Genomic DNA, 57,671 nt, shown 5'->3' with positions numbered 1-57,671 from the left:
ATCGCCACTGCATCGCCCGCCGCCGCCGCTTCGAACAGCAGCTTCGCTACATCTACAGGCACGTTCTTATCGTGGTCGAGATAATCGTTGTACATATCCTCCACGCTCGAATAATCGAGCTTTGCCAGCAGCAGTTCTGTCAGCAGTGTCGGCTGCTCGCGACCGTCCCAGGCGCGGATGACCGAGCGGAACACTTCCACATTCAAAGCGCCGCCTCCGCCAAAATCGCCATACATATAGCTGAAGCCGCCAACCTGCAGCTGCTCTCCAGCCTTATTCCGGCCGGCACAGTTCGTGCCCGTGCCGCATATAACGGAGATGCCGTAAGCGCGGTCCGTTCCTGCGCGTAGGCCGATGATCGTATCGCATGTGATCGAGAAGCGCGGGAATCCGATCGCGCTCACAATTGGGCGCAGGATGCGGAAGTCCGTTTCGCGATCAGCGCCGGCAAGGCCGAAGTAAGCATGCGCTACATCTGCATGCTGTATGCCTGCTTGCTGCAGCGCCTCGGCAGTCGCTTCCGCCAAGTGGCGTGCCGCTTCTGCAGCATCAATCTGATGATTGCCGTTGCCGCTGACTCCTTTGCCGAGCACATGGCCGTGCTCGTCGGTAACCAGCGCATGCGTCTTGCTGCCGCCGGCGTCAATGCCAATATAATAAGCCATTGTAAGCTCACTCCTTCTCTTTTTGCACCGTCTCCACAGCAGCTGTTCTCGTCGATTGCCGTATAATGAGCTCGGGTTCGATACGGACGCTGGCTGCGCGCTTCAATGAGCCGTCGATCCGCTTGAGCAGCATCTCAGCTGCAGAGGCGGCGATACGATCAGCGGGCTGGCGCACCGTCGTTAGAAAAGGCCGCAGCCGCGAAGCGATAACCTGGTCATCGTAGCCGACAACCGCCACTTCCTCTGGCACGCGGATGCCTGCCTCCAGGAACGCATTCGTCACGCCAACGGCGATCGTATCATCTCCGGCGAACACCGCATCAGGCAGCTGCTTCGCATCAATCCAGCGCCGCGCCGTCCTATAGCCATACTCCGTCTCGTAATCGCCGCTTGCAAGTTCGAAAGGCGTTAGCCCGGCTTCATTAAGCGCCTGCAAAAAGCCGCTGCGGCGCTCTTTCGTGCTGCGGAACAGCTCGCTTCCGCTCAGATGGGCGATGGACTGGGCGCCGAGCTTCGCAAGCAGCTGTCCAGCGAGATAACCGCCTTTGATATTGTCGATCGTCACGGAGTAAGCGTCATTCTCCGCATTCTGGTTATCGATGAGCACATATGGAATGTTCCGCCGTTTGAGCTCGACGATATAACGGTCTTCCTCTACAGGAGAGAGCAGAATGAGCCCGTCGACACGGTCTTCCTGAATGAGATAGTGGCTCTCACCCTCTGCAAGCTGTCCTTTCGTAACCGCGACAGCAAGAAAATAACCATGCTGGGCTAGGAGTTCATTTAGCTCGCTAACAATCGCATCGAAGAACGAGTCCTGCAGCGTCGTCAACACGAGACCGATAATGCCGGTCTTGCCGCGAGCGAGGCTGCGTGCGGCTGCGCTCGGGCGATAATCAAGTTCCTTCATTGCATCCAGCACCCGCTGTCGGTTCTTCTCCCGCACTGTTCCTGCACCGTTCAAGACACGGGATACGGTCACGACGGAGAGGCCTGATCTCTTCGCGACATCAAATATGCTTACTTTCATATCCAATCAAGCTCCTATGTCAAAAGTTAAAGCGGTTAAACTTTAATGTTGCAAACAACTACTTTGTTAATACCGTAAACCTTTCATATCAAAAGTTAAACCGCTTTAACTTTTGATTGCTTAACAACTATTGTAGATGACGCTTGCCAATTGCGCAATCGCTTTCTTGCACAACCCACCTCTCGTGAAGTGAGAGAGGGAAAGGCCGCTCTCGGGAGCAGCGAAGTGGGAAAACCCCCACTCAGTGTGCGAAAGCAGTCATGTAGGCGGTGCGGTTAAGCTGGTGATGAGAGAGGAAAAACCCGCTCTCGGGAGCTGGAAAAGCGGATATCTGGTGTTGAGAGAGGGAAAAGCCTCTTTCAGAGTGCGGAAGCGGTCGTATAGGCGAGTAAGCTGGTGATGAGAGAGGAAAAACCCGCTCTCGGCAGCTGAAAAAGCGGATATCGTGTGTTGAGAGAGGGAAAAGCCGCTCTCGGGAACTGGAAAAGCGGAAATCGGGTGTTGAGAGAGGTAATAGCCTCTTTCAGAGTGCGGAAGCGGTGCTTCAGCCGCTGAGAGCACACATAGGTTCTCTCGCGCTCGCCGCCTTGCTGTCAGCGCCGCTCCCATGTACATGCTCCGCAATATTGCATATAATTAACCCATCATTATCCAGAAGGAGCGTGCGCCAACTGTGAGCGTAAGCTACAAGAACTGCCAGAGCTGCGGGATGCCGATCGCGAAGGGCGATAAGAACGGGACAGAAGCGGACGGAGCGAAGAGCCTCAAGTTTTGCATCCATTGCTACGCGGGCGGCCGGTTCACAATACCTGATATGAAGGCTGAGCAAATGCAGGAATTCGTCAAAGGGAAGATGGTCAGCATGGGCTTTCCGAAGTTTCTGACAGGTTTCTTCACCAGAGGCATTCCGAAGCTCGAGCGATGGAAGAGCCATTAATCATACTGATGTGCTAGGAAGGGACAGGCTCGCAAGGCCTGTCTCTCTTTCCGCATAAACCTGCCTTTCTTTTCTCATGAATAGGCATGGATTTTGAACTGATTCACATGTAGTGGTATGGTGTAAGTAGCAATCATAGAAGGAGCCTGAACGATTATGGCCAACGAATCGAGAAAAAATAAACAACTTGCAAATATATCGCTCGGCATCATGGCGGCTGGCTTCGCAGCAACGATTCCGTTCAAGGACGGCGCGCTCGGGCTGCTTCATGTCGGCTTTGAAGCGGGCGTCATCGGCGGCCTGGCGGACTGGTTCGCCGTAACGGCGCTATTCCGCCATCCGCTTGGCATCCCGATTCCGCACACGGCGCTGCTGCCGCGCAACCGGAAGAAGATGTCGGACGGCATCGTCCGCGTCCTGGAAGACCGGCTGCTCGCCAAGGAGAGCATGATCGAGAAGCTGAACCAGCTCGATCTCGCCGAGCAACTGCTCCCACCACTTCGTAATGCGCTGCAATCGGCGGTGTACAGTGAGCGGCTGCCGCAGCTGCTCGAGAGCGCGCTGCGCAGCATCCCGGCCGACAAGGTCGTACCGCTGCTGTCGGGCGAGATTCGCTCTGCCGCTGCGCGCATCGACCTTGAAGCATTGCTGCGCAGCTTCCTGCACCGTGCCGCCGAGAATGGCACCGACGAGCGGCTGCTCGATCTGCTGCTCGAGCGCGCCGAAGCGTGGGCCGGAACAGAAGGCATGCGCCGTGAGCTGGGCAATTCTGCGATGCAGCTTGTGAAAGGACTCAATCTCGGCGGCCTCATGCAGTTTGCCGTTAACGCCTTTATTGGTTACTTAGATGAAGACCGGCTCGGTACGATGCTGCAGTCGTTCATCTTGAACAAGATCCATGAGTTGAAGGTGCCGGATACGCAGCGCCGTAACGCCATCATGCAGCATCTGCACAGTGGCCTCGAAATGCTGATCACTCGCTTGTCCGAGACCGGTCAGCTGGATCAGCTTCGCGATGAGCTGCTGAATGCTTTTGACTTGGAAGGCGAACTGGCGCGTCTCTTCGAATCGCTTCGTGAGAAAGGCATTGCTTTCGTACATGATGAATCGTTCGCAGACCGGACATGGCCGCTGCTGTCGCAGCTTGCGGACCGTTTTGAAGCGAATCGCGAGCTTGTGGCCGATGCAGAGGGCTGGCTGAAAGGCCAGATCGTGCACCTGATAGAACGCAATCACGCGAGAATCGGGTCATTCGTGCAAGAGAACCTCGACCGGCTCGACAACGACCAGCTCGTTGAGCTAATCGAAGATAAAGTCGGCCAGGATTTGCAATGGATTCGCGTCAATGGCGCGGTTTGCGGCTTCCTGATCGGACTTGTGCTGAAGTCGATTGAGCTGATTGTCGGCGCATTTTGAAGTAACGCCCTCCATTCCCCTGTCAAATATCAGCTATTTGCAAGAAACGGCGATATAGTGAGTTAGGCAGAGGATACTGGAGCAGCGCTTTGTTGTAAGCGCTATAACCACCTAACTTGGCAGGAAACGAGAGTGCATTCTCTTCCGTATTCCTTTACAAAGAGAGGCTGGGGGCGTAACATGAAGCAAGTTAAAAGAAACGCTGAATTTCTTGTCTTAAGAAATCGGGGGAACCACTAGTAATGACAAGCGCATGGTGAAGCAATTTTGCCAGTCGCAGTCATTGGGGTGAATCTTGAAGAAAGCCAGGCCGCTTGCGGCTTTGTAGCTCTTCAGGTAGGGCGACTCTCACGCCCGAATCCGGCAGCTAACCTCGTAAGCGTAATCGAGAGAGGCGACGAATGATCGTGCATATAGACACTTTTAAGATATATTTGTGCCTAGAAGCCGCGAGAGGCGTTCCTCTTTTTTAAAGAGGCATATCCCCCCGTACAGGCTTCTTTTTTGTGCAAATAAAGCAATAAGCTTGCGAAGTTTAGGAAAGTTTATAGGTGTAGGAAGGAAGGCGAAGTTTGTTATGGCTGGTTACCGCCGTAAAACCCCTGAAGAATTGCTATTATCCATCTCCAAAATCCATCGTGGACGTCTGAAAGTGTACATTGGTGCTGTTAGCGGTTCTGGCAAAACCTATCACATGCTGCGCGAAGGCCAATCGCTGAAGCAGCAAGGGATTGAGGTTGCCGTCTGTGCGGTGTCGACGATGCGTCGTCCGGAAACGGTCGAGCAGCTCGCGGATTTGGAGCGGATCCCAAGCATTCATTGGTATAAAGGCGATGAAGAGAAGAAGGATCTTAATCTTGACGCAATTCTCGAACGCAATCCGGAAGTGCTGCTCGTTGACGGGCTAGCGCATGAGAATCGGCCGGATGCGAAGTTCAAGACACGTCTTGAAGATATTACGTTCCTGCTCAGCCATGGCATTAGCATCATAACGACTGTCAATGTGTACGAACTCGACGGGGTCACGGAACTTGCTCAGAAGCTGACTGGCATAGAGGCGGAATGCACCGTCTCGGCCGATGCGCTTGAGCTTGCCGACGAGGTACGCCTCATTGACGTGTCGCCGGAGACGATTTTGAACCGCCTGAATGAAGGCCTGTGCAATATTAAAGGCCCAGGCTTGCTGAAGCGAGGCAATCTCGGTAAGCTTCGCGAGCTATCGCTGCGGCTGATGGCGGAAGGCGTCAACGAATCGCTTGAGAAATACCGCGAGGAGCAGGGCTTTATCGGTCCATCCGGTGCGGCAGAGCGGATTCTGGTCGCTGCGCAGTATCACTGGAACGGCTCGATCTACATCCGCCGCGGTCAGCAAATTGCGAAGCGGCTTGGCGGTGACCTGCAGGTCGTCGTTTTCTCCGATTCCAGCCAAGAACCCACGAAGGAACGCGAAGCGTTCAAACGGTCTATCTTGAAGCTGACGGAGAAAGTGGACGCGGGCTTCCGCGAAATTTCGGTCGGCAGCCGCAGGCAAGTTCCGCCTGCGCTCATTAAATATGCGATGCTCATTAATGCGACACGCATCGTTATGGGGCATTCGAAGCAGACGAGAGCTCAGGAATTCTGGCAAGGCTCCATCGCTGGTTCCGTATTGAAGCAGGTGCGGAACATTGACCTGTTCTTTATGGCGGATCGCGCTGAGCATGAAGGCGAGCGCGTATTGCCGGCGAAGCGTTCGGCGCCGCAGCAGTCTTCGCATTCGGAGCCATACCGCAGACTTAGCGCGCAAGAGGTCGAGAAGAAGATCGAGCGCATTCGCCGTGGAACGTTCAAGGTATACATCGGCGCGGCTCCTGGCGCGGGCAAGTCGTATATGATGCTGCGCGAGGGCAATGACCTGCTGCGCAGAGGCATCGATGTTGTCATCGGCCTTATGGAGGCGCATGACCGCGCGGAGACGCTGCAGCAGGCAGGCAAGCTCGAGATCGTACCGCGTAAAGTGATTGACGCGGAGAAGGGCATTACCGAGATGGATGTCGACGCGATTATTGCACGCAATCCTGAAGTTGTTCTGATCGATGAGCTTCCGCATACGAATGCGGTTGGCAGTCGCAATGCGAAGCGCTATGAAGATATGCAGCAGATTCTTGATGCAGGTATTTCTGTAATCGCAACGCTGAACGTGCAGCATCTCGAAAGCTTGAAGGATGCGGTCGAGCAAATTACCGGAACGACGATTGCGGAGACTGTGCCGGACAGCATCTTGCGCCTAGCGGACGAGGTCGAGCTAATCGACGTCACGCCGATTACGCTGCAGCAGCGGATGCGGGATGGCCTTATTTATAAGAAGGATGACGTCGAGCAAGCGATGACAGGCTTGTTCAAGACAGGTAATCTCATTGCACTGCGCGAGCTTGCGCTGCGTGAAATTGCCGATGACGTCGATGAACGTTTGGAATCGTGGGAACGAAACGGCTCGCTTCGGGGACCTTGGCGCCGCCAGGAGTCGATCTTCATTGCCGTGACCATAGGGGAAACAGCAGAACGACTGATCCGCCGCGGCTTCCGGATTGCGCATCGCCTGAAAGCGGCGTGGCATGTCCACTTCGTGCAGACGAGCGGCGAGCGTGGTCCTGCAGTTGATAAGCGGATCGAGGCGCTGCAGGAGCTGACAGCAAGACTCGGCGGTACGTTCGAGGTGGAGCAAGCGGCTTCCAAGAACGCCGTACCGAGCGCGCTGCTGGCAAAAGCGAACGAGCTGAAGAGCACCCAGATCGTGCTTGGCCAATCGCGAAGAAGCGTCTTGAACAAGATGATGCACCGACCTGTTGTGGAGACCGTGCTGCGTGAAGGACGTCATATGGATGTACTCGTCGTGGCGGATTTTAATCCGAATATCGCGCTTGGTGAAGAATAGAACCATCGTGGAATGGCAATCATTTCACCAAGTGCGCTGCACGGACGTGGCTAGCGGAGTGGTAAAATGTGAGAATACTTCACTTGTTTAAAAATTTAAATTGAAACAGTGCCTATTTCTTGATAAAATCTTCATTAGTTTAGCAATCAGCATAGGGGGCTTCTATATGAAGAAGTGGTTGGTGTCAGCAATCATTACATTAATGGCTGTAGTAATCGTAACAGGCTGCGGTGCAAAGAATAATGCAAACACAGGTAACGAAGCAGGCGGCAACGCAAGCAGCAACGCAGGCGATACAAAAACATACAAGTTTGCGACAGATGCAAGCTATGCACCGATGGAATTCATGGATAAGGACGAGTTGAAAGGTTTCGACATCGAGTTCCTGGACGCGGTTATGAAACAAGCTGGTCTGAAGTATGAAGTAACGAACACAGGCTGGGATGCAATGCTTGAGAGCGTTAAGCAAGGTACAGAATACCAAGGCGGCGTATCCAGCGTATCAATCACAGACGATCGTAAACAAACGTATGACTATTCGATGCCGTACTTCGAATCGCGCAACGTGATTCTGGTTAAAGATGGCAGCGACATCAAGAGCGCAACGGACTTGAAGGGCAAGAAAGTTGCCGTTCAAACAGGTACGACAGCTGATATTCTCATGACGAAGATCATGGGTAATGGCGACACGAACTTGAAGAAGTTCGACAGCAATGCTGTAGCGCTGTTGGAGCTTGACCAAGGCGGCGCGGACGCGGTCGTTGCGGACATTGCAATTGTTAGATACTACATTCAAACAAACCCGGACAAGAAGTATATCAGCATCGAAGACAACACGAACTTCGCTCCGGAATACTACGGTCTTCTCTTCCCTAAAGGCAGCGACCTGGCAGCGAAAGTTGATCCTGCAATTAAAGCCATTATTGAAAACGGCAAATATGCAGAAATTTATAAGAAATGGTTCGGCGAAGAGCCAAACACAGATAACTTGAAGTAATCGATTTGCGGAGGCATGCGTAAAACGCATGCCTTTTTGGTTGATCATTACCATTCCATTTGGATTGAAAGGACGGGCAGGGATGGATTTTAAGTTTGATATTATTTGGGGTTATTTGCCCCTGTTCTGGAAAGGGACGTTATACACGATCCTGATTTCCCTTTCAGGCGTCGTGCTAGGCTCAATCTTGGGTCTGTTCGTCGGCTTTGGCAAAATGTCGCGCCGCTGGTATTTACGCTGGCCGATGCAGTCGTATATTAACTTCTTCCGCGGAACTCCGCTGCTTGTTCAGATCTTCATTGTGCACTTTGGTTTGATGCCGCTCCTGATCGGGAAGACGAACTCGATCGCTGCGGCGATTACCGCGCTGACCTTGAATGCGGCAGCTTACACGGCAGAGATTTATCGCGCCGGCATTCAGTCGATTGACAAAGGTCAGAGCGAAGCGGCTCACTCCCTTGGGATGACACACTTCCAAACGATGCGTTTTATCATCCTGCCGCAAGCCATTAGACGTATGATTCCGGCATTCGGCAACGAATTTATCGTGCTTGTGAAGGACTCGTCCTTGACTGCTTTGATTACAGCACCTGAAATTATGTACTGGGCCGGCGTTATGAAAGGCCAGTATATTCGAATTTGGGAGCCGTACTTGACGGCAGCGTTCATTTATTTCATCCTTACTTATTCCTTGAGCAAACTGCTTAATTGGATAGAAAGGAAGGCTAATCGCCAATGAGTACGATGATTGAAATTAAAGGCTTGTCGAAAGCGTTTGGCAGCAATGTCGTATTGAAAAATATCAATGCTACCGTTAGCAGCCAAGAGGTTGTCGTCGTCATCGGCCCATCCGGATCGGGCAAATCGACTTTCCTGCGCTGCATTAATTTGCTCGAAACCCCGACTGGCGGCGAGATTATTATCGAAGGTCAGTCGCTGATGGATAAGAAGACGAGCATCGCGAGCATTCGCGCCGACGTCGGCATGGTGTTCCAGCAGTTTAATCTGTTCCCTCACTTGACGGTGCTCGATAACATTACGCTGGCGCCGATTCAAATTCGTAAGCTGCCGGTAGCGAAGGCGCGCGAGAAAGCGTTGGAGCTTCTGAAGAAGGTCGGCCTGTCCGACAAAGCTAACATGTATCCGCCGTCACTCTCCGGCGGACAGCAGCAGCGCGTTGCGATTGCCCGCGCGCTTGCGATGGAGCCGAAGATCATGTTGTTCGATGAACCGACATCGGCGCTTGACCCTGAGATGGTCGGCGAGGTGCTCGCGGTTATGAAGCAGTTGGCGAAGGAAGGTATGACGATGGTTGTCGTCACCCACGAAATGGGCTTCGCCCGCGAAGTTGGCGACCGCGTCATCTTCATGGAGTCAGGCTATATCGTGGAAGAAGGACCGCCGAATCAAATCTTCGAGCGTCCGCAGCAGGAGCGTACGAAGTCGTTCTTGTCGAAGGTACTATAACAGTTGAACAAAGCCCCAATCCGAGTGTGGATTGGGGCTTTGTTGTCTGCACGCGTGGTCAAATTTAAACCCGTATTCGAACGAGCCGCTGAATCCCTTCTCTAAGCTGCGATTCGTTAATGAAGCAGTAGCTGATGCGGATGAAATTGTTCATTTCCGCAAGTGGATCACAGATAACACCGGGGACAAAAGATACGGACTGCCGCAAGCTCTCCGTGAGCAGTTCCTGCACAGGCAGCGACGGGGGGAGCTTGATCCATAGATTCAACCCGCCCTCTGGTTGAACCCATTCCCAGTCGGAAGCGGCGGATAACTCCTGTTCCACGATATCTCTGCGTATTTGCAAAGCGATTCGCAGCTTGGTGATATGCAGCTGCATGCGCTCGGACTGGAAGTAGTGCAGAAATATTTTCTGATTGAGCAGTGACGTTCCGTTATCCGCCAGCGATTTGGCGATTAAGAGCGGTTCTATGACTGATTTGCGGCCAATGACCGCACAGATACGCAAACCAGGGGCGATATATTTGCTAAAGCTGCGTAAGTAGACCACCCAGCCATCCGTATCGTAAGCAAACATCGGCCGCGGAGGAGGCTCATGGAAGTACATCTCGCGAAACGCATCATCCTCAATAATCAGGCAGCGATATTCGGCCGCTAGTTCCACAAGCTTCTTCCGCTGATTCGCGGGAACCGTATAGCCGGTCGGATTATGGAAAGTAGGATTCGTATAGAAGAAGCGAGGCTTATGCCGCTTCATCAACAACTCCACCTGATCGAGATCATAACCGCTCGGTCCAATGTCGATAGCGAATATCCGTGCTCCTTGATTGCGGAAGATATCCAGCGCGGCGCTGTAGGTCGGCCTTTCGACCAGAATCGGGTCCATCGGTCTGATGAACACCCTGGCGAGGAGATCAATGGCTTGCTGGGCGCCGGATGTGATGACGATTTCACTTGCAGCGAGCGGGATCATAAGCGACTCTGCAAGGTAACCGCTAAGGTAATCCCGCAATTCCTCGTCGCCTGGAACAGGACCGTAAGTCCCCATCACTTTCGGATATTTATCGAAAACTTGCTTCACATGCTCGGATAGGAATAAATTCGGCAGCAAATTCGGATCAATCAATGCTTGCGCGAGCTGAAAGGTGACAGGGATTTGCTGAACGTCAAATAATTCATTTCGCAAATGGGAGTGAGCCGGGATGGGCTGGTTAGCGGCGGGTAATTCCGGCAACTCACGGGCGGCATGTGGCGACAGAGAGGGAGATGTCGGTGATGCTGGAGATACATAGTACCCCGACTTGTCCTTCACATATACGTTCCCATTTTGCTTCAACATCTGATAAGAGCGAAACACAGTTAGCCTGTGAACTTGCAGATCAAGGGCGAGCGATCGGATAGAGGGCAGCTTCTCATGCGCTTGCCATTCGCCGCGTTCAATCCGGCCTATGATGTGCTCGTACACTTGCTGAAACAGTAAAGGTCCATCTTTTCGCTGTGGCACGATGGTCTTCATCCCTCGCCCTCCTTTTTCTCTATTATAGCCCAATGCACGTCAGATCTGTTCTGTTTACATCCATCTGTTCTGTTTGAAGTGGGTTATGCTAGCTAGGAAAAGGGGGATGACTATGATTGTCGTCGGTTATTTGCTTGTTTGCCTGATCTTCGGTACGACTTTTCTAGCGATTAAAGTAGGGATGGATGCCGCAGCGCCTCCGTTCTTCTCTGCGGGCATGCGTTTCTTCATTGCGGGTTTGCTTCTGTTTCTATGGAGCGTATGGAGGGGAAAAGCGAGCTTCAAGCTGCTCATGCGCAAGGAGATGCTGATCAACGGGGCACTGCTAACGTTCGGGACCTTCTCCACCTTGTATTGGGCAGAGCAATATGTAACTTCAGGCATGGCGGCTATATTGTCTGCGACAGGACCGCTTATGATCATGCTGCTGCAAGTTGCCGTTCTGAAACAGCGAAGCTCGCGACGTTCCGTCTACGGATGTCTGATCGGATTCACGGGTGTTATCATGCTCGTGCTTCCGGGTGCCAGCATTTCGGCGGGGATGCTCGCCATCATTGGATGTATTGCGATTCTCGTGGGGGAACTCTCGTATTCCTCGGGAGCTCTCTACGCCCAGAATGTCATTCAGCGCCTTCGGGACAGCTCGCCAATCGCACTAAACGCGGTTCAAATGATTTACGGTGGATTGCTGCTGCTTGTACTATCGGGGTTAACGGAGCATGTTCATGCGGATGTGATATTCACGAAGGAGGCTATCGGTTCGCTATTCTACCTTACCGTTGTCGGTTCCATGATTGGTCACAGCTTGTTCTACTGGCTTGTCTCCAAAACTAATCCGGTATTCCCGTCGACATGGCTGTACGTTTCTCCTCCGATTGCGCTTCTCGTTGGCGTGCTGTTCTATCAGGAGACGTTCACTTGGGTGATGGGACTTGGCGTCGCGACGATTATTACGGGAACCGTTATTGTTAATTGGGATAGTTTGAAGAAGCTGGACCGCGTGGGGAAGCAGGGGAAGAAGGCAAAGGAGATGGAGGAGCGGTTTGCCATGGAGCATCACTGAAGACCTCTTCATTCTACGATGTTACGCCGAGCGATTGAAGATAGCGCCGCTACCACTGCCACCTTCAATACCGCCGTTAAGGAATCGTAGACAGACACTTTATTTGCCCTTTCTCCAGGGTTTCTAAGTTCTAAGGAACCCTAGAGGCTCTATTTGGTGCAATAATGCTCATTTCCACCGCAAAACCATCAAATAGCGTGAATGGAGTTCCTTACGATTTCTAACGTGCGATTTCCGAGGAAGTAAGCTCACTACGATTCATTAGCCGCTGAGGCTGACGAAGGATCGCCAAATAAAAAGGACATGCGAGCAACCGAAGTTGCCCGTATGTCCCTCTTTCATTAGAACGCCCAGTTGCCGTCACGGAAGACCGGCTCGTATGTACCGTCCGAACGCTCGCCGTCGATGTTCAGCTCAGCGGAGCCGATCATGAAGTCAACGTGAACAAGGCTGTTGTTCAGACCGTTCGCCATTTGCTCTTCTTCGTTCATCGCTTTGCCGCCTTCGATGCAGAACGCGTACGCTTTGCCGATTGCAAGGTGGCACGATGCGTTCTCGTCGAACAGCGTGTTGTAGAAGATGAGGTTCGTATCCGAGATCGGGGAACGGTGCGGCACAAGCGCAACCTCGCCCAAGTATGCAGCGCCTTCGTCCGTGTCGACGAGGTTCTTCAGCACTTCAAGTCCTTCTTCCGCTTGTACGTCAACGATTTGGCCGTCTTTGAACGTGAGGGAGAAGTCCTTGATCAGGTTGCCGCCATAGCTAAGCGGCTTCGTGCTTGCAACAGTGCCATTCACGCCGCCCTTCAGCGGAGCTGTGAACACTTCTTCTGTCGGCATGTTCGCAACGAAGATATCGCCCTTCGCGTTCTCGCTGCCTGCGCTGATCCAGATGTGGCCTGGCGCGAGCTCGATGGTAAGGTCAGTTCCCGGACCCGTGTAGCGCAGCTTGCGGAACTTCTTCTCGTTCAGATGCGATGCTTTCGTATCCAGCACCTCGATATGCTGCTTCCAAGCTGCAACCGGATCTTCTTCGTTCATGCGCGTAGCAGCGAAGATCGCATCCCACATCGTGTCCTCACGCTTCTCAGGAGCTACATCAGGGAATACCTTCGCGCTCCAATCCGGCGAAGGAACGGCAACGATCGACCAGCTTACTTTGTCGGACATTGTGTAGCTTCTCCAGGTTTTCAGCGCCATGCCGGCAGCCTTGTTCGCATTCGCGATACGCTCCGGCTTAATGCCCTTGAGCAAATCCGGGTTAGGGGCAATGATGTTGAGGAATGCCGCATTGTCAGCAGCCATGTCCTCCCAGCCTTTAGCACGCCACATTGGATATTCAGTAAAAGTTTCATCGGGTGCAAGCTCATACTTCGTGCGAGTGACTGCATCGTCGTTCCACTCTACGTGTACGTTCTTCGCGCCGATCTCGTAAGCTTTCTTCACGACAAGGCGCACGAACGGTGCGGATGCGAGAGAAGTGGAGATAACAAGGGTTTGACCAGGCTGTACGTTAACGCCAACCTGTACGGCGAGAGCGGCATAGCGCTCGAGTTTTTCTTCGAAAGTAGCCAATTGGTTCACTCCTATAGGACAGAATAAGTTTATTTTAACATACATCCCATGCAATTCCCTAAAAGGGGAACTAAGGTGTATAATTGATGCTCAGCGAAAAGCGAAGATGAGGTGACACACGTTGACAGCGCTTCAACCGTTTACCGAGCGAGTCATAGCCGTCATTCGGAGCATCCCGAACGGCAGCGTCATGACGTATGGCCAAATTGCGGAGCAAGCTGGTAGTCCCAGAGCCGCAAGACAGGTCGTTCGCATTCTGCATTCGCTCAGCGAGAAGCATAATCTGCCCTGGCACCGCGTCATTAACGCCAAGGGCGAGATCGCAATCGGGAATGACGAAGGCCGATTCATGCAGCGTTATTTGCTCGAAGAGGAAGGCGTATACGTCAATCCTGCAGGCTTCATTGATTTAGAGCAGTATCGACATGAGCCACCAGCCATCGGAACGCCCGAATGATTAAGGATTCAAGAAAGAAGGATTAGCTTGCCTAGACTTATCTATGCCGCGCTTGTGGGACTTAGTCTCATTTGGGGCGGTTCGTTTTATTTTATCAAAATGTTACTGCATGACTTCGGTCCGTGGTCCATCGCGTTTCTGCGCTCGGGCTTTGGCCTTTTCGTTGTCTTGGTCATTATGGCCGTGTTTAAGAAACCTTTCGGATTTCGCGCGATTCCGTGGGTAGCGATGTTCATCATGGCGCTCATTAACACCGCCGTGCCATGGACATTGATTGGCTTCAGCGAGCAGCGGCTGACGAGCAGCCTGGCATCGATTCTGAATGCAACGACGCCGGTATGGACAATCGTGGTCGGCATTGCGTTCTTTGGCAACAAGTCGAACCGGATGCAGTGGATTGGTCTTGCGACAGCTACGATTGGCGTGGTCGTGTTGCTCGGCATCCGACCGGGAACGCTCCTATCCTTCGATGGAATGGGTCTTATTGGTATGCTGAGTGCGACGCTTGCCTACGCGGTCGGCTCACAGCTGTCCAAACGATTGTCGCTCCGCGGACTGACGATGTATCAAATAACATATGGCACGCTGCTGAGCAGTACGGCGGTAAGCGGGATTTTTGCATTTTCTACCGAATCTATAACATGGGCGCATCTGACTTCGGTGGATAATATTCCGATGTACCTTAGTCTCGGTATGCTCGGCTCGGGCTTCGCCTACATCTTGTTCTACTATATGGTGGAGAAAGGAAGCGCCGAGTTCGCTTCAATGGTGACTTACTTGGTCCCATGTACCGCATTAATCTGGGGCTCTACGCTGCTTGGCGAGCCGATTAAATGGAATATGCTCGTTGGGCTCGTTATCATTCTCGGAGGCGTCTTCATTGCAAGCCGAAAACCGAGAACAGGCGATGTGTTTAAGCCGCAAGAAGCACGGTCAAGCTAGATAAGTGAGGGTTGTAGGCAGTCAGGATTTGAAAGCAAGACACAAGATCGAGGAGGGAATGTGTTGTCTTTCGTATCACGGCTTAAATGGTTTTTCAAAGAAAGATGGTTGTATTATGCGGTGGCGATAAGTCTCATGACAATCGTGAGCCTGCTGCAGACTGTCCCGCCCAAAATGATTGGTAACACCATTGACCGCATCCGCAGCGGGAACCTGACGGCATCGCAATTAAGCAGTACAGTGCTGCTCTTGCTGGGCTTATCCTTGTTATTATATGTGCTCGTCTATATCTGGATAACCACGCTGTACGGCAATTCCGTACTCATCGAGAAGCTGCTGCGCGGAAGATTTCTGACGCATCTCACACGGATGACGCCGTCGTTCTTCCAGCGGAACAATACCGGGCAGCTGATGGCGCTTGCGACCAATGATATTCTCGCGATCGGCAACACCGCTGGTTACGGGGTCATGACACTCGTGAACACGCTTGTCGGCGCTTCTGTTGTTATCATTACGATGATTTCCTTAATTGATTATAAGCTGATGATTGCCGCACTCCTTCCGCTGCCGCTCCTCGCCGTCGTAATTAGCAAGCTCGGCAAGCGTGTTCGGACTCGATTCCTTGCGGCACAGGATGCGTTCGGTACGATGAACAATCACGCGCTGGAGTCCATCTCAGGCATTCGCGTTATCCGCTCGTATGTACAGGAACGGCATGACTTGACTGCGTTCGATAGTGTCACGACCGATGTTCTGGAGCGGAACCGGGAAGTATCGAGTCTGAATGCGTTGTTCCAGCCGCTCATTTCTATTATTGTAGGGGTCAGTTATACGATCGGTATCGGTTACGGCTCATACCTGGTGTTTCACAAAGAGATCACGCTTGGACAGTTAATCTCGTTTAATATTTATTTAGGGATGTTAATATGGCCGATGATTTCCTTTGGCGAGTTTATTAATGTGCTTCAACGTGGCAACGCTTCCGCGGATCGGCTGCAAGCCGCGTTCGATGAGGAACCGGATCTTGCGGATTCGGCGAAGCCCGTTGCTGTAGCGCGGCCTGAACGGATTGAGATGAAAGGACTGACGTTCACCTATCCGGCAGCAAACCAGTCGAGTCTTAGGGATGTTACGTTCCACCTGGAACGTGGGCAGACACTAGGCATTGTCGGTCGGACAGGAAGCGGGAAGAGTACGCTGCTGAAACAGCTGCTTAGACAGTATCAGGTAGAACCGGAGCGGCTGTTTATTTCAGGCGTCCCTGTTGAACAGATCGCGATTGATCTTGTGAAGAGCTGGATCGGTTACGTGCCGCAGGAGCATCTGCTATTGTCGAAGTCGATCCGAGACAACATCGCGCTGGGCAAGCCTGCTGCCTCTGATGAAGAAATTCGAAAAGCGGTAGAGATGGCCTCGTTCACCTCGGACATCGCGGGCATGCCGGAAGGGCTCGAGACCGTTGTCGGCGAGAACGGCGTTATGCTATCAGGCGGACAGAAGCAGCGTCTTGCGATTGCGCGGGCACTATTGATTGATTCGGAGATCTTGATGCTGGATGATTCGTTGTCGGCAGTGGATGCGCGGACGGAAAGTGCGATTCTGCATCATATCAGGCAGAATCGAGCGGGTAAGACGACGTTAATCTCGACGCACCGGCTGTCTGCGGTCAGCCATGCGGATTGGATTATCGTGCTTGATGAAGGGCGAATTATTGAAGAAGGCACGCACGAGGAGCTCATGTTCTTCGGCGGGTGGTATAAGCAGCAGTGGGATCGGCAGCAGATGGAAGCGAGCTTGGAAGAGTAGTGCAAGAATGCTGGAATGCAGGAATGCAGGATAAATGAAAATCCAGGAGGTAGCTATGAACCAATCGACGACGAGACGGCTGCTTGGCTACGCGCTCGTCTACAAGTACCGGATTATTGCGGCGCTGCTCATCCTATGCTGCGCGGTCGGCGCTGAGCTTGGCGGACCTTTTATAACGAAGACGATCATCGATAAGCATCTCTCGCTCAAGGAGAACGATTTGCCGGCTGTGCTGCGTTTGCTGGGGCTATACCTCGGGCTGCTGATTACGGCAGGTATCTGCAACTTTACACAATCTTATCTGCTGCAAGTCACCGCGCTGCGGATTATTAAGAACATGCGGATGGACTTGATGCGCCACATTGGACGGATACCGCTGCGGTATTTTGACAATACGCCGATTGGGCAGGTCGTATCTCGGATTGCGAACGATACGGAGGCTGTGCGCGATCTGTTCATGAGCTTCATGGCGACGTTCGTGGTGAGCGTTGTGCAGCTGACGGGGATATTCACAGCGCTATTCATCCTCGATGCGCGGCTGGCGATGTTCGCACTCTTGCTGCCGCCGTTGTTCGCGATTATCATGTATATCCACTTGAAGTATTCAAAAATCTTCATCACGATCATGCGAGCACGTCTAAGCGATATGAATGCCATGATCAATGAGTCGATCGTCGTCATGCCGATCATTCAGGCGTTCCGGCGCGAGAAGATAACGTTGGATGAGTTCGAAGTGTTGAACGAGGATCGTTACGTGAATCAAGTGAAGCAGTTCCGCGTATTCTCGTTGTCCTCGCGGAATATCGTCGGTACCATCGGCAGCTTGGTGACTGCCGGCGTTGTGTGGTATTTCGGCGGTCAGTCGCTTCAGACGGGGATTGAGTTCGGCGTATTCTATGCTTTTATTGATTATTTGGGACGGGTTTTCTTACCGATTATCGGCATCTTCGATCAGCTGACGAATGCTCAGCGGGCTTTCGTCTCTGCGGAGAAGGTGTTCGCGATTATGGATCTGGAAGGCTCGGAAGTGGAGGATGCTTCAAGCGAGAACCGTCCGGAGGGCGTCGTGAAGTTCGATGGCGTTACGTTCGCGTACAAGGAAGGCGAGAACGTGCTGAAGAACATTTCGTTCGAGGCGCGCAAAGGAGAGACGGTGGCGCTGGTCGGCCATACCGGCTCGGGCAAAAGCTCCATCATGAACCTGCTGCTCGGCTTCTATGAGCCGCAGCATGGGGAGATTTCCATTGACGGCCGCGATATTCGCGGCTTGTCGAAGCAGGCGCTGCGCAAGCACATGGGCATCGTGCTGCAGGATCCGTTCTTGTTCGCAGGCGACATTAAATTCAATGTCAGCCTATACAATAAGGACATTACGCTTGAGCGCGTGAAGAGCGCGCTGCGTGATGTCGGCGCAGCTTCTTTCATCGAGCAGCTGCCTGGCGGCTACGATGAGCCGGTTGTGGAGCGCGGCAACACGCTGTCGAGCGGACAGCGGCAGCTTATATCGTTTGCGAGGGCGCTGGCGTTCGACCCGAGCATTCTTATCCTCGATGAGGCGACGGCGAGCATCGACAGCGAGACGGAAGGCCTCATCCAGCAAGCGCTGAAAGTCGTCAGCGAAGGCCGGACGACGCTCGTCATCGCGCATCGGCTCTCGACAATTCGCGAAGCCGATCAAATTCTCGTCCTGCACCGCGGCGAGATCGTCGAGCGCGGCAACCACCGCGAGCTAATGGCGCTGCAAGGGCGGTACTATAAGATGTACCAGCTGCAGACCGGCGAGGGTCATGCAGCTGCTGCACCTGGCAGCGGCGCGGTTACTGCGTCGGCCGGGCCGACGGTGTAGAGAGTGGGAGAGCAACGGGGAAAGCCGTTGCTCTTTTTTTTTGTTCGCCGCCGAGTTAGTGGCGGCGGTCGGGGGAGTAGCAGGTACCCTACATTGGTGGAATAGCGGCCGGAAAGTAGGAAGAGGAGTAGCAGGTACCCTACATTGATGGAATTGTGGTGGGAAAGTAGAAAGAGGAGTAGCAGGTACCCCTCTTAGGTGAAATAGCGGTGGGAAAGTAGGAAGAGGGGTAGCAGGTACCCTACATAGGTGGAAATGCGGCGGAAAAGTAGAAAGAGGGGTAGCAGGTACACTACATAGACGGATGCAGGGGATTTGGGGAAAGTAGCTGGTTTAGTGAACTACATTGACGGAATTCCGGGCGAAATGGAGAAAGAAGCTGGTTTGGTGGACTACATAGGAGTAAATATGGGTGAGCTGGTGTGATGTAGCTGGTTTAGTGGACAACATAGGCGTAAATTCGGGCGAGATGGAGAAAGAAAGCGCTTTGGTGGACCACATATGGAAGTCCCGAAAGTGGCAGGCGGGTTCGCAGTAACTTACAAGTAGGATGAATCTTTAAAAGTAACCAAAAGGTAGTCGCAGGTACCTCACCGTGACTGAAATGCATCAAAATTGGACCAAGAGTATCCCCCAGGGATACACAATGGTAGGAATGGAGCGAGATTGGACGAAGAGTATCCCCCAGGGATACACATTGGTGGGAATGCAGCGAGATTGGACGAAGAGTATCCCCTAGGGATACACATTGGTGGGAATGGAGCGAGATTGGACGAAGAGTATCCCCCAGGGATACACATTAGTGGGAATGGAGTGAGATTGGATTAAGATTATCCCCCAGGGATAAACATTGGCTGAAACGGAGCGACATTGGAGCATCGGCGACGGGTAATCGATAGAGTGAGAGTGAGTCGCCCAGCGAAGCGGGCATATCACAGATATGCCATGCTACTTAGGTCTTCTACTCGCCAGCTGCCTAATTAATGGCAGCTGTCCTCTGCAAGCGGAGGTTTTGCCGCTCGCTTGAAAAAAGGGATGCGTAAGCGCAGCGCCGAACGTTTCGAATGAGAGTGACTTTGGTACGAAGTACCACCGGAACGATCATCGAAATGTACGGAACGAAGCGAAGTCATCCCGTTCTTTCAGTGATGGAACGAAGCGAAGTCATCCCTTTAATAAGCGAGACGGCACCTATAAAACCGGAGCTACTTGGTAGATTTTCATGTAAAATAGAATCATTGGATGAAGTTTCCTCATTGGGAGGGGGGCTTGGAATGAAGGATCTTATATTGCCGGATGGCACGCTGGATGCGAGCCGAATATGGCGCAGAGAAACGTTATACACAGGGATGAATGGCAAAAGCGTAGAGAGATTCTATCTTTCGCCGGAGCACACCGTCATCTATAAACCGCTCACGAATGAAAGCCAGCTCGGGCAGGAGGGCTGGGTGTATGAGCATATTTTGCAGGGTATGGATTTTCCGCCGATCTATCCGCAGCTGCTTGCAGCTTCCGGGACGGCTGCGGGCGAGCAAAGCTGGCAGCTGTTCGAAGACCTAGGTGCGCTTACGCACATTTTCGAGGAGGAAGCCGCGCTTGAGTTAATCGACCATATCGCTTGGTGGCACGCGCTGCCTGTCCAACACCTCAGTGAGCAGCCGCTGCTTGGCCCCAAGCCATATATCGAAAATATTGCTGAGCAGGTGCTGAGCAGACGCGCGGAACTGACAGAAATACTAGCGACTAGATTCGCAGAGAAGCCGCCGCAATCCGTGATTGAACAATTGTACACGCTTACTCGCAACAGCTCGCTGATAACCTTCTGGGCGCGAGACGCGCTTTCTCATGGCGATCTGCATCTAGGTAACTACGCTCGTGTACAAGGCATCGTCCGCGTACTCGACTGGGAGCATGCTCATCTGAACAGCCGCTATTGGGACCTGTATCACGTCATTGATTTATCACATCCAGATTTTCCGAAAAAGATGAGCATCCCGGTACGCGAACGATTACTAGATCGCTACCTGGAGCAGTCAGTTGAACACGGAACGCAGCAGCTAAGCGCGCAAAATTTCAAGCAAGGCTACTATTTATTCACTGCATTATTCTCTCTATGGATGCTACTGCTAATCGCCGGAGATCTGAAGCGGCTAGCAGGTGTTGATGGCAAATGGACAATTCGGCAGCTCGAGGCGCAGCTAGAGGAAACGATGGACAGCTTCACGCAGGTGTGTGTTCAATTACTCAGCGAACAGGAGTGAGTTAATGATGGTGAGCAACAGCAGCACGCAGCGAATCGCGCTCGTAACAGGAGCAAGCGGAGGGATGGGTCGCGCTACCGCCGCGCTACTCGCCGCTGAACATGGCATGAAGGTCTACCTGCTCGCTCGAAACAAGGAGAAGGGGCAGGCCGCAGTTGATGAGGTCAACCGCAAGTCAGGACGGCAGGATGCCGAGCTGCTGTTATGCGACCTCGCTTCTCTTGCAAGTATCCGTGCTACGGCTGCGGAGCTAGCCAACCGGACAAGCCGTCTCGATGTGCTCGTTAACAACGCGGGCATCATTACGCTTAAGAGAGAAGAGACGGCAGATGGATTCGAGCGGCAGCTTGGCGTGAATCATCTGGGTCATTTTTTGCTGACGGGACTTCTGCTCCCACTGCTGCGGCAGAGCGAAGCGGCGCGAATTGTCGTTGTGTCCTCCGGTGCGCATAAGATCGGGAAGATGAATTATGAGGACCCTGGGATGAAGAAGGATTTTGCCGTATGGCGGGCTTACAGCAGGTCGAAGCTCGCGAACATCTGGTTCGCCAAGGAGCTGGCACAGCGTCTGCAAGGGACAGGAATTCCGGTCTATTCGCTCCATCCTGGCGTTGTCTCCACCGATATCGGCGTGAATCGCTCGACTGGCTTTGGCAAGCTTGCCCACAAGCTCATGCGTCCGTTCTTCCAGACGGCGGAAGAAGGTTCGGCGACGGCTGTGTATCTGGCAACTTCGGCTCAAGTTAACGGGAAGAGCGGCGATTATTTCTACAAGAAACGGCCGATTGCGGTGACAGAGCTGGCTAATTCCTCAGAGGCGGCGGGCAGGTTCTGGAGCTGGAGCGAGGGAGTCGTAGGGTTCTGTTACGAGATATAACGAAAGAGGAGCGACATCCGATGAGCACAATTCGATATCCGCAGCTGCAAAGCAATGCGACGATTGGCGTAACAGCACCATCATCCGGGGTGGACCCGAGCAGATATCACTGGCTGGAGCAGACCCGAGAACGGCTAGCCTCTAGCGGTTTGCAGGTTCAATTCGGAGACACGGTGTGGACGCAAAATAAAGCAAAGTCCGCGCCAGCCGCCAAGCGAGCACAAGAGTTTAATGCCATGATACAAGCAGCCGATGTGGATCTAGTCATCCCGCCATGGGGCGGTGAGCTGCTGATAGAATTGATAGACCAGGTGGAGTATGACAAACTGCCGTGCAAATGGGTAATGGGCTACTCGGACCTTAGCGTGCTGCTGCTTGCCATTACGCTGAAGACAGGCATTGCGACAGCGCATGGGACGAATATCGTGGATCTGCGTGGTGAGGTGACGGACGAGATGACGGCGATGTGGCGTTCTGTCTTATCCACGGAAACGGGCGAATCCGTCGTCCAGCGATCATCAACTCACTATCAGAGAGAGTGGCCGATGGATAATGGTCCGAGTGTGTTTAACCTGACGGAGCCTACGATGTGGCGCGTGCTATTGCCAGGTGGTCAGCAAGCCGAGGGCGTACTGCAGCTGCAAGGCCGTCTGCTTGGAGGCTGTATTGATGTGATCCGACATTTGATCGGCACGCCGTATGGCGATGTGGCTGCCTTCAGGGAAGCATACATCCCAGGAGAGAAACTGCTGTGGTATCTGGAGAACTGCGAGCTGAATACAGCGGATGTGCGCAGATCGCTCGTGCAGATGAAGCTTGCCGGTTGGTTCGACCATTGCTCGGGCATCCTGTTCGGCCGCAGCCCGGCGAATCGTCCGGTCGAGGATTACACGATTGAGGACGTCTATGCCGATCTGGCAGACGAGCTCGGCTTGCCGATTATCTATGATATCGACTGCGGGCATGTGCCGCCGCAGCTGACGCTAATCAACGGCGCTCTAGCTGAAGTGGAAGTAGATGTGAAAGCCGGCAGCGGGACGGTAAAGCAGTATTTTAGATAGATAGTGAGGGTTCGAGGAGGGAAGCTGGTGCAGGGCTATAACTGTTTGATGGTGTACAATGCGGAGATGGATCGGCTGCTCATGTGCCGGAGACTGAAGGAGCCATACAAAGGATTAAGCAACCTTGTCGGCGGCAAAATCGAACCTGGCGAAGCGGGCATGGATGCGGCTTACCGGGAACTCGAAGAAGAGACGGGTATTCACGCGGCGGACATCGTGCTGCATCAAATCATGGATTTCAAGTATTACTTGCAGGACTGCTATGTGGAGGTTTACGCAGGCAGATTGAAGCGCACCGTCACCGTAGAGGGCGACGAGAATGAGCTGTATTGGTCTGATCTGGACCATGACTTCTTCGACATGTCTCTCTATGCGGGGGAAGGGAATATCGGGCATATGGTTGAGCAGGTGAAAATGTACAAATCGCTGTTTTGGGAAGCGAGCAATCCAGTTCCAGCAATCAAGCAACCCGGAACGGTGAGTCAGAGTTGAACATGAGTGAATGGGCGGCTAACTGCTAATTAACGAACTTAGGAAACGCTATTTGGCGATTTTGAGCTTGTTCGGAGATGTAACGAATCTGAGGCACGTTATTCAAGGTCTTTGTGCGGATTTCTGCCGCCAAATAGCCCAATAAGCCTTATACGATTCGTTAGAATTTCGCAGAAGTGAATTTGATTGCAATAAGCGCTATACGGTTCGTTAGAGTCTGCCCTTGGACCAAAATAAAGAGGTACATGATCCTGCTGCATACCAGCAAGGCAATGTACCTCTTTTTTCATTTAAATGCTACGCTGCAATCCAGCCGCTTCCGCAACAATCTCATACGACCGCAGACGAGTCGCGTGGTCGTAAATCTGCGAAGTAACGATGAGCTCATCGGCCATTGTCTCGCGCAGAATCTCCTGCAGCCGAGTCTCGACCGTGCCCTTGCTGCCAGCGATTGCGTACTTGAACTTGGACTGCAGTGCCTCGCGTTCATGCGGCAGCCATAGCTCATCCATGTTGTCGATCGGCGGCTTCAGCTTGCCGGGGCGACCTCGGATGAGACTGAGGAACTGTTGCTGCTGCGATGTCGCGAGGAAGCGCGCTTCCTCATCGGTCTCGGCGGCAACGATGTTCACGCCGACCATAATATACGGCTTCGCGAGCGCCGCAGACGGCTTGAAGACGCTGCGGTACAGATGGATCGCCGGCATCAAGTACTCCGGCGCAAAATGGCTCGCGAACGAGAAGGGCAGCCCGAGCTCGCCCGCCAGCTTCGCGCTGAAGCCGCTGGAGCCGAGCAGCCAGATCGGTACGTCGCTGCCTTCGCCCGGCGTCGCCCGCACAGGGCGATAATCGTCCGCCGGCGGATCGAAGTAGGCGCGCAGCTCAGCGAGCAGCTCGGGGAAGTCCTGCCCGTGCGTCGCGAGATCTCGCCGCAGCGCGCGTGCTGTCGTCTGGTCGGAGCCAGGCGCGCGGCCAAGACCGAGGTCGATGCGGCCGGGGTACATCGACTCCAAAGTGCCGAACTGCTCGGCGATGACAAGCGGCGCATGGTTAGGCAGCATAATGCCGCCGGAGCCAACGCGAATGCGCTTCGTGCCGCCTGCCACGTAGCCGATGACAACGGAAGTGGCGGAGCTGGCGATGCCCGCCATATTGTGATGCTCCGCCAGCCAGTAGCGGTTATAGCCTAAGCGCTCGGCGAGCTGAGCAAGCTCAAGCGTATTGCGGAATGCATCCGACGGTGTTGCGCCTTCAATTACGGGCGCCAGATCCAGAACGGAGAGTGGAACTTTTATGGAATCAGTCATTGGAAGACGACCTCCTGTAAATCGAATTAGGCAATCCATTTCATTATGAAACAGTGACAATTGAATAGCAAGCAGCTAACTTTTTACAAGTAAATATACACATGTTTTAAGCATGGAATGCTATATCTTGGAGAAAGTTAACCGCAGAAAATAATGCGCAGGGGATGTCAATAAGCTGATCATCCTTAAACGTCTTGCTGCTGGCGACGATCACGTTATTTGCGACCGTTAACCATTGGAACTCGTGATTCGACAGCTTGATCTTCATGAACTGTTCCTTCAGAGGTTCTTCAAGAAGGGAATTGTGCTAGGCAGCGTGAAAGAATAAGTGGTGGTGGAAATCGAAGGACAGGAACTTGGTGCCGGGTGGCATGGCGGACTCGGTGCTAAGGGCCAGTTCCTTCTTACATGTGGAGGCGAAAGTTGAATGGAAGAGAATCGGTCATGGAGTGCTAGGTGGATCTGGCATGAGGGCTACCCATGGACAAGCGCCCCAGGCGAGCATGAATTAGTGCTGTTCCGGCGTGCGTTTGAGGTGAAGGATGCGGCGTCGGCTCGGCTCGTGCTGTCGGTGTCGGCAGATAGCCGGTATCGGCTCTTCTTGAACGGAGAGTCTGTATCGGTCGGACCATGCAAGGGCGATCAGTTCACGCATTATTATGAGACCGTTGATCTGACGGGGAAGCTTCGTGCGGGAACGAATGTACTAGCGGCGAAGGTGCTGCATCTGGCATCGAGTAATCCGCATAAGATGGGGCATAGCGGCCCGATCGCTGTCGCGCGGTCGAACGCAGGTGTGTTCCTGCTGGAGGGAACGCTGCAGGAGGGTGAGCGCGAGGTTGTGCTGGATACCGGCATCGAAGGCAGCGCCTGGATTGCGAAGAAGCAGAGCGGGTATGTGATGAAGCCGAGCTGGGTCATTCCTTGGCTCGGAGGTCTCGAGGATGTAGACGGCGCGGGGCTTGACCACGGCTGGGAGCAGCCGGAGTATGCTTTGAGTTCGGAGGCGGACGGCTGGAAGGAAGCTGTCGTCGCGATGGAGACGCGCGACGACTTCGGCGAGCTGACGCCGTGGCAACTTGCGCCGCGTCCGATTCCGCCGCTGTTCGAGCGGGAGCGGCCTTTCGTCGGTGTGACGAAGTGCGGCGGGGATGTTGGGACTGAGGCAGTGGCCGCGGTGATTGGCGCGGCTGCGGCTGCGGCAAACCAGACTGAGTCAACCGTGGTACTGCAGCCGGGGCAGTCGTTCTGGGCGGAGCTCGATGCCGGGGAACTGGCGACGGGCTATCTTCGCCTTGGGCTCCGTGGCGGAGCGGGGAGCCGGATCTCGCTTGTTTGCGCCGAATGTTATGAGGATCCGTCCTCGACCACTCGTGACCGGGTTAAAGGTGTGCGCGATGACGCGGAGAATGGAATCTTGCTCGGGGATGCGGATCTGTATAAAGTTGCCGGCGTGGGAAATGCCTCAGCTCATGAGGTGTTCGAGCCATTTTGGTTCCGCACGTTCCGGTATGTGAGGCTTGAAGTGAGTGCGGGAGAGGAGCCTCTGGAGCTGGTATCCTTCGACTACCGCGATACAGGTTATCCGCTTGATGTGAAGGCAGAGTTCAGCTGCTCGGACGCGGGTTACGAAGCGCTCTGGCAATTGTCTTTGAACACGCTGCAGCGCTGCATGCACGAGACTTATGAGGATTGTCCGTATTATGAGCAGCTGCAATACACGATGGACACAAGGCTGCAGATGATGTTTACGTACATTATTAGTGGCGATGACAAGATGGCGCGACGTACATTGTATGATTACCACAGCTCGGCGCTGCCTTCCGGCATGCTGCAAAGCCGGTATCCATCGCAGTATCCACAAGTGATTCCATCGTTCTCGCTATATTGGATTCATATGCTGTATGACCACTATATGTATTTTGGCGATGTGGAGCTAATCCGTTACTATCGCCGTACGATTGGCGGCGTGCTGGAATGGTTCCGCCGTCTTGTGCGGGAAGACGGACTCGTCGGAGCGACACCGGATGCGTATTGGCACTATTACGACTGGGTGGAATCGTGGGACAACGGCGCGCCGGATGCGCGTCTGCACGGTCCAGTGACGGTTCTTAGCCAGATGTACGCAGCTGGTTTACGCACGGCGGCAAAGCTGTACGATGCTGTGAACTGGAGCGACGCAGCGAGAGAAGCACGAGAGGATGCCGACGCGGTGTGCGCCGCTGTGCTGAAGCATTGCTGGCGCGAGGAGCGCGGGCTGTTCTCTGACGGCCCTGGCGTCGATATGTTCAGCCAGCATCCACAGCTGTGGGCTGTCGTGTCCGGCGCGGTGGCAGGCTCTCAAGCAGAAGCGCTGCTCGAACGGGCGCTGAGCGACAAGTCGCTGCCGGTCGTATCGGTGCCGATGTCGTATACGCTGCTTCGCACGCTCTCAGACATCGGGCGGTACGATCTGGCTCAGCCGATCATGCGGCAGTGGAATCAGTTCCTCGAGCTGCACCTGACGACGCTGCCCGAGTTGGCCTTCGGCAGCCCGCGCAGCGACTGCCACGCGTGGAGCGCTCTGCCGCTCTCCGAGTTTACGAGCGAGATCCTCGGCGTCAAGTCCGGTCGCCCCGGCTATGGCGAGATCCGCATCACGCCGCAGCCGCTGCACCTCACTTGGGCGCGCGGCAAAGTCGTCACGCCTCACGGCTTGGTCGAGGTCAGCTGGAGCCTATCCGAAGACGGCAGCTTCCAGCTTCAAGGCGAGGGCCCGGCTGGCATTCCGATCGTGCTCACGCTGCCTAGCGGCGAAGTAATCGAGCTGCCGGCTGGCGGGCAGTTTAGTACAGCTGTTTAGGTGTTATGGGGAGCCCTGTTGTTGGGGCTCCCTTTTCTGTTCTGCTGGCGCGAGGTGTTGCGACTTAGCTACCCGCAAACGTCTCCGCAAACACCTTCGCAATCGCCCACGTAAACTACTCCCCCTCTAACGGAACCCACAGTGCTTATTTTGCCAAAAACACCAAATCCCCGCTACTAACGGAACTCAGACGCGCTATTCGCTCCGAAATACGCTCCAACACTAGCTTTTGGACTAAATAACGCTTCTGAGTACCGTTACATCAAATTTCGGGCACATTTTCTAATAAGCGCTCTGTGTTCCGTTACGTTAACTACAAACCCATTCCGTGACATTTCCCACTGTTGAATGGAACTTAACAATTTATGCAGTAGCCTAATTCCAGAATATGCTAGTATAAAGACGGGCATTGTTTTTTTAAAATGTCAATGGAGGGCAGTGGATGAAAAGGCAACTTACCTATAGTTCATTCATGGGGTGGAATTTTATAATCTCTACTTTTATTGGTGGTTTCATCATAGCTATTAGTTTTTTTAGCGGAGATATGAAAACGGCCATGAGCAGAGAAGGAGTTGCAGAAACAAGCGGAGTGATAACTGTACTGCTTCTCATACCCATCATTTTAGTGTTATTCGGAACGATTTGTTTTTCCACCTTGTATCTGCTACTACGACTAGTGATGAAAGTGACGAGTGGTAGAAGACTTAAGCGCACTCACCAAGAGGAAATCCCTATCCATGAGCAGATGAAAAATCTCCGTTCCATCGGTATTGATTTGAAGGAAAATATACGGCTTGATGAATGTTTACATGGAGAACATCAAGCAAACCGTTCGCGACCGTACTTACTCCTCCTAATGGACCTAGGCTCCGAAATTGAAACCGAAGACGGTATATTCCTATCAGCGAGCAATAGCGTATGGTCTTTTGATCGAGAATGTATAGAGGACCAAGGAGACTACGTTCGACTGCTTGAGCGGATCAGAGAAATGCTTCAATCGGAGCTCTCTATTGAGCAGTTAGCTGACTATGTGAACCTTGAGAAAGAAGAAGCTCATATTTCGTTTATCGTTAATGGAGTGGCTCATAACTATGAACTTCGTGTAAATAATGATTGGGCGGATTTACAGATATTATCTATTTTCACAACTCTGTTGACGGAGCATGGCAGTAAGAAGAGGTTCTTTTTTAGTGACATCGGTAATCACGTGTTAGTTGTTCTCATTGACAGGGAGCGATTCGGAGAGTTGAGGGGGCTACTGGATATCTTTATCCCAATATAAACGTTCTGAGGAGCTGCTCGCTCGCAAATTAGTAAAAAAGTCCGTGTTAGATTGGTGCCAGAAAGAGTTGAATAAAGAGATAGAGCTCGTTGAGATAGAGTCGAGTCGTTCTGAAGTGACTGCGAGCACCTCATGGTAAGCCAAATCACACACAAAGGAGAGGAATCTATTGCTCTCATTCCTAAAGAAACTATTGAAATCGAACGAGGCGTCCTTGCCTAGTACTCCGCCATCGTCGCCAAATGTGCAAGCACCAAGCGCGCAATCATCATCGTATCAACCGATACCCGACCAACCTGTTCCGTTCGGCTACAAAATCCAGTGGCTAGCGATTCAGACTGATAACGTGGAGAAAGTTATCGAACAGCTAGCTGTCACCGAGGTTCGAAGATCGAACTGGGAGTTTGGGATGAGGTGTGCCTATGAAGATCATATTTTTATCACCCCTGTAGTAAAAGGTGGGGTTCTTGTAATCGGTAACGCGATGCCGAGCGCAGGCGGTGCCCAGCATGTGAATGAAATGAAGCCAATTATGGAGAGGCTTAGCAAGGTGTTCGACGAAGTGCACTATTACGGCTCGCACAGAGTTGTGAACTACTTTGTATGGGCCAAAGCAAGTCGTGGCAGAATCGTTAGAGCATTCGGTTCGGAAGGCGATGTGTTCTGGAAAGAAGGAGCGGTTACGGATGAAGAGCGTGCGCTTGGCTTCCGGTTTGAAGGCATGGATGCCGAAGCGGATGAGGAGTGGCTGCCAGATGAAGAGGATGTGCTGGCAATTGCAAGACGCTGGAGCATCGATCCACAGATGAATTATAGCGACCTGGAGCCTGGAGTAGGGTATATCGGGAAAGTGAAATCCGAATAAAGGAGCAGCTTGATTATCTGCTGGACCCGCAAAGCAATTCCATTGGCGCGCTGCTGCTGCATTTTGCAGGCGTGGAATATGCTTATCAGGTGATGACGTTCGAGAATCGCGACTTAACGGAAGAAGAAGAGTCGGAATGGCTGCCAGCGCTTGATCTAGGCAATCTGGGCCGGGAGAAGATCAATGGACATGCTCTCGACTACTATCTCGGCAAGCTCGAAGAGGTGCGCAGCCGCACCCTCGACTTATTCCGAACCGTCGATGACGCTTGGCTGAGCGAACAAGAGGAGTTCTGGTACGGCAAGCAAGCGAACAAATACTTCATGTGGTTTCATGTGTTCGAGGATGAGATCAACCACCGCGGGCAGATTAGCTTCGTTCGTAAGCGGATTCCGATCTGATGTTAGCATCATTTTCAAAGTATTTTCTAAACTAACCATTTGCTTACAATCTCCTCATATTTATCTGAAACGCGCCTGCTATAATGAGGCCAATGAGATTAGTAGAGGAGGCGATTGGAATGACGAATCTTACGAAAGAAGTGCAGTCGCTTGTTAATCAACTTCATCTATCGGATCAAGAAATCGCAGAGAAATTTCAGTTCACGCAGCATGGCCAGAAGCTTACGCTCGATGAATCTATCCGGTTTATTACCTTCCTGAAGCAGGAGCTTCTGGCAACGGTTGAAGCTTAAGCAATCATTCCTTGTTATTTCATATATACCAAGGCTTTCTTCAAGTAGAATGGTCTACTTGGGGGAAGCTTTTTTTCATATTTAGACCAGTAATATTTTTCCAATTGGAAAGAAATATATACCATGATATATTGGTATACAAGAGTAATTACGAAGCTGCCCTGGCGGCGAGCCATTATCAGTTTATGGAGGTCTTCACTTATGTCAGGCGATTCCGGATCGAAACCGATGTATGAGAAAATATTCGAAAAGCTGCGCAATCAAATTGAAGAGAAGAAGTATGGGGTCGGCGACCGCGTCCCATCCGAGAAGGAGCTTGGCGACGAGCACGGAGTCAGCCGCATAACGAGCAAGAAAGCGCTGGAAATGCTGGCAAGTGAAGGCTACATCGTCCGCCAGCCGGGACGAGGTTCCTTTGTGGCGGAGCCTCATATGAAGTCGGCGGCCAAAGCAGCGAGCGGCACTGGACTGCAGCACAAGCAGCCGCGCCATTCAGGTGGGAAGCTGCTGATTGGTCTCGTCATTACCGATTTCGCCGACAGCTACGGCACTGCGCTAATTTATGGCATGGAGGAGGCATCCCGCGCGAATGACAGCTATCTCGTGCTGCGCCGCTCCTTCGGCATTCCGGCGTATGAGGAGCAGGCGATTCAAGGGCTTCTGGAGCTCGGGGTCGACGGCCTTATTATTTTTCCGGCGCAAGGGGAATATTTCAATGCAGAGATTCTGAAGCTCGCGATTATGAAATTCCCGTTCGTGCTAATTGACCGCCATCTGAAAGGGATATCCGCAGGCTCCATCAGCACGGACAACGCGAGAGCGGCGATCGAGGGGACGAACTACTTGTTCGGGCTTGGACACAAGTCAATCGCGTTCCTGACGCCTCCGCCGATGGATACGACAGCAATTGAAGAACGAATTGAAGGCTTCATCCAAGCGCATGCGGAGAGAGGCGTTATGGTCGACCGCGAGCTGTGGATCGAAGACATTACCTCTGCACTGCCGCAGGGCAACGCAGAGGAGAATCGGGTGCGCGATGTCGAGAAGATTGTCAGCCGCCTGCGTGATTATCCGCAAATTACAGCGATATTCGCGACCGAGTACAACATTGCGCAGCTGGCGCAGCGCGCAGCGAATGAGCTAGGGTTGAAAGTGCCGGAGGATCTGTCGATTATTTGCTTCGACAGTCCGGAAATTAACGGCGCGTTCCCGCTTACCCATATGAAGCAGAATCAGTTTGATATGGGGCGGATCGCCTTCGAGAACGTCTTGAAGCTGCGGGCAGGCGAGACGCTTCCAAGCAAGACGCTGCTGGATGCGACGCTGATGCTGGGGAAGTCAACGGGGCCTATGAAACTACGGAAGCCCTAGTAACAGCAGCAAGTTGCGATTTAAGTTTTGAATAGACTAGCCAGCCCTTTGAAGCGCTACGTTAAGCGTGTCAGAGGGCTTTTTTCTATTAATATACCAACTACTATAATTGGTATACAATAAACTGAATATGTTATGTAAAACCATATTGACATACTAAGTTTATCGCCATAGAATTATTGTAAGCGCTTCACAATTTCCGTTCCCTATTCCTCGATTTGTACATCTTTCCTCTTCTTCTGGCGCCTAAGTTGGTCACGCTCGACATGCTTATCTCTCTTCTGCTTGCAATGCCTGCTTAACTTTCATGAATCTGCATTCCACTGCGTTCAAAGTTAACTAAGCGAAGGAGGTGAACGAAATCTGATCACGCGCTTACGGCGTGCCAGGGTCACATTGGTGCTTGTTGGAATGACAAACCACAAGGATGAGGAGCGTATGCGATGAAATCGGTATGGAAGTTTGGCAAGAAGGCGGCTGTTGTTCTGCTGGCGGCTGCTCTGTTAATTCCAGCGGTTGGCGGAGGCCATAAAGCAGATGCCTTTACCACGGCGAATGCGGATACGGCGATGAATGGCTTTGTGAACACCTTCTATGACTCCACGGCAAAATATTTCTACACGAATAGCGATCATGCCATACATACTCATGCATCTGGTCCGAACGGCGGCTTATACACCGATTTCTGGTGGGAAGCACAGCTGTGGGAGACGGTGATGGATGCCTATGAACGGACTGGAAGCAGCACGTACCGTACGATGATTGATGATATTTATACAGGTTTCAACGCCAAGTATACCGATATGATGACGAATGACTTCAATGATGATTTGGGCTGGTGGGCGCTCGCTTGCATGCGGGCTTACGAGATAACGGGTACGGCGGAATACCGCAATCGGGCATCGTTCCTCTTCGATCAGATCTATTCCTTCTACGACAGCACATATGGCGGCGGCATCTGGTGGAAGCGCGACGGTACATCACCGCAGAAGAACATAGCGACGAACGCGCCGATGGTCATGACTGCGATCAAGCTGAAGAACGCGACGGGAGACAACGCGTATCTGACGAAAGCGACGACGATCTATTCCTGGGTCAAGAGCAAGCTCGTCAGCGGCAGCAAGGTGAATGACCACGTCGAGGGCAGCGGAAGCGGGACGATCATCAACTGGGATTTCACGTATAACTATGGGACATTCCTCGGCGCAGCGCTTGCTCTGTATCAGGCGACAGGCACGAGCAGCTATCTGACCGATGCCAACAACGCAGCCAATTATGTCATTAACAACATGACATTGTCTTACTCGCTGCTGTATGAGGGTGAAGATGACGGAGCCGGGTTCAAAATGGTTTTTGCCCGCAACCTGAATAAGCTCCGCATCGCGACAGGCAATGCGACTTACTTGAACTTCCTGCAGCAGAATGCGACGCAAGCGTTCAATCACCGCAGAACAAGCGATAACGTCATCGGCAGCGACTGGACGGGACCGACAGGAACCGGCTTCGTGCAGAGCATCGCGGCTGCGGCTGGCGCGTCGATTCTGCAGTTCACGCCGGCAGACAACTACACGGGCAACATTGCAGGCAACGGTACGTATGAAGCGGAGAATGCGCTGAAGAGCGGCACGATTATATCGGAGAGCACGCAGGCGGGCTATACGGGACGCGGCTACTTGGCAGGCTGGAATTCAGCAGGCACGATTACGTTCAACGTCAATCAGAATTCGGCAAGCACCCGTACAGTGACAATTCGCTATGCAGGCGGCGCAGGCAATTCGAGCAGGTATGTCTCCGTGAATGGAACCGTTGTTGCGAACAATCTGAGCTTCCCAGGCACAGGCAGCTGGGGCACATGGAGCACGGTGACAGTCAATCTGAACTTGAACGCAGGCTATAACAAAGTAATCATCGGGTTTGATAGCAGCAAGGGCAACAGCAACTATGTGAACGTGGATAAAATTTCAGGCTTATAAGGAAGTGGCGGACGCCGCAGCTTCACTCGAAGCAGGAGCAGGAGCGAGGCTGCGGCATCCTCTCGCATAAGAAAGTTGGTGAGCAGCAAGATGAAACGTAGAAGCATACTGATTACGGCTGCTGTGGCGGTAGCGGTGATCTCTGGGCTGTCTGTCTGGCAATGGGGCTTCGGCGGCGCTGAAGAAACAGCAGGAAGCACTCCAAAAACAACGCAACAAACTGCTCAACAAGCAACGCAACAAACGGATCAAAAGACCGCTCCATCCATATGGAGCGAGCGGGCTGATCTTGCGCAGAAGGAGTTGATGAGTTCATTCTGGAACGAGGATCGAGGCTTATTCAACAATGCAGTACCGTGCATCGATCAGCAGTGTGACAATCCGTTCAATTATTGGTGGTTAGCGCACGCGGTCGATGTGCTTACCGACGGTTACGAGCGGACAGGCGATATGCAGTATGTGAAGCAGCTGGATAAGCTGCATCAAGGTTTGCTTGGACGCAACGGAGGAGACTTCATCAACGATTATTACGACGATATGGAATGGATGGCGCTCGCGTGGCTGCGTGCCTACGATGCGACCGGCGATGAACGGTATCAGCAGGCTGCGATGTCGCTGTGGCAGGACATTCAGACCGGCTGGAATGATACGCTGGGCGGTGGAATTGCATGGCGCAAGGAGCAGCTCGACTACAAGAATACACCGGCGAATGCGCCTGCGATTATACTGGCAGCTCGGATATATAATCAAACGAAGGCTGCCGCTGATCTGGAATGGGCGAAGAAGCTGTACGATTGGGAGAAGAGCAATCTGGTAGACCCCGATACCGGGCTAGTCTGGGACGGTATTAATCGTCAAGGCGATGGTACAGTCGACAAGAATTGGCTGTTCACCTACAGCCAAGGCGTGTTCATCGGCGCAGGGGTGGAGCTGTACCGAATTACGAAGGATCAGCAGTACCTCGACGATGCGCGTAAGACAGCTGCGAATTTGAAGAAGGATTTCCTCTCGCCGACGACAGATATGCTGCCTTTCGAGGGTGGAGATGATGCGGGGTTATTCAAAGGAGTGCTAGTCCGCTATATCGGCGAGCTGATCAAGATCGATCCTTCTCAGAAGGAACTGCGCACGATGCTGCTTACCAACGCGACAACCTTATGGGAAGATGGCAAAGCGGAGGATAAGGCGCTTTTCAGCAATTCATGGGATCAGACACCAGACGAGATCGTTCAGCTGAGCACGGAGCTCAGCGGGGTCATGCTGCTCGAACAAGCGGCGCTGGCAGAGAAAGAGAAATAGAAATAGGGGAGGCCATGGAGGGTCATGAAGGTATGGAACAATCGCGCGGAAGAGGCGCAGCAAGCGTTGTCGGACTTATTTTGGAATCCGTCCATTCGTCTGTATGATATCGAAATTCCGTGCCCGGATGGGGCATGCAACACGATCTTTCACTATTGGTGGATGGCGCATGCGGTAGATGCGCTTGTCGACGGGTATAACCGGACAGGGGATGCGAGGTATGCCGAGCAGCTGGAGGAAATCTATGACGGCCTGCTCGCGCGTAACGGCGGCGCCTTCCCGAACGAGCTGTACGATGACATGGAATGGATGGCCATCGCTTGGTTAAGAGCTTATGGGGCGCTTGGCGTGGAACGATACAAGGAAGCTGTGCTCGTGTTATGGGAAGATATTAAGACCGGCTGGAACGACGCCATGGGCGGAGGCATTGCCTGGCAGAAGCCGCAGCTTGATTATAAGAATACGCCTGCGAACGGGCCTGCTATTATTTTGGCGGCAAGGTTGTATCAGCAGTTCGGTCGTCAGGAAGACCTCGACTGGGCGATACGCATCTACGACTGGCTGAAGAGTCACCTCGTGAATCCGGACAATGGCTTTGTGTGGGACGGCATGAACCGTGTAGGTGACGGGCAGATCGATAAGGAGTGGAAATTCACCTACTGCCAAGGCGTGTACATTGGTTCAGGCGTAGAGCTGTTCCGGATTACGGGGGATCGCACTTACTTGGAGGATGCGCTGCGTACAGCCGATGCGGCTGAGCAGGAGTTGACCGATCCGATAAGCGGCTTGCTGCCGGATGAAGGAGACGGAGACGGCGGGTTGTTCAAGGGCATCCTTGTCCGCTACCTTGGCGAGCTGGCGAAGGAAGCGCCGGAGCATAGCTCGGCAGCGCCGCTCCTTGCGCGGAACGGAGCAGCGCTTTGGTCGCTCGGGCGTGACGCGGACCGCAGCGTATTCCATACGCAATGGGGAGCGCAACCGGCGGAGCGCGTAACGCTGAGCACGCAGCTTAGCGCTATCATGCTGCTGGAGCAGCTTGCAGCGCTGGAACGTCAAGGCATTGAAGCGGCGGTTCAGCAAGGCGAAGTGGTGTAAGGATTTCGATGTGGGGAAAGGTGTCCTAAGACCTACTAAAATGTACTTCACATTCCAATGAAATCCAGTATAATTGGCAGTATAGAGAAGTATTGGAGTGGGCACATGAACTATTCGGGTCACTTGAGAGTAATGAATGCGATGGAGCCAATCGTGGTTGATATTATAGAAGAGCATTTTGTTAAGCCAGGTGTGCTCAACTGTAATTGTGACAACTGCAAGCTTGATATTTTGCTGCTGACCTTGAATCATCTCCCTACGCATTACACCTCCAGCCAGGAGGGCGAAGCCTACATTAAGGCTCACTATATGAACCCGCAGCAGGTTTCGGATGTGCTAAGGGAAATTACGAATTCGGTTCAGGTGATTGAACAGAAGCCGCATCATCGAACGCTAAATATGTAGTCCTATTTTTGAAATCATCCATTCTTACGGAATGGGTGATTTTTGCTTCTCAGCTATGGAATATGGCAAGATAGATACATAGACAAGCTTTGTGACAAAGGAGAGATTGGCTGATGCGCAATGTGCTGGTGCTGGGCGGTACACGATTTTTCGGGAAGAAGCTGGTCGAGCGGCTGCTGCAAGCTGGCGATCAGGTCACGATTGTGACAAGAGGCGGGTTGTCTAATCCGTTCGGTGAGCAAGTGAAGCATCTGCAGCTGGACCGTACGAATGCGGCTGCGCTGGAGGAGGCTATCCGCGATGTCTCTTATGATGTGGTGTACGACAACATTTGCTTTATGCCGAAGGAAGCCGAGGAGGCGGTGAAGCTGTTCGCGGGCAAGACGGGCAAATACATCGTCACGTCCACGCTGAGCGTGTATCCATTCGGAGAGCCGCGCAAGACGGAGGATTTCTTCAACGCAATGGAATATACGGTGCCTCATCCGTACCCGCACGATATCAATTATGGCGAAGGCAAACGTCTGGTCGAAGCCATCTTCTTGCAAAAGGCATCCTTCCCCGTAGCGGCGGTGCGTTTCCCGATCGTACTGGGTGCGGATGACTACACACGGCGACTGCATTTTCATGTCGAGCATGTGCAGCAGGAGCTGCCGATTGGCATGCCGAATACCGAGGCGCTGATGTCGTTCATCGATGCCGACGAGGCTGCGGCTTTCCTCGACTGGCTGGGTCGATCAGAAGCGGTAGGGTCATTTAATGCTTGCTCCAAAGGTGAAATTTCGCCAGGCGGCATCGTAGCGCTCATCGAAGAAGCAACCGGGAAGCAAGCATTCCTTGCTCTCGAGACGGACAAGCAGCATGATTCGCCGTTTGGCGTTCCCGAGCCGTGGTATATGAGTACCGCGAAGGCAGAAGCTGCGGGCTACATGTTTAAGGAATTGAATGATTGGCTGAAGCCTCTCATAAAACAGCTGGCTGCAGAATAGATAGGAAGAAGGAATAGGAATAAGAATATGACGGTCGCCCTTGGCTCTTGGGGTGGCTGTCTTTTTTTTGTATTCATAGCGATTGGAAAATCCGCCCATACTATGTGAGGCTGTTTATTTGAGGGTGGAGGGTAATAATGAGAAACGGAAACAATCAAGCGAGTATACGAATATGGGAAAGATTGAGGAGGAGCTTGCTGCCGGCGATGCTGCTGTTTGCGGCTGTTGTCTTCTTCGGCGGGGTAGCAGAGGCGAAGTCGGCTGAGCCGTTGCCGAAGAAGCCGCTCATGGCAGCCTTCGTTCGAGGCGGTGCGCTGTGGGTGAAGGTCGACGGCAGCGGCGAGAAGCGGTTGACGGAAGCGAACCAGGTGCATGGACCGAAATGGTCGGCAGATGGGGCATGGCTCGCTTTTACAAAAGGAGAGAATCAGCAGGACCTGTGGATGGTGAATGTGGCTTCAGGCAAGAGCAGGCTCGTAGCCGCGAATGCAGACGGAGGTCGCTACGCATGGTCCCCGAACCGCGGACTGCTTGCCTTCGTGCAGAATCAGCGGCTGTATGTCGTCGGTACGGCAGAATCCTCGAAGCCGGTTGAAGTGACTGGAACGGTAGGCGACATCGGGAACTATGCATGGCAGCCGAGTGGCAATGGCTTCCTTGTATCGACAGCGGCTCACCTATTACCTGACGGCAATTGGACGCCGGTGCGGTTAGTAGAAGTTATGCTGCCGAGCGGATCTGCCGCGGGAGGAGCGCCAGCGAAGCCGCTTGCGGTGCTGCCTGCCAAGCTGAACGATCAGGTCGTCGTAGGCACGAGCACATTCAAGTGGTCGGCAAGCGGCAAGTGGATCGCGTTCCTCGCGACGCCGACGGCGTCCTTGTCCGCGGACGGCAATACGTTATGCGTGCTGTCGGCTGATGGCAAGCAGCTGAAGCCTGTTGATATGATGGTGAACAATGCGAACTGGTTCGAATGGCCGGCACAGACGGACTCGCTGGCCTATATAAGCGGCATTGGGCGGGAGGCAATCTCGAACAAGCAGCTGAAAGTCGCCGTAGCGCCTGCGTTCCGGCCAGGCCCGTCATATACGCCAGCGGGCTATGTGGATCAGAATTTCACATGGCTTACGAGGAGCGATATCGTCGTGCAGCGTGCGAAAGCGAGCGGAGATATCAGCAATCCGGCGCAGCGGCCTTATCCGAATCTGGTGAACGTGACGCTCGGCGGCGGGCAGCAGAAGCGGATCACGAGAAGCAGCACCGAGGCGGGGGATTATCAGCCTGTGTCGCTTGGCGCTAATGGCCTCGCTTGGGTGCGGTCGAACAAGACCAAGGCCGACGTGATGCTCGCGTCGCAGGACAAGATCGGGAAGAAAGCAAGCGTGTGGATCAAGGGCATCGATATCGGCGACAATTTCTATGAGCAATGGAACTGGGGATCGGTGCTGAAGTTTTATTGAGCATTGACTGCTGCCGGCCGGCTGGAGCTGCTCGCGCTCGCTAGGCTAACGGATCCTATACGCCTTATTGATCCAAATTCAGCGCTCAAAAAAATGTAACGGACTCCAGAAGCGCTATTTGCCGCGTTTGCAGCTGATTGAGGCCGATTTCAACGGAATAGCGTCTCTGAGATCCGTTACATTCCAGAAACGAGCGATTTGTGCCCAATAAGGCTTCTGGAATCCGTTAGCGGCATTCCAATAGTGCATGACTAAGGACACCAGTGAAGGTGTCCTTTTTGAGAAAACAAAATCTGAAAGACAGCACTTATAAAAAGTGAATATCTTTCGGGTGAATTTGACCTGACCGAGCTTTTTATGCGAAGACCTCTTCCTCCCTTGCAGCGGCTTCTTCGTTTTCCATTGGGTTGTCGGTGAAACTCAGTTGTACACCAAGCGCGATGGCGATTCTCAAGATCGTTTCAATAGAAGGGGCGGTCGTACCTCCTTCAAATCGTGCAATGGCGGATTGTTTCATGCCCGCAATCTCGCCTAGCTGCGCCTGCGTCCATCCTTTAGATTCACGAAGTTCAATCAGTTCGGCTACCATCCGAGCCTTTGCACGGATGAGTTCGACTTCCATTCGACGCGCAGGGTCCATATCATTAACCATGTCGTTCCAAGTTCTCATGTCGCTTCATCTCCGTTTCTTTTTGGGTAGGCTGAGAGTTACCGGGTTGTTCTTTATCCATTCGTCGCGCAGTCGACGGGCGCGCGCGAGTTCCAAACGATCGGTTTGGTTGCTATCCTTGGTATAATGTGAGAGTAATACAAAATGATGGCCATTCCACATACAGCAGAAAATGCGTTCGTCTTGTGGCCGGAGCTCGTAGAGGTTGTAGTTTTCTGGCCCTTGCAGATGCTTGATAAAGTTTGCCCCGGCTCTAGTGCCCTGAATGGAGACACGAGCGAAAATGTAGTCAAGTTTCTCAAGCAAGATTCTAGCGGTTTTGTCGCCGGTAGATTTTCGTCTTTCTAAAACAGTGTAAAAATGTTCGACCTCTTGAGTGAAGATAATTTCATACACTAGGATGCCTTTTCCTTTCGTCATTATCTTTATGCCCACTCGCAGGCGTTTTATAACGTTTCTGTTATTATTATAACAAATCTGTTATATGGCGAACAAGCCATTCTTTATGCGATAATAGCGCTATGAAGCAACAAAATGGGAAGAAGGAGCGGTTACTAGCATGATCGTCAATGAGCAGATTAAAGCATCGGAAGTACAGTTAACCGGAATAAACGGCGAGGATCTCGGCGTCGTCACGCGGGAGGAGGCGCTTGCGCTCGCGAAGCAGCACAAGGTAGATCTCGTTTGCACATCGCTTATGAGCAGCCCGCCGCCGTGCAAGCTGATTAGCAAAGGATCTGCGAAGCAGGACGCATCAACGCAGAAGCGCGAGGAGAAGAAGAAGGATCAGCCGCTGAAGGCGAAGGAGATCCGGTTGACGCCGCACATCGAAGATCACGACTACGACACGAAGCTGCGCCAGTGCGAGAAGCTGCTCGCCTCAGGCAATGCGGTCGATCTCGTCGTTCGCATCCAAGGCAAAGAAGGCCCCAAGGCGAAGGAATTGCTGGAGCAACTGGTGAAGGAACTTGCCGGCAGCGGCAAGAAGGAGACAGGCATCCAGCTGAGCGGCAAACAGGCTGCTGTTAAGCTGTTGCCCTTGTAAACAAAGAAAAGGAGCGTCTCCGGCTGGAGATGCTCCTTTCACTTATTCAGATAAATGCTGCTCGGTCAGAACGAATGCCGATCCGAATAATTCCGGTACACATGCTCATCCGGGTCATGGCTGCCGAAGGAATGCTGCACGTTATCGACGATTTCCTCTACCGCATCGCTCAGCATGTCCAGCGGCCCGGAGCTTTCGTGATCACGCGGCGTGTTTATGCCTGCGGCTGTGTTGGAGGTCTTGTTGTAGAACTCGTCATACTCATCGTGGGTGTCTCGGTTTATCATCACATTTTGCCACCTTTACTTGGGATGGGTGCTGCCTCGCAATATCTTTCCTATTCTGTCCATTAATGGCATGGAATATTGTGAATTTTTTTAGGTGCAAGTACTAGGAAATAGCCGTCGCAACATAAAATGTCGTATCAGAACTCTTCCAGCTCATGTGAGCTTTGGAGTTGCTGCACCGCTGTGTTATAATCACAGCAACTATTTCCATTATCCGGAGGCGATTATGCTCAGCTTCGACCAGAAGATTTCGATTTTGGAGTCCTTTCCTGAGCTCAAGCGGAAGGACGTGTCACTAGGCCGTGTCAATTATCAGTATGAAGAGAGTCTGTATGAGAAGAAAAATGTTGCGTTTCACCTTCACCCGAACGGAAACGGCTTCATCTACGCCGGCAACCTGGAAGGTTATGATACCGATGACAAGGGGTTTGTTAACGTTCGCAGCTATGAAGCGGACGCGTTCCGCAGGCTGGTAGAAGAGTCCATAAGGTCGCTCTCCTACCGGAAGCCGGAATGGAACGAGCGATCAGTTAGAGAAGCGGCGAATGTGCCGCGCGGCAGGAGCGAAGTGTCTTCATCGACATGGTATGGACCGGATAGACAATCACTGATTTTGCGTCGCGAAGACGATCTCTGGTATGTGTACGCTGGTGCGAGCTTAGAGATGGTGCTTGAAACTTACGAAGAGGCAGAACAATACTTACAGGAGGAAGGGTTCTTCCTGCTGTAGTGAATAGGAGCCGTCAGGAGTATTATGGAAACTGACGGTTTTTTTTATTTGTTTATAACCATTAGAGGGGATGAAGAAGATGACGATAAAAGCGATTATTTTTGATTTTGACGGTACGCTGATGGATACGGAAACTTGCGCCTATGACGCCATATGTAAAGTGTACAAGCACTACGGGCAAGAGCTCGCGCTCGAGAAGTGGGCGATCTGTATCGGAACGGTGAACAGTCCATTCGACCCTTACGACCATTTGCAGGAGCTGGCAGGCAGACCGCTTGACCGTGATCAGTTGAAAAAGCATTTTGACCAACTGCATGACGAGGAACTGCATAGCGCGACGCTGCGGCCGGGTGTACTAGAAATCTTGGATGAAGCGCGGCGGCTCGGTCTGCGTATCGGCCTTGCATCAAGCTCGGATCGCGTATGGATTAATCGGCATTTGCAAGAGCAGGGCATTGCGGAATACTTCGAGGTCATCTGTACAAGAGACGATGTGCTGCGAGCGAAACCGGACCCGGCCTTGTATCTACTCGCCTTGGAGCGGCTCGGCGTGAATGCGGACGAAGCGGTGGCAGTTGAAGATTCGCTGAACGGGCTAACGGCGGCTAAGCTTGCGCGCTTGCGGGCAATTGCCGTGCCGAATCCGGTGACTGCACAGATGAACCTGTCGCAGGCCGATGTGATGCTGGATGGCTTCGAAGGCATAGAGCTGAAGGAGCTACTTCGCCAATTGGTTTAGCTAGACTAGCAGAACTTACCAGAGCTTGATAGAACTACAAAACTACGCCTCGCCGCCTATTCTTTAACCCTTTCTTAAGGTTCGCCATGTACAATTGGACCAATGGAAATATGGCCGTTAGAAGAAGGGGCATGGCAATTTGCGAATTTTAATAGTGGAAGATGACCGCCCGCTGCGCGATGCGATAGCGATGGTGTTAAGAGAAGAGGCTTACCAGGTCGATGAGGCGGACAATGGCCTCGAAGGGCTGTACCTAGCCGAGCAGCGCATCCACGATCTGGTTGTGCTTGATATTATGCTGCCTGGGATGGATGGTCTGACCGTCCTCAATTCGCTGCGAGCCAAAGGAATCACACTGCCAATTCTGCTCCTCACGGCAAAAGACAGCGTGGAAGACCGGGTCCTGGGGCTCGATGCAGGCGCCGATGATTATATGATTAAACCCTTCGCGACGCCCGAATTGCTCGCGCGGATTCGCGTGCTCATGCGCAGGCAATTGCGCGGCGCTCCGGATGGGGAACTGAATTACGGCGGCATTACTGTGAAATGCCAGGCGATGGAAGGGTATGTAGGCGGAGAACCGCTTAAGCTGACGGCCAAAGAGTTCGAGCTCATGGAGTTTCTGCTGCTCAACAGGGAGCAGATTCTTACCAAAGAGCAGCTGCTTGACCGCGTATGGGGCATTGATTCGGATGCGGGAATCGGTGTCGTTGACGTTTATGTGCATTATCTGCGCAAGAAGCTGGCTCCCTCGGGCTATGACCGCTGCATCCATACGATTCGCGGCGTCGGATATATGCTGAAGGAGAGAGCGTAATGTTCAATCGTACCCGCATCCAGCTTACCATCCGCAATGCCGCTGTGTTGTCCGTTATTCTTATCACTTTGAATGCATCTGTGTTTTTTGTGATGAAGGATATGCTCATGTCTCAGATCGATCGGTCACTGACCGGAGTAAGCAATAAAATGCTTTTGACGCAGACGGCGATGCCCTCGCAGACTGCAGTTCTCTATGAGGTCAATCAGATGGACAGGCCGGTTATCCAACTCTTCTGGTCCAAGGATAACGAGCCGCTCCAGATGCCGGCGAACGAGATTATCGGGGAGGACCAGCTGCTGAAGCTTCAGCCGGACAAGCTCGCCAAAGCTCTGATGACCGTCAAAGTCGGCGATCAGTATTACCGCGTCTATACGAAAGGCAGCGACGCGGATATACCTGTAGTAATCAGGAACGACAGCGAGTATCAGATTGCGAAGCTGCAGCTGCTTACGAATATTTCTGCGGAGACCAGTATGCTTCACCGGCTAAGGTTGATTTTGCTTCTGGGCGGGTTTGTCGGCCTGCTCGTTGCCGTTGCTGCCGGCTATTATCTGGCGAATCGAGCGCTCATTCCGATTCGGCTCTCGCTGGAGAGGCAGCAGCAGTTCGTCTCCGATGCTTCGCATGAGCTGCGCACGCCGCTGTCTGTTATTCAAGCACATGGGGAGCTGATGCTGCGCCATCCCGATCATACGATCGAGCAGGACAGCAAGCATATTTCCGTGGTGCTGCAGGAAACGCGGCGCATGAGCAAGCTGGTCGGCGGCTTGCTTACGCTCGCGCGGTCGGATTCGAACCAGCTGGAGCTCGATAAGCGGTCGGTTCAGCTTGACCGGATTGTGCAGGATAGCGTCAGCAAGATGCAAATGCTCGCTGAAGTCAAGGAGATCATCCTTCATGGCGAAGCGGAAGCTACTGTGCCGATGACGGCTGACGAGGAGCGGCTGCACCAGCTGCTAACGGTGCTGCTGGATAATGCAATTAAGTACACGCCGGAGGGCGGCGTCGTTCGTGTCATCTGCCGCAAGCTCGCCCATACTGCGGTGCTTGAGGTAGAAGACACTGGCATCGGCATTGCAGCGGATCATCTGCCGCACGTGTTCGATCGGTTCTATCGCGCCGACAAGGCGCGCACCCGCCAGGAAGGCGGCACCGGCCTCGGCCTTGCCATCGCCAAATGGATTGTCGAGCGCCACGGCGGCAAGATTCGGGTGGAGAGCAAGCTCGGCGTCGGCACGAGAGTTATGGTTACGCTGCCGTTGACGGCGTAGAGGGGAGCGGTTGGTTGTCGGTGTCCGATTGGCTTACAGCTCAAACAGCGCACCGGCCATGAGTTAGCGGACGCTAGTCACCGGCAACCCAACGTGCGCTTCAGCTGCGATCCCCACCGCCATCTAACGAACGCTAGTCACCGGCAACCCAACCTGCGCTTCTGTCGCGATCCCCACCGCCATCTAACGAACCCAGGAAGCGTTATTCGATCCAATACAGCCCCATCTGAAATGCTAACGAACTTAGGACACGCTATTCAGCTCAGAAAGCGAATTTTTCGCTTGATTCTGGCCCAATAACGTCGCTGGAGTTCATTAGAGTTTGATAGGGGCTATTTTTGTGCGAATAAGGATGTTACGGTTCGTTAGCGGTACTGCGAGCGGGTGAATTGGCGCAACGTGGGCCGAGGTTACGAAGTCCGAGAGGACGAAGCAGGCTGTCGAGCAGCAGGCAGGTGGGTAGCAGAAACGGCAATGGCAATGGTCTAGTCGAAGGATTGAACGAGTAGCAAGGGATCTTCAATCGAGATAGGGAGAGCAAGCCCCCAGCTTGCAGCCAGCTAACAGCCCCTCGCCCTCCCGTGCCGCCCCCCGCGAAGCTTCTAACGGACTCAGGAAGCGTTATCCGGTCGAATTTGCCCCGTTTGAAATTCTAACGGACTCAGGAAGCGTTATTTGGCCGCAATGCTGCGCTTTACGCTCCATTTTGGCCCAATAGCGCCGCTGAGTACCGTTAGAGCGCAAACAGAGCTAATTTCGGGCGAATAAGGTTTGTACGTTCCGTTAGCAGTGGTGCGGTGGATTAGTTGGTTAGTAGCTACGCAAGCGAGTGTGCTGCGGGTCAGTAACGATTGCAACCAGCCGGGAAACTCGCACGCCTCCTAGCTATACGTCGTCATTTTCGAAGAGGGAGACTCCGGTCTTCCTCTTTTTTTATGTTCTATTCAGCGTCTATTAAGCTTCCTTTCAGCTTCTCTAACGGATTTCTAAAGATCGCCTTGCATACTTGAACGAGTAGATCAATTCATAGAAGAAGGGTGATTGTATTGGTTAAATCATGGGGCAAGAAACCGGCGCTGAGCCTGTCCGCGCTGACGCTGCTCGTTGCGATGTCGGCCTGCACGTCGGCGGGAGGCAAGAAGGGCTCGGATTTCGGGGGCTTGGATAGAGAGGACAAAGGAACGCTGAAGGTGGCTTACTTCGACGAGCAGGCGTTCTTCAGCCAGTATGGCAACGCGTTTCAAGCGATGTTCCCGAACGTGGATGTGGAAGTGGTGTCGACGGAAAGCGTGTTCCAGGCAGAGGACCCGGAGGCAGAGCTTGAGAAGCTCATTCAGGACCAGCATCCGGATGCCTTGTTCCTCTCCGAAGATCAGTATGCTGAGCTAGCTAAGAAAGGAATGCTCTACGATCTGGACGCAGCCGTGAAGCAGGACAAGTTCGACATCGACAGCTTCCAGCCGGCAGTCATTGATCTGCTGAAGCAGCGCGGAGGCGGCAAACTGTATGGGCTGAGTCCGACCTTCTCCAGTCAGGCGCTGTATTACAACAAAGATCTCTTCGACAAGTACGGTATCCCGTATCCGAGTGACGGCATGAGCTGGGAGGATGTCATGAAGCTCGCGGCGCGCTTCCCGGCGAAGAAGGGCAGCGACGATCCTGAGGCCATGATGAAAGGCGAAGATGCGTTGTACGGCATGGCGCAATCGATTGAGACGAGCAATTCTTTTGACCTGATTCGTTCGATTGGCGAAGCAAAAGGATTGCTGTATGCCGACACCGACGCGAAGACGGTATCGATTGACACGCCGGAGTGGAAGAGCATCTTCGAATCCGTTATTGCGGGTTACAAGTCAGGAAGCTTGACTGCCCCGCAAACAAACGGCGGAGGTGGCATGGGCGGCATGATCCGCATGGCCGGAGGTCAGAAGGGGATAACGTTTGGCCCGAGTTCGATGCGGTTTATGCAGGGGCAAGCGGCAATGGCGGTCGACGGTCCGATGATTATGAATATGATGAGCAGAATGGCCGGAGCGAGCACGACGGTGATAAAAGGCGGCGATGGCAGTGCTAAGAGCAGTGATGCGGGCCCGCGACCGCTTGGTCAAGATATTAATTGGGATGTCGTGACGATGCCGGTTGACCCTGCGCAGCCGGATGTAACGGGGAGCATATCGCTAGACAATGTGGTTGCCATTAATGCGGCATCCGAGAGTCTGCCGCTGGCATGGGAGCTCGTCAAATACGTCAACGGCGAGCAATTGGCGAAGACAAGCTCGAAGTCGTCCCCATCGCTCTCGTCCCGCACCGCATTCAAGAATGAGACGGATGGCAAAAACATTGATGCGTTCTATGCACTGAAGCTTAATGAGCAGAGCTTGCTGCAAAATCTGCCTGATGGCTTTGCGGATGCTTTTGCCCAGATGGCCGACGAACAAATTCAGAAAGCAGTAGACGGCTCGCAAACAGTAGACGCTGCACTGAAATCGATCCAGTCCAAAGGGCAGGATCTGCTCACTAAGGCGATCGCTGACGAGGCGGCGAAAGAGTAATGGCGGCGGAAGAAACGCAGCTGCAACAGCAACAACCGCACCTGAAGCAACAGCAACAACAGCAACCGCTGCTTGAGGTGCGGCATGTGCATAAGAGCTTCGCCGCAGGAGGGAGCAGGCGCGTCGATGTACTGAAGGGCATCGAACTTGCGATTGAGCCGGGCAAGCTCACGATGCTCCGTGGACGATCGGGGTCTGGGAAGACGACGCTGCTCAATTTGCTTGGCGGATTGGATCGCCCGACAGAGGGCGAGGTTGTTTTTCGCGGGAACAGGATCAGCGAATGGAGCGATAAGCGGTTGACGCTGCTGCGGCGCAAGGAGGTCGGGTTCGTGTTCCAATCCTTCGCGCTGCTGCCGCTCCTCACCGCATGGGAGAATGTTGAGCTGTCGCTTCGGATGGCAGGCATTCCCCGCGCGCAATGGAGGGAGCGCACCGCGAGATGTCTCGAGCTCGTCGGACTTGCGAAGCGGGCGCATCATCGGCCGTTCGAGCTGTCCGGCGGCGAACAGCAGCGGGTGGCGATCGCGAAGGCGATTGCTCACCGGCCCGCGCTGCTGCTGGCGGACGAGCCGACAGCGGAGCTGGACACGATGATGGCGGCGCATATTATCGGCGTATTCCGCAGCATTATCGAGGCGGAGCAGATTGCGATCTGCATGACGACACATGATTCTACATTATGGGAGGCGGCTGACGTTGTATACCAAATGGCCGATGGGCGGATTGTCCCGGCAACGGCGTAACCGGCCTATGAAGAGTGCCGCACGGCTCTTGCTCGCAGGGCTTAGCTTCGCGCTTCTGACCGGCTGCTCGCTGCTGCCTCAAGAGGAAGAGCAGGAGGCGCTGCCGCAGATCCGGGTGCCGAAGATATCGCAGAAGCCGGAGTATCCCGTGAAGCGCGAGACGCTTACGCTCAGTGTGAGCGGGTCCGGGAAGCTGATGAGCGAGCGGGAGGAGAATCTATATTTTACAGTGGATAACCAGCGCATTACGGATGTTCTAGTCAAGGCAGGCGACAAAGTGAAGAAAGACCAGGTGCTTGCCACACTGGATACGGGCGATACCGAGAGCCAGATTCGCCGCAAGGAGATCGATATTGAGAAGGCGGGGCTGGATCTCAAGGAATCGATGCGCAATTCAAGTCAGGGAGCTGCGGGCGATAGCGGCGATACCGCGCTGCGTAAGCAGAAGCTCGATTATGAGCTGCTCGAGAGCGAGCTCGCCGATCTGAAGAAGGAGCTGGCTGGCTCGAAGCTCGTTGCACCCTATAGCGGGACGATCGTAAGCTTCTCGGCGAAAAAGGGTGATCTTGCGAGGTCGTATGAGAAGGTTGGGCAGATTGCCGATATGAACAAGCTCGTCGTTGCCGCTCAGTTCAGCGCAACCGATCTGGCAAGCATCGCGCCGGGGATGGAGGCGACGGTTAGCATCAATACTGGCGGAGAAGTGACGGGGAAGGTTAGGCGGATGCCAATTAGCAGCGATCAGGATAATGATGATGATTCGCTTGATACTTATGTGCTGATTGATGTGCCGAAGCTGCCGGAAGGTGTCGGTCACGGTACGCCGCTCTCGGCTTCCGTCATCGTCGAACGCCGCTTGAATGTGCTCACGATTCCTGTATCTGCTCTGCGGACTCAGAATGACCGGAAATATGTGATGGTCGCGAATACCGACGGCACCAAGGGAGAGGTGGACGTTGAGGTCGGATCGCAATCGACGACGGAAGTGGAAATTAGCAAAGGACTTGTAGAAGGCCAGAAGGTTGTGGGGAAATAATGCCAATTCTCCTTTTTCTGCTCTTGAAAATGTGGCAAAATCGCTGGTTCACTCTGGGCACGCTGCTCGGGCTGACGGTTGCGGCTGCTTTTGCAATGAGTATTCCGATGTATGCAGACGGAACGCTGAAGCGGGTCGTGGCGAAGTCGCTTCAAGAAGAGACGCAGGGGCTACCTGCGGCCTCGCTTTATATGAAATATCAATCCGCTGGCGATGACGAGACGGATTTAGAGGGGCTTGCCGAAGTGGACAACTGGATCAGCAAGCAGCTGCCTGAGAAGATCGGTTTCCCTGCGGAGGCGTACTCCAGTCGGATGGCGCTGCCCTCGTCAGTCGTGCGTCCTACGGACAAAGAGAAAGCGGGCAGGCTCGTGCGTATGGAGCTTGCGGCGCAGAGCGACATGCAGAGCAAGACCCAGATTGTGCAAGGGAAGCTTCCACAAGAGGGGATGCAGGACAGCGCAATTGAAGCGCTTGTGCTGGACGAGGCGATGGCTCGGTATGGTTGGAAGATCGGCGATACGTTCTATTATGATGCGCGTAACAGCGACGGCAAGACGAAGCGGCTCAAGGTGCGCATTGCCGGCTCATACAAGCTGAAGGATGAGGCTGACCCGAGCTTGGCGATTGACGGCAAAGATAAGCTGGCAGCCACCTTACTCGTCGGCTCTAAGACGATGATGGATACGCTGCTAAAGGACAACAAGCTAGTCCTTGATTCAGCGGGTTGGTACTGGGCGTTCGATCTGCAAAATATTCGCATCAGCGACCTCTCGCCGCTAATCAGCGAGCTGCAGCGGCTTGAAGTCAACCTGAGCCGGATGATGGACAATACGAAAGTCAACTTGACGTTCGTTGATATGCTGCAGGACTTCCAGAGGCAGAGCACGCTGCTGCAGGCGATGCTGTTCGCGCTGGCTGCGCCGGTGCTGGCGATGGTGCTCTACTATATTACGCTGAACGCGCAGCAATCGCTGGAGCGTCAGCGCAGCGACATCGCGGTGCTCCACAGCCGTGGCACCAGCCCGCGTCAGATCATCGCGCTGTATGCGATTGAAGCGGCGCTGCTTGGCGCGGTTGCGCTCTTGATCGGGCTTGGACTCGCCTGGTTCATGGCCAAGACGATTGGCTCCTCGAGCGGCTTCCTCTCGTTCGTCGGCCGCAAGTCGATTCCGGTCGGCTGGAACGGGACCGCCTGGTTGTTCGGCATCGCCGCGACGCTGCTCGCGGTTATCGCTACCGTCGTGCCGGTCCGCAAGTACGCCGAGGCGTCCGTCGTTCAGCATGTGCAGCAGCGGGCACGAACTGGCGGGGCGCCGCTCTGGCAGCGGCTTTACCTCGATGTCGTGCTGCTGGGCTTGGCGGCAGGCGGCTGGTACTTGCTCCGCGGCGGGCAGTTCGCGGCTGTAGGGAGCAACGGCGGCAGTGCCAGCGGCGGCGGATCGGCTGACATTCAGCCCGTCATCTTCGCAGTGCCCGCGCTGCTCATCTTCGCGGCCGGATTGCTCTGCCTGCGGCTGTTCCCGCTGCTGCTCCGGTTTCTGCGCACGGTGCTGAAGAACCGTGCCCCGGTGACGGTTTACTTGACCTTGACGCAGCTTTCGCGGTCGGGGGCGGCTTTCTACCCGATCATGATTTTGCTCGTATTGACGATCGGACTTGGTGTCTACAATTCCTCTGCCGCCCGGACGATGGATATGAACGCGAACGACCGGACGCAGTATCAATATGGCACAGACGTTGTCTTGAAGACCGCTTGGGAAGGGATTCAGGATGAGGATGACCAGAACAAAATCTATTACACAGAGCCATCCTTCGAGCTATACCGCAAGCTAGAAGGAGTCGCTTCCGCAACCCGCGTGTTGAAGGCGACGGGCAAGGTGGAGGTAAGCGGCAAGTCCGCAGGAACCGGGCAGGTTGTCGGGATCGATAATGCGGATTTCGCGAAGACAGCCTGGTTCCGCGATGATTTGTATCCGGTGTCTCCTTATCAGTATTTGGATGCGCTAGGCACGGCGGAGCAGGCAGTATTGGTATCGAGTAATTTTGCGCAGAAGTATGGGCTGAAGGAAGGAGACCCGATCCGCATTCGGATGGGCTATGACAACACGCCGGTCGACTTCGTTGTTGTCGGCATCGTACCTTACTGGCCAAGCTTGTATCCGGATGAAATGCCGTTCTTTATCGCTAATCTGGACTACATCAATCAGCAGATTGAGAAAATCCCCTATGACGTGTGGCTTAACATGGAGAACGGCGCGAAGCTGGCTCCTGTGCTTGAGAAGCTAGCGGCAAGCGGCATAACGGTATCGCAAGTGGATGACGCGCGAGGTGCGCTCATTGAGCGCCGGAACCATCCGGCACAAGGAGGCGTGTTTGGCATCCTGAGTCTCGGCTTCCTCATTTCGTTGCTCGTGTCCTTGCTTGGCTATTTAATCTTCTGGTTCTTCACGTTATCGCGTCGTGTCGTTCAGCTCGGGATATTGCGAGCGATGGGACTCTCTCGCGGGCAGTTGACCGGCATGTTGCTGCTCGAGCAGTTGTTTACGACCGGCTTGTCTGTTGCTGCCGGCATCGGGCTCGGCACGTTGGCGAGTCGAATGTTCCTGCCTTTCTTGCAGGGAGGCAGCGATACGGAAGCAGCGCGGCAAGTACCTCCATTTCGAATCGTGTTCGAGCCGGGTGATGCGCTCAAGCTGTACGTGGCAACAGCCGTTATGCTTGCTGCCGGCGCGTGTCTGTTGATTATGCAGCTGCGGCGGCTGCGGATTACGAATGCGGTGAAGCTCGGTGAGGAGCGGTGACGGATGGAGGTGCTTAAGCAGATGATGATACATTGCGAGGGCTTAGTGAAAATTTTCAAAACCGATGATATCGAGGTCGTCGCGCTGCAGGGACTGAATTTGAGCGTCGCGAAGGGCGAGATGATGGCGATCATCGGCAACAGCGGGAGCGGCAAGTCGACTTTGCTGAATATTTTGGGCGGTCTCGATCTGCCCTCAGCCGGAACAGCGAATGTTGGACCATGGAATTTGCTCAAAATGACCAAGGAAAAGCTGATCGAATACAAACGGAGCACAGTCGGATTCATCTGGCAAAATAACGGCCGCAACCTGGTGCCCTATCTCACCGCGCTGCAAAATGTCGAGCTTCCGATGATGATTCAGGGCAAGGCAGATCGTGCATACGCGAAGCAGCTGCTTGCTGCCGTTGGCCTCGAGCATCGGATGATGAGCAAGCTGACGCAACTGAGCGGTGGCGAACAGCAGCGTGTTGCGATTGCAATCGCGCTTGCAGGCCGTCCGCAGCTTGTCCTTGCGGATGAACCGACTGGCTCGGTCGACAGTGCGACCGGCGAGCAGATTATGGCGATCTTCCGTAGGCTGAACAGGGAGATGGGAGTGACGATTGTCATCGTCACGCATGACTTATCCATCGCAGATAAAGTTGACCGTGTAGTTGCGATTCGTGACGGATTGACGAGTACGGAATGGGTGAAAAGAAGCGAGTTTGAAGCAGTTGCGTATGTGCCAGGTGATGGCGATGGAGATAGAGGTGGCGACACGGGGGCAATCGCGGAAACGGGCTTTGGATCGCGGCATGAGCAGTTCGCAGTCATTGATCGGTCGCATCGTCTGCAAATTCCGAAGGAATATGTGGAAGCGCTGAATTTAACGGACAAAGCAGTCATTGATTTCGACGGAGAATCTGTGCGAATTCGCCCGCCAGCGGGTGCTGCTTCTACGGCTGGAGGTGCAGGTTCTCATGGAGCGGGCAGCGGCGAAGCTGAATGAGCTATATGCGGCCCATGCGAATCAACTGAACCAGTACATGTATAAGCTGACCCGCAATCGGGAGGAAGCGGCAGATCTGGTGCAGGAAGCTTTTCTTCGGTTGATTATGCAAGGCGGCGATATGCCCCATTATCCGAAGACGTGGCTGAGCCAAACGGGCTACCGGTTGTTTGTCGACCAGTGGCGGCGTAAGAAACGGATTACGTGGCAGCCGCTCTGTGACTCGATGCTTGGTGCGGTGACGCCGGAGGAAGCGGTGCTCTATAGCGATTTCGAACGCATCGTGCGGCTCATGCTGCTGCGGCTCAAGCCGCGCACTCGCGCCGCGCTCTATTTGCGGCTGTTCAAGCATTCGAGCTACAGCGAGATCGCCGGCCAGCTCGGCTGCAATGAGAATACGGTCAAGACGCACATCCGGCGCGGAAGGGCGCAGTTGGCGGAGTGGCTGGCATGAGCATGACAGAACATTACACTGGCGTAGGACTGTAACGGCATTACACTTTAATGACATCACATTTTAATGGCCTACCTTAGGGCAAAAGCAAACAACCTGACTTTCCGCTTCTTACAGCGAGAGGTCAGGTTGTTATTTTTTGCAGGCGCAAGTTGGTTTATACGTTGTCGTTTGGCAGCTTCTTGCGCAGCAGTTCCATTTGCTCATCAACCAGCGAGTGATTTGCAGCTTGCGGTGCTGTGCCGGACGGCGCACCATATGCGCCCCCGTTGGTGCCGTATGGATTGCGGTTTCTTAGCTCCAGATGCGCTTCCCACTGAGCAATCTTCTCTTCGATGCGTTGGAATCCGCGGGATGCGAAGCCGCCTTCGAAGTCATTGCGGCTGAAGTTCGGCATCTCGGAGCGTGTTTTGGCCGAAGCTTGCTGAATGCGGGATTGCAGCTCCTCGCGTTTCTTCAGCAGCTTCTCTTGCTCCTCGCGGGCAAGCTCCAGCTGACGGGTCAGCTCGACCACTCGTTGCTTTGCATTCTCATGCCACTGTGTATACTCCTTCGCTTTCTCCACATATTGAAGCTTGGCTGCCAGCGATTCGCGCGCTTGTCCTTCTAGTCCGGCTCTCATCGCGTCCATCGCTTTCGCTTCGCAATGCTCAGCCATCACGGACGCTTCCTGCGCTTGCTTCTCCATACTCTTGGCAGTCGCTTCTTGCTTAGTCAGTTCCTGCTCGGTCTTCGCAATATCATCTTGCATGCCGCGAACGTACTGATTCAGCATCATTGCGGGACTTTCCAGCTTATCGAGCAGCTCATTGGCAGCTGCCTGCGTAATATTGAATAAACGGTTTAATAAACTCATGTTGAACATCTCCTATTTGATAATGTAGTGGTGGTTCGGCTCGAGAAGGGTACTAGGTACTCTACATGAGCGAGTTTGCTGGTATTAGGCTTAACAGGGGGAGTGAGAACCCTACATGAAGCAAATTAGTTCGTTTTCTGCTCAAGAGGAGCAGCAGGTACCCTGCATGGAGCGAATTAGTTTGGCTTTTTGCTGCTCGGGAGGGGTTATTCGTACCCTTCATGAGCTTCTCTGATTGCTGATTTGTACTCAAGTGAACTACCTACCGCTCTTATTAGTTTCGATTATCCAAAGTAACGGAACGAACCGCTTGGAGGTGGGGGAATAACCTCGAATGGTGCTTTTGGTACAAGAATGCTGGCGATGACGTACAGCAGCAGTGTCGTACCGAAGCTGAATACGCCGGAAGCGATCAGCACGATCCGAACGATCGTCGGGTCAACGCCGAGCCATTCTCCAAGCCCGCCGGCAAGACCGGTAATTTTGCGATCCATCGTGGAACGGAAAAGCTTTTTCATGTGAATCCATCTCCTTATTTATGATCTTTGTCATTGTTTATAGTGAGTATGTTGATTGATCTAATGTGCGGTACGTATTGCGCTAACCGATATCCTTAGTTTAAAGATCTGCGGCGTTCTTCGTAACCGTCCCGCGGCTGTTTCTGAAGCTGGCCTTAAGGCGGGGGACCCCTCCGACCTAAGGCGGCTATCTGGGGAGGAGCATTGGCTGCTTGAGAGAACCTATATTTGCTCTCAGCGGATTTTTAGCGCGAATTCGGAGCTGAGAGCACGTATCTGTGCTCTCGGGTGAAGGGGAGGAGTGAATGGGCGTGGTTTGGTCGCTGAGAGAGGAATTAACCTCTCTCACTGCCCAATTCGCAACGAATCGCGGGGAGGCTCGCACTGAGAGAGGCAACACCCCCAAAAAAAACCGCCACCTGAGCGCAACGCTCAAGTGGCGGTTTACTTTGCTAGCACTGCTTCAATTAAAGCAGCTTCGTCACTCTGAAGTTATCCTCCAGCAGCAGCCAGTTTTGAGGGAAGCTGAGGCCAAGCTTCCAGTAGCTGATGCCGCGCAGTTTAAGCTCCTTCAGCAGGTTAAACTTCGCCTGGATGGAGCGCGCATCCTCGAACCAGACGCGATGCTCCTTGCCGTTGTCGTCCCAGTACGTGCAGTGCGGCGCCTGTGCCGTGTAATCGTACTGAATCGCCGCGCCCCGCTCTCTTGCAAGCGTAATGGCTGCCTGCGGGCTGATCGCTTTCGCATATGCGCCGCCTGGCACATAAGGGAGCGTCCAGTCATAGCCGTACAGATTCTGTCCCATCATGATTTTGTCCGCCGGAATCTCAGTGAGCGCATATTCAAGCACAGTGCGAACCGGTCCGATTGGAGAGACCGGCATCGGCGGTCCACCGCTGTAGCCCCATTCGTACGTCATAATGATGACGAAGTCGGCAATTTGTCCATGCGATTTGTAGTCATGCCCAGAGTACCATGCGCCTTGCTGCGTGGCACTCGTCTTGGGAGCAAGCGCGGTGGACATGGAGAGCCCGGCAGCATGAATCGGAACAACCGCTTTGCGGAGGAAACGGTTGTAGGCTTCCCGATCCTCCGGGCGCAAGTGTTCGATGTCAAAATGAATATCGCGGTAACCAAGCCTCTCCGCCGTCTCGATAATATTCGCAAGGAGCTTATCCTGCAGCGCCGTATCATTCAGGATCAGGGCGCCAAGCTCCGCGCTAAACTGATCATTCTCCATATTCGTCACCGTCATCATCATCGCAACGCGCTGGCTTCGCGCAATGGACGATAGATCATCAAGCGGGGGCAGGGTAAGAGTGCCTTCGCGCGTAATTCGGAAGTTCGCCGGGGCAAGGTAGGTCAGATGTGGCGCGGCATCGCGAGCCGCCTGAATAAGTGCGTCCGATACGGTTCCGCCACGTGGCTCGATGTACGCATTCACGGCTGCATTCCGCTTCGGAGCCGGCGGAATATAGAGCCGCAGCCCCACGTTAAGCGGCGCAGTCAGCGGGATTCGGTTCGCGGTCGCGATTGCTGACGCGGTAGTACCGAATGTGCGGGCGATCGAATTGAGGGTGTCGCCCTGCTGCACCCAGTAATACTGCCCGACGATCGGAATAACTAATGCCTGTCCAATGACGAGCGCATTGCTGGCGGATATTTCATTCGCTTCCGTAATGGATTCTACCGGTACGCCGTATGTCTGGGCGATCCGGTAAAGCGTCTGTCCCGCCTGAACAACATGAATCTGCAAGCTGATCTCCTCCTTATGTACTACCGAGAGTAGCCGTAAGTACGCAGTTCGCCTTCTACATGCTATTCAAGAATGCAGTCATACATGTCAGAGGTTCCTGCTAAAAGACTGCCAGACGACTATGACTTGGCAGGAATTTGCGCATTCGTCGCACTGATAATGCCGCTGATACGGCTCTCAAAGCTGCTAATTCGCTGCTTCTGCTCCACAATCGTTCGCGACAGCGAGACGAGCGTGGTCAGCGACTGCAGCGTTCCTTCAAAGCTAACGCTCTTCATTGACGCGTTCATTGTCTTAATAACAGGTGAAATATTCTTCTTCGTACCGGAAATGACCGCCTGCACCGATCGAATCTGGTCTCGCAGCGGATCGGTATCGGCGAGCGTTGCACGCAGATGTTTGATTTTGCTAGTGGTTGCTGCTTTGGCCGCCTTCAGGGCATCATCCTTCGCTCGGATATCAGCACGGGCAAGCGTCACAGCCAGCTTCATTCCATCCGCCTGGATTTGAAGCAGAGCAGCCAGCGTCTTCAGCTTCAATGCCTTCGCATCCTTGATCTGCGAATTGAGTGACGTGTACATTGCTAGCAATGGCTTATATTTCTCGCGTACCGAAGCCGCATCCTGAGCGAGCTTGTTCAGCTTGTCGGCATCGATCCCTTTAATCCGATTGCGAACGGTTGTAAGCGAATTTCCATTGTTGATGTGTTGTGTCTCGATCTGCTTATCCAGCGCTTCCTCGGACTTCTGCAACACCGACAGGATTAGCGATTGTGCTTGCAGCTTCTCTCTCATCTGCGGGCTGGCGGCGGTGAGCTGTTTCGCAAGCGAAGCTTGTGCTGAAGATGTCAGCTTGACAGACGAGGCCGCGGCAGAGCCGGGCATTGCCCCAATCACTCCAATGACCGCAATAAGAACAATTAACAAGGCTGAAAACGCTTTTTCCTTCATAACATGTAACATAGGACTCATTCCTCTCTGAACCTGAAATTCCCTGAAAACGCAAAAAACCCGCAAGAAAGGCTGCATAAAGAGCCTTTGCTTACGGGTGCTTCCGACGTAAGAGAATCCGGTTTATATGATTTTTGTAAAATATATCCGAATTCATAGAAATAGTCAAGCGTCTTGCAAATAGAACAATTGCTGGATTAATTTGGTTTAAGTTATAATAGATATGTTATACCTTGCCATGCCTGACTCTTCAACGCTTAGTTGCAAGAAATGTACCTAAAATCGGTAAGTTCAGGAGGTTGTGCGGATGGGTGAGCAGCATGAACGCGAGATCATTTTCGTATTTACGGGACCAGACGGCTCGGGACGTAAGACGGTCGCTGAAAGTGTAGGCGCAACGCTCGGCATTACGAAAGTTATCTCTTTTGCAACGCGCAGACCGCGGCTCGGAGAGATTAACGGACAAGATTACCACTTCATCACGCCAGATTTGTATGAGCAGTTCGATTCGGACGGCGAATTTATTGAAAGCGTAACCGTGAA

General features: G+C 53.4%; 52 protein-coding genes and 1 riboswitch (2 of these 53 only partly in view). Of the genes, 39 read left to right on the top strand and 13 right to left on the bottom strand.

Translation table 11 applies throughout. From position 1 onward, the window contains the following. Nucleotides 1-665 carry the 5' portion of an N-acetylglucosamine kinase gene (locus tag AC0YNX_RS15230; RefSeq protein WP_475816527.1) on the bottom strand. 319 nt of this gene lie to the left of the window's left edge, so the window shows 665 of its 984 coding nt (coding positions 1-665); the start codon lies at nt 663-665; its stop codon lies beyond the left edge, outside the window. A gap of 7 nt (nt 666-672) precedes the next feature. Then, nucleotides 673-1,695, bottom strand: a complete 1,023-nt coding sequence (locus AC0YNX_RS15225) for a LacI family DNA-binding transcriptional regulator (RefSeq protein ID WP_475816526.1) — start codon at nt 1,693-1,695, stop codon at nt 673-675. Nucleotides 1,696-2,368: 673 nt separating this feature from the next. Here AC0YNX_RS15225 and AC0YNX_RS15220 point away from each other — a divergent pair. From AC0YNX_RS15220 to AC0YNX_RS15195, 6 genes are all read left to right on the top strand, one after another. Beyond that, on the top strand, nt 2,369-2,632 hold the full coding sequence (locus AC0YNX_RS15220; protein WP_475816525.1) for a zinc ribbon domain-containing protein: 264 nt from the start codon (nt 2,369-2,371) through the stop codon (nt 2,630-2,632). A gap of 156 nt (nt 2,633-2,788) precedes the next feature. Beyond that, nucleotides 2,789-4,048: a DUF445 domain-containing protein gene (locus tag AC0YNX_RS15215; protein WP_475816524.1), complete on the top strand. Its 1,260-nt coding sequence runs from the start codon at nt 2,789-2,791 to the stop codon at nt 4,046-4,048. 190 nt (nt 4,049-4,238) lie between these two features. Beyond that, a riboswitch (cyclic di-AMP (ydaO/yuaA leader) is annotated at nt 4,239-4,445 on the top strand. Between the two features lie 180 nt (nt 4,446-4,625). Further along, entirely contained in the window at nt 4,626-6,962 is a 2,337-nt protein-coding gene (locus AC0YNX_RS15210) for a histidine kinase (RefSeq protein ID WP_475816523.1), read from the top strand. Nucleotides 6,963-7,128: 166 nt separating this feature from the next. Next, nucleotides 7,129-7,959: a basic amino acid ABC transporter substrate-binding protein gene (locus tag AC0YNX_RS15205; RefSeq protein WP_475816522.1), complete on the top strand. Its 831-nt coding sequence runs from the start codon at nt 7,129-7,131 to the stop codon at nt 7,957-7,959. Nucleotides 7,960-8,041: 82 nt separating this feature from the next. Beyond that, nucleotides 8,042-8,698 (top strand): amino acid ABC transporter permease, encoded by a 657-nt coding sequence (locus AC0YNX_RS15200; RefSeq protein ID WP_475816769.1) that lies wholly within the window; start codon nt 8,042-8,044, stop codon nt 8,696-8,698. Between the two features lie 5 nt (nt 8,699-8,703). Continuing rightward, on the top strand, nt 8,704-9,426 hold the full coding sequence (locus AC0YNX_RS15195) for an amino acid ABC transporter ATP-binding protein (protein ID WP_475816768.1): 723 nt from the start codon (nt 8,704-8,706) through the stop codon (nt 9,424-9,426). 64 nt (nt 9,427-9,490) lie between these two features. Here AC0YNX_RS15195 and AC0YNX_RS15190 read toward each other — a convergent pair whose 3' ends face one another. Continuing rightward, nucleotides 9,491-10,942 carry an aminotransferase-like domain-containing protein gene (locus tag AC0YNX_RS15190; protein WP_475816521.1) on the bottom strand — a complete coding sequence of 484 codons (1,452 nt, stop codon included), beginning with the start codon at nt 10,940-10,942 and terminating at the stop codon, nt 9,491-9,493. Nucleotides 10,943-11,054: 112 nt separating this feature from the next. On the opposite strand from AC0YNX_RS15190, the gene AC0YNX_RS15185 reads away from it, so the two are divergent. Beyond that, nucleotides 11,055-12,005 carry a DMT family transporter gene (locus AC0YNX_RS15185; protein ID WP_475816520.1) on the top strand — a complete coding sequence of 317 codons (951 nt, stop codon included), beginning with the start codon at nt 11,055-11,057 and terminating at the stop codon, nt 12,003-12,005. 341 nt (nt 12,006-12,346) lie between these two features. Here the strand turns inward: AC0YNX_RS15185 and AC0YNX_RS15180 are convergent, their stop codons facing one another. Next, on the bottom strand, nt 12,347-13,579 hold the full coding sequence (locus AC0YNX_RS15180) for an aminopeptidase (protein ID WP_475816519.1): 1,233 nt from the start codon (nt 13,577-13,579) through the stop codon (nt 12,347-12,349). A gap of 121 nt (nt 13,580-13,700) precedes the next feature. On the opposite strand from AC0YNX_RS15180, the gene AC0YNX_RS15175 reads away from it, so the two are divergent. From AC0YNX_RS15175 to AC0YNX_RS15140, 8 genes are all read left to right on the top strand, one after another. Further along, complete coding sequence (locus AC0YNX_RS15175) at nt 13,701-14,036, top strand: MGMT family protein (RefSeq protein WP_475816518.1); 336 nt, start codon at nt 13,701-13,703, stop codon at nt 14,034-14,036. A gap of 27 nt (nt 14,037-14,063) precedes the next feature. Beyond that, nucleotides 14,064-14,978, top strand: a complete 915-nt coding sequence (locus AC0YNX_RS15170) for a DMT family transporter (protein WP_475816517.1) — start codon at nt 14,064-14,066, stop codon at nt 14,976-14,978. 63 nt (nt 14,979-15,041) lie between these two features. After that, nucleotides 15,042-16,784 carry an ABC transporter ATP-binding protein gene (locus AC0YNX_RS15165; protein ID WP_475816516.1) on the top strand — a complete coding sequence of 581 codons (1,743 nt, stop codon included), beginning with the start codon at nt 15,042-15,044 and terminating at the stop codon, nt 16,782-16,784. Nucleotides 16,785-16,839: 55 nt separating this feature from the next. After that, nucleotides 16,840-18,630, top strand: a complete 1,791-nt coding sequence (locus AC0YNX_RS15160; RefSeq protein ID WP_475816515.1) for an ABC transporter ATP-binding protein — start codon at nt 16,840-16,842, stop codon at nt 18,628-18,630. A 1,274-nt stretch (nt 18,631-19,904) separates the two neighbouring features. Further along, nucleotides 19,905-20,891, top strand: coding sequence for a protein kinase family protein (locus AC0YNX_RS15155; protein WP_475816514.1), 987 nt, complete (start codon nt 19,905-19,907; stop codon nt 20,889-20,891). Between the two features lie 4 nt (nt 20,892-20,895). Continuing rightward, nucleotides 20,896-21,768 carry an SDR family oxidoreductase gene (locus tag AC0YNX_RS15150; protein WP_475816513.1) on the top strand — a complete coding sequence of 291 codons (873 nt, stop codon included), beginning with the start codon at nt 20,896-20,898 and terminating at the stop codon, nt 21,766-21,768. Between the two features lie 20 nt (nt 21,769-21,788). Beyond that, nucleotides 21,789-22,829 carry a S66 family peptidase gene (locus tag AC0YNX_RS15145; RefSeq protein ID WP_475816512.1) on the top strand — a complete coding sequence of 347 codons (1,041 nt, stop codon included), beginning with the start codon at nt 21,789-21,791 and terminating at the stop codon, nt 22,827-22,829. Between the two features lie 27 nt (nt 22,830-22,856). Further along, the gene (locus tag AC0YNX_RS15140; RefSeq protein WP_475816767.1) at nt 22,857-23,321 is read left to right on the top strand and encodes an NUDIX hydrolase; all 465 of its coding nucleotides are present in this window, start codon (nt 22,857-22,859) and stop codon (nt 23,319-23,321) included. 290 nt (nt 23,322-23,611) lie between these two features. On the opposite strand, the gene AC0YNX_RS15135 is transcribed toward AC0YNX_RS15140, so the two are convergent. Together AC0YNX_RS15135 and AC0YNX_RS15130 are read right to left on the bottom strand one after the other, a co-directional pair. Then, entirely contained in the window at nt 23,612-24,628 is a 1,017-nt protein-coding gene (locus AC0YNX_RS15135; protein WP_475816511.1) for an LLM class flavin-dependent oxidoreductase, read from the bottom strand. Nucleotides 24,629-24,734: 106 nt separating this feature from the next. Next, nucleotides 24,735-24,896, bottom strand: coding sequence for a hypothetical protein (locus tag AC0YNX_RS15130; RefSeq protein ID WP_475816510.1), 162 nt, complete (start codon nt 24,894-24,896; stop codon nt 24,735-24,737). A 159-nt stretch (nt 24,897-25,055) separates the two neighbouring features. Here AC0YNX_RS15130 and AC0YNX_RS15125 point away from each other — a divergent pair, with 159 nt between their 5' ends. The 12 genes from AC0YNX_RS15125 to AC0YNX_RS15070 all read left to right on the top strand — a co-directional run bounded on the left by AC0YNX_RS15125 (nt 25,056) and on the right by AC0YNX_RS15070 (nt 38,903). Continuing rightward, nucleotides 25,056-27,470 (top strand): alpha-L-rhamnosidase-related protein, encoded by a 2,415-nt coding sequence (locus AC0YNX_RS15125; protein ID WP_475816509.1) that lies wholly within the window; start codon nt 25,056-25,058, stop codon nt 27,468-27,470. A gap of 442 nt (nt 27,471-27,912) precedes the next feature. Continuing rightward, the gene (locus AC0YNX_RS15120) at nt 27,913-28,752 is read left to right on the top strand and encodes a hypothetical protein (RefSeq protein WP_475816508.1); all 840 of its coding nucleotides are present in this window, start codon (nt 27,913-27,915) and stop codon (nt 28,750-28,752) included. Between the two features lie 193 nt (nt 28,753-28,945). Then, nucleotides 28,946-29,617, top strand: a complete 672-nt coding sequence (locus AC0YNX_RS15115; protein ID WP_475816507.1) for a hypothetical protein — start codon at nt 28,946-28,948, stop codon at nt 29,615-29,617. Further along, the gene (locus AC0YNX_RS15110; protein ID WP_475816766.1) at nt 29,608-30,018 is read left to right on the top strand and encodes a DinB family protein; all 411 of its coding nucleotides are present in this window, start codon (nt 29,608-29,610) and stop codon (nt 30,016-30,018) included. The genes AC0YNX_RS15115 and AC0YNX_RS15110 overlap by 10 nt, the downstream gene beginning before the upstream one ends. 119 nt (nt 30,019-30,137) lie before the next feature. Further along, nucleotides 30,138-30,311 carry a hypothetical protein gene (locus AC0YNX_RS15105; RefSeq protein WP_475816506.1) on the top strand — a complete coding sequence of 58 codons (174 nt, stop codon included), beginning with the start codon at nt 30,138-30,140 and terminating at the stop codon, nt 30,309-30,311. A 201-nt stretch (nt 30,312-30,512) separates the two neighbouring features. After that, nucleotides 30,513-31,682 (top strand): GntR family transcriptional regulator, encoded by a 1,170-nt coding sequence (locus AC0YNX_RS15100; protein WP_475816505.1) that lies wholly within the window; start codon nt 30,513-30,515, stop codon nt 31,680-31,682. A gap of 443 nt (nt 31,683-32,125) precedes the next feature. After that, nucleotides 32,126-33,655 carry a glycoside hydrolase family 76 protein gene (locus tag AC0YNX_RS15095; RefSeq protein ID WP_475816504.1) on the top strand — a complete coding sequence of 510 codons (1,530 nt, stop codon included), beginning with the start codon at nt 32,126-32,128 and terminating at the stop codon, nt 33,653-33,655. Between the two features lie 90 nt (nt 33,656-33,745). After that, nucleotides 33,746-34,954 carry a glycoside hydrolase family 76 protein gene (locus tag AC0YNX_RS15090; protein WP_475816503.1) on the top strand — a complete coding sequence of 403 codons (1,209 nt, stop codon included), beginning with the start codon at nt 33,746-33,748 and terminating at the stop codon, nt 34,952-34,954. A gap of 24 nt (nt 34,955-34,978) precedes the next feature. Further along, entirely contained in the window at nt 34,979-36,049 is a 1,071-nt protein-coding gene (locus AC0YNX_RS15085; RefSeq protein WP_475816502.1) for a glycoside hydrolase family 76 protein, read from the top strand. Nucleotides 36,050-36,154: 105 nt separating this feature from the next. Then, nucleotides 36,155-36,454, top strand: coding sequence for a late competence development ComFB family protein (locus tag AC0YNX_RS15080; protein ID WP_475816501.1), 300 nt, complete (start codon nt 36,155-36,157; stop codon nt 36,452-36,454). 113 nt (nt 36,455-36,567) lie between these two features. Then, a complete protein-coding gene (locus tag AC0YNX_RS15075) occupies nt 36,568-37,443 on the top strand; it encodes an NAD-dependent epimerase/dehydratase family protein (protein WP_475816500.1) in 876 nt (291 codons plus the stop codon). Nucleotides 37,444-37,580: 137 nt separating this feature from the next. After that, the gene (locus tag AC0YNX_RS15070; RefSeq protein WP_475816499.1) at nt 37,581-38,903 is read left to right on the top strand and encodes a hypothetical protein; all 1,323 of its coding nucleotides are present in this window, start codon (nt 37,581-37,583) and stop codon (nt 38,901-38,903) included. A 355-nt stretch (nt 38,904-39,258) separates the two neighbouring features. Here AC0YNX_RS15070 and AC0YNX_RS15065 read toward each other — a convergent pair whose 3' ends face one another. After that, entirely contained in the window at nt 39,259-39,573 is a 315-nt protein-coding gene (locus tag AC0YNX_RS15065) for a helix-turn-helix domain-containing protein (RefSeq protein ID WP_475816498.1), read from the bottom strand. Between the two features lie 6 nt (nt 39,574-39,579). Next, complete coding sequence (locus AC0YNX_RS15060) at nt 39,580-39,993, bottom strand: type II toxin-antitoxin system RelE/ParE family toxin (protein WP_475816497.1); 414 nt, start codon at nt 39,991-39,993, stop codon at nt 39,580-39,582. 139 nt (nt 39,994-40,132) lie between these two features. Between AC0YNX_RS15060 and infC the strand changes: the two genes are divergently transcribed. Next, on the top strand, nt 40,133-40,618 hold the full coding sequence (infC, locus tag AC0YNX_RS15055) for a translation initiation factor IF-3 (protein ID WP_475816496.1): 486 nt from the start codon (nt 40,133-40,135) through the stop codon (nt 40,616-40,618). A gap of 65 nt (nt 40,619-40,683) precedes the next feature. Here infC and AC0YNX_RS15050 read toward each other — a convergent pair whose 3' ends face one another. Next, complete coding sequence (locus AC0YNX_RS15050) at nt 40,684-40,905, bottom strand: hypothetical protein (RefSeq protein WP_475816495.1); 222 nt, start codon at nt 40,903-40,905, stop codon at nt 40,684-40,686. A 226-nt stretch (nt 40,906-41,131) separates the two neighbouring features. On the opposite strand from AC0YNX_RS15050, the gene AC0YNX_RS15045 reads away from it, so the two are divergent. The 10 genes from AC0YNX_RS15045 (at nt 41,132) to AC0YNX_RS15000 (ending at nt 53,047) form a co-directional block, all read left to right on the top strand. Further along, nucleotides 41,132-41,635 carry a hypothetical protein gene (locus AC0YNX_RS15045; protein WP_475816765.1) on the top strand — a complete coding sequence of 168 codons (504 nt, stop codon included), beginning with the start codon at nt 41,132-41,134 and terminating at the stop codon, nt 41,633-41,635. A 79-nt stretch (nt 41,636-41,714) separates the two neighbouring features. After that, nucleotides 41,715-42,374: an HAD family hydrolase gene (locus tag AC0YNX_RS15040; RefSeq protein WP_475816494.1), complete on the top strand. Its 660-nt coding sequence runs from the start codon at nt 41,715-41,717 to the stop codon at nt 42,372-42,374. A 139-nt stretch (nt 42,375-42,513) separates the two neighbouring features. Continuing rightward, nucleotides 42,514-43,191: a response regulator transcription factor gene (locus tag AC0YNX_RS15035; protein WP_475816493.1), complete on the top strand. Its 678-nt coding sequence runs from the start codon at nt 42,514-42,516 to the stop codon at nt 43,189-43,191. Continuing rightward, nucleotides 43,191-44,465 carry a sensor histidine kinase gene (locus AC0YNX_RS15030; protein WP_475816492.1) on the top strand — a complete coding sequence of 425 codons (1,275 nt, stop codon included), beginning with the start codon at nt 43,191-43,193 and terminating at the stop codon, nt 44,463-44,465. Before AC0YNX_RS15035 ends, AC0YNX_RS15030 begins: the two co-directional genes overlap by 1 nt. A gap of 1,046 nt (nt 44,466-45,511) precedes the next feature. After that, nucleotides 45,512-47,017, top strand: coding sequence for an extracellular solute-binding protein (locus tag AC0YNX_RS15025; protein ID WP_475816491.1), 1,506 nt, complete (start codon nt 45,512-45,514; stop codon nt 47,015-47,017). Continuing rightward, nucleotides 47,017-47,763, top strand: a complete 747-nt coding sequence (locus AC0YNX_RS15020) for an ABC transporter ATP-binding protein (RefSeq protein WP_475816490.1) — start codon at nt 47,017-47,019, stop codon at nt 47,761-47,763. The genes AC0YNX_RS15025 and AC0YNX_RS15020 overlap by 1 nt, the downstream gene beginning before the upstream one ends. Continuing rightward, entirely contained in the window at nt 47,717-48,799 is a 1,083-nt protein-coding gene (locus tag AC0YNX_RS15015; protein WP_475816489.1) for an efflux RND transporter periplasmic adaptor subunit, read from the top strand. The genes AC0YNX_RS15020 and AC0YNX_RS15015 overlap by 47 nt, the downstream gene beginning before the upstream one ends. Before the next feature lie 29 nt (nt 48,800-48,828). Beyond that, nucleotides 48,829-51,603: an FtsX-like permease family protein gene (locus AC0YNX_RS15010; protein WP_475816488.1), complete on the top strand. Its 2,775-nt coding sequence runs from the start codon at nt 48,829-48,831 to the stop codon at nt 51,601-51,603. A 24-nt stretch (nt 51,604-51,627) separates the two neighbouring features. Next, nucleotides 51,628-52,593 carry an ABC transporter ATP-binding protein gene (locus AC0YNX_RS15005; protein WP_475816764.1) on the top strand — a complete coding sequence of 322 codons (966 nt, stop codon included), beginning with the start codon at nt 51,628-51,630 and terminating at the stop codon, nt 52,591-52,593. Beyond that, entirely contained in the window at nt 52,565-53,047 is a 483-nt protein-coding gene (locus AC0YNX_RS15000; RefSeq protein WP_475816487.1) for an RNA polymerase sigma factor, read from the top strand. Before AC0YNX_RS15005 ends, AC0YNX_RS15000 begins: the two co-directional genes overlap by 29 nt. 157 nt (nt 53,048-53,204) lie before the next feature. On the opposite strand, the gene AC0YNX_RS14995 is transcribed toward AC0YNX_RS15000, so the two are convergent. The 4 genes from AC0YNX_RS14995 to AC0YNX_RS14980 form a co-directional block, all read right to left on the bottom strand. Then, complete coding sequence (locus tag AC0YNX_RS14995) at nt 53,205-53,903, bottom strand: PspA/IM30 family protein (protein WP_475816486.1); 699 nt, start codon at nt 53,901-53,903, stop codon at nt 53,205-53,207. Nucleotides 53,904-54,187: 284 nt separating this feature from the next. Next, entirely contained in the window at nt 54,188-54,421 is a 234-nt protein-coding gene (locus AC0YNX_RS14990) for a PspC domain-containing protein (RefSeq protein ID WP_475816485.1), read from the bottom strand. 467 nt (nt 54,422-54,888) lie between these two features. Beyond that, a complete protein-coding gene (locus tag AC0YNX_RS14985; protein WP_475816484.1) occupies nt 54,889-56,178 on the bottom strand; it encodes a LysM peptidoglycan-binding domain-containing protein in 1,290 nt (429 codons plus the stop codon). A gap of 119 nt (nt 56,179-56,297) precedes the next feature. Continuing rightward, a complete protein-coding gene (locus AC0YNX_RS14980; protein ID WP_475816483.1) occupies nt 56,298-57,128 on the bottom strand; it encodes a hypothetical protein in 831 nt (276 codons plus the stop codon). Nucleotides 57,129-57,435: 307 nt separating this feature from the next. Between AC0YNX_RS14980 and AC0YNX_RS14975 the strand changes: the two genes are divergently transcribed. Then, nucleotides 57,436-57,671, top strand: the beginning of a protein-coding gene (locus AC0YNX_RS14975) for a guanylate kinase (protein WP_475816482.1). 352 nt of this gene lie beyond the right edge of the window; 236 of the gene's 588 nt are visible here — the first part of the coding sequence; its start codon is at nt 57,436-57,438; the stop codon falls past the right edge of the window.

The organism is Paenibacillus sp. J31R98 (genome assembly GCF_056269245.1).
Note: the sequence above shows the minus strand (reverse complement) of the source record. Positions and strands in the feature narration are given on the sequence as shown.

Excerpts from the sequence above, each read along its gene's own strand:
- AC0YNX_RS15005 (WP_475816764.1), top strand. The coding sequence starts at position 51,628 with ATGATACATTGCGAGGGCTTAGTGAAAATTTTCAAAACCGATGATATC.
- AC0YNX_RS15185 (WP_475816520.1), top strand. The coding sequence starts at position 11,055 with ATGATTGTCGTCGGTTATTTGCTTGTTTGCCTGATCTTCGGTACGACT.
- AC0YNX_RS14995 (WP_475816486.1), bottom strand. The coding sequence starts at position 53,903 with ATGAGTTTATTAAACCGTTTATTCAATATTACGCAGGCAGCTGCCAAT.
- AC0YNX_RS15215 (WP_475816524.1), top strand. The coding sequence starts at position 2,789 with ATGGCCAACGAATCGAGAAAAAATAAACAACTTGCAAATATATCGCTC.
- AC0YNX_RS15060 (WP_475816497.1), bottom strand. The coding sequence starts at position 39,993 with ATGACGAAAGGAAAAGGCATCCTAGTGTATGAAATTATCTTCACTCAA.
- AC0YNX_RS15200 (WP_475816769.1), top strand. The coding sequence starts at position 8,042 with ATGGATTTTAAGTTTGATATTATTTGGGGTTATTTGCCCCTGTTCTGG.
- AC0YNX_RS15125 (WP_475816509.1), top strand. The coding sequence starts at position 25,056 with ATGGAAGAGAATCGGTCATGGAGTGCTAGGTGGATCTGGCATGAGGGC.
- AC0YNX_RS15135 (WP_475816511.1), bottom strand. The coding sequence starts at position 24,628 with ATGACTGATTCCATAAAAGTTCCACTCTCCGTTCTGGATCTGGCGCCC.
- AC0YNX_RS15095 (WP_475816504.1), top strand. The coding sequence starts at position 32,126 with ATGAAATCGGTATGGAAGTTTGGCAAGAAGGCGGCTGTTGTTCTGCTG.
- AC0YNX_RS15045 (WP_475816765.1), top strand. The coding sequence starts at position 41,132 with ATGCTCAGCTTCGACCAGAAGATTTCGATTTTGGAGTCCTTTCCTGAG.
- AC0YNX_RS15040 (WP_475816494.1), top strand. The coding sequence starts at position 41,715 with ATGACGATAAAAGCGATTATTTTTGATTTTGACGGTACGCTGATGGAT.
- AC0YNX_RS15205 (WP_475816522.1), top strand. The coding sequence starts at position 7,129 with ATGAAGAAGTGGTTGGTGTCAGCAATCATTACATTAATGGCTGTAGTA.
- AC0YNX_RS14980 (WP_475816483.1), bottom strand. The coding sequence starts at position 57,128 with ATGAAGGAAAAAGCGTTTTCAGCCTTGTTAATTGTTCTTATTGCGGTC.
- infC (WP_475816496.1), top strand. The coding sequence starts at position 40,133 with ATGATCGTCAATGAGCAGATTAAAGCATCGGAAGTACAGTTAACCGGA.
- AC0YNX_RS15100 (WP_475816505.1), top strand. The coding sequence starts at position 30,513 with ATGTCAGGCGATTCCGGATCGAAACCGATGTATGAGAAAATATTCGAA.
- AC0YNX_RS15065 (WP_475816498.1), bottom strand. The coding sequence starts at position 39,573 with ATGAGAACTTGGAACGACATGGTTAATGATATGGACCCTGCGCGTCGA.
- AC0YNX_RS15080 (WP_475816501.1), top strand. The coding sequence starts at position 36,155 with ATGAACTATTCGGGTCACTTGAGAGTAATGAATGCGATGGAGCCAATC.
- AC0YNX_RS15030 (WP_475816492.1), top strand. The coding sequence starts at position 43,191 with ATGTTCAATCGTACCCGCATCCAGCTTACCATCCGCAATGCCGCTGTG.
- AC0YNX_RS14990 (WP_475816485.1), bottom strand. The coding sequence starts at position 54,421 with ATGAAAAAGCTTTTCCGTTCCACGATGGATCGCAAAATTACCGGTCTT.
- AC0YNX_RS15075 (WP_475816500.1), top strand. The coding sequence starts at position 36,568 with ATGCGCAATGTGCTGGTGCTGGGCGGTACACGATTTTTCGGGAAGAAG.
- AC0YNX_RS15145 (WP_475816512.1), top strand. The coding sequence starts at position 21,789 with ATGAGCACAATTCGATATCCGCAGCTGCAAAGCAATGCGACGATTGGC.
- AC0YNX_RS15190 (WP_475816521.1), bottom strand. The coding sequence starts at position 10,942 with ATGAAGACCATCGTGCCACAGCGAAAAGATGGACCTTTACTGTTTCAG.
- AC0YNX_RS15020 (WP_475816490.1), top strand. The coding sequence starts at position 47,017 with ATGGCGGCGGAAGAAACGCAGCTGCAACAGCAACAACCGCACCTGAAG.
- AC0YNX_RS15085 (WP_475816502.1), top strand. The coding sequence starts at position 34,979 with ATGAAGGTATGGAACAATCGCGCGGAAGAGGCGCAGCAAGCGTTGTCG.
- AC0YNX_RS15000 (WP_475816487.1), top strand. The coding sequence starts at position 52,565 with ATGGAGCGGGCAGCGGCGAAGCTGAATGAGCTATATGCGGCCCATGCG.
- AC0YNX_RS15160 (WP_475816515.1), top strand. The coding sequence starts at position 16,840 with ATGAACCAATCGACGACGAGACGGCTGCTTGGCTACGCGCTCGTCTAC.
- AC0YNX_RS15105 (WP_475816506.1), top strand. The coding sequence starts at position 30,138 with ATGACGAATCTTACGAAAGAAGTGCAGTCGCTTGTTAATCAACTTCAT.
- AC0YNX_RS15050 (WP_475816495.1), bottom strand. The coding sequence starts at position 40,905 with ATGATAAACCGAGACACCCACGATGAGTATGACGAGTTCTACAACAAG.
- AC0YNX_RS15090 (WP_475816503.1), top strand. The coding sequence starts at position 33,746 with ATGAAACGTAGAAGCATACTGATTACGGCTGCTGTGGCGGTAGCGGTG.
- AC0YNX_RS15130 (WP_475816510.1), bottom strand. The coding sequence starts at position 24,896 with ATGAAGATCAAGCTGTCGAATCACGAGTTCCAATGGTTAACGGTCGCA.
- AC0YNX_RS15155 (WP_475816514.1), top strand. The coding sequence starts at position 19,905 with ATGAAGGATCTTATATTGCCGGATGGCACGCTGGATGCGAGCCGAATA.
- AC0YNX_RS15195 (WP_475816768.1), top strand. The coding sequence starts at position 8,704 with ATGATTGAAATTAAAGGCTTGTCGAAAGCGTTTGGCAGCAATGTCGTA.
- AC0YNX_RS15210 (WP_475816523.1), top strand. The coding sequence starts at position 4,626 with ATGGCTGGTTACCGCCGTAAAACCCCTGAAGAATTGCTATTATCCATC.
- AC0YNX_RS15010 (WP_475816488.1), top strand. The coding sequence starts at position 48,829 with ATGTGGCAAAATCGCTGGTTCACTCTGGGCACGCTGCTCGGGCTGACG.
- AC0YNX_RS15225 (WP_475816526.1), bottom strand. The coding sequence starts at position 1,695 with ATGAAAGTAAGCATATTTGATGTCGCGAAGAGATCAGGCCTCTCCGTC.
- AC0YNX_RS15120 (WP_475816508.1), top strand. The coding sequence starts at position 27,913 with ATGAAAAGGCAACTTACCTATAGTTCATTCATGGGGTGGAATTTTATA.
- AC0YNX_RS15150 (WP_475816513.1), top strand. The coding sequence starts at position 20,896 with ATGATGGTGAGCAACAGCAGCACGCAGCGAATCGCGCTCGTAACAGGA.
- AC0YNX_RS15070 (WP_475816499.1), top strand. The coding sequence starts at position 37,581 with ATGAGAAACGGAAACAATCAAGCGAGTATACGAATATGGGAAAGATTG.